We start from the raw sequence: 57,135 nt of genomic DNA on the forward strand, positions 1-57,135 counted from the left end.
ATCGACCGGCAAGATTCTGGCGTCGAAGGCCGGTATGACGTGTCGCTTCAGCCAGGTTCGTAATACCTTCCCCTGAGCGGGATCACGACGCTCCATTCGAAGAACCCCTGTCTCCAGTTCCTTCAAGGTAATGGCCGAAATAAACATACGTGGCGCGATAACACTTTTGGCCCAGGCGACGACGTTTGCATCAGCCTGGGGTTTGCGCAGTTCAGAAATCACGTTGGTGTCGAGTAGAAACATCAGGACAGGTCCACGGGTCGATGAATGATCACGGCACGCTCGGTTTCGAACTCGATGTCTGCCGCTTCTGGCATCACCAACAGGTCGACAATGCTGGCGTTGATGCCGGTCAGTTTTTGGTAGTCCTCAATGCTTAGCAGTACGTGAGCCGGCTTGCCACGGTCGGTGATGATAACCGGGCCCTGGCGCGTGGCTTTTTTGGCACTACTTGTGTCCTGATTGAATTCACGGCTGGAAATGGTGGTGATGGCCATCATGGATGCCCTCCTGAAAATACATTGTAGAAACGTTACTACTCGACAGGTTGACGCGCAATCTCGGCGGGCGCGCAGTGGGCTACCGTTGGTCGCTGCAGCGCAGGCCATCAGCGTCCGAAACCAAAACGGCCCCGCCAATTCACATTGGCGGGGCCGTTTTTTGTTGCTTCAAGCGTTGGCCTTACTGGGCGTCCGCCACTGGCGCTTTCTCACCGTGAGAAAGGCTGTAGACGTAAGCGGCCAGCAGGTGAACCTTGTCGTTGCCTTGCAGCTGTTCTTGCGCAGGCATCTGGCCCTGACGGCCGTAACGGATGGTCTGCTGCAGTTGAGCGAAGCTCGAACCGTAGATGAACGCTGCCGGGTGGGTCAGGTTAGGCGCGCCCATCGCTGGCGTGCCTTTGCCTTCCGGACCGTGGCACACCGCGCAGTTGGCGGCGAACAGCTTCTGGCCGGCTACCGGATCAGCCTTGGTGCCTTCCGGCAGTTTGCGGCCATCGAGGTTGGTCAGTACGAACGCGGCAACGTTCGCAACGCCTTGCTCGCCGATCACTTCTGCCCAGGCCGGCATCACAGCGTGACGACCGCCCATGATGGTGGTCTTGATGGTTTGCGCTTCGCCGCCCCAGCGCCAGTCGGCGTCGGTCAGGTTAGGGAAACCATAGGCGCCCTTGGCATCGGAACCGTGGCAGACCGAGCAGTTGGAGGCGAACAGGCGGCCACCCATCTTCAGGGCTTGCGGGTCCTTGGCGACTTCTTCGATTGGCATGGAAGCGAACTTGGCGAAGATCGGGCCGAACTTGGCGTCCGACTTGGCCATTTCCTTTTCCCACTCGTGAACGCCAGTCCAGCCGCTCTGGCCGTTGGCGAACGCGGTCTGCTTCTCGTTATCCAAGTAGTTGTAACCTGGCAGCAAACCTTTCCAGTTGCCCAGACCCGGGTACAGCACCAGGTAGCCCAAGGCGAAGATGATGGTGCCCACGAACAACATGAACCACCATTTTGGCAGTGGGTTGTCGTACTCCTCGATCCCGTCGAAGGAGTGGCCAACCGTTTCTTCGGTGGCTTCGCTGCGCTGGCCCTTGCGGGTGGACAGCAGCAGCCAGGTCAGGGCGAAGATCGTGCCGAGACTGAGGACTGTGACGTACAGACTCCAGAACGTAGTCATTCTTTGTTACTCCTAGAAGCTTGCTCGACGTGCTTGATGGCTTCGGGATCATCCGCGAAAGGCAGCAAGGTCGCGTCTTCAAACTCCGACTTGCGCTTGGGGCTGAACACCCACAACGCCAGACCGATGAAGGCCACCATCACAACAACGGTGCCCAGGCCACGAATCATCCCGATATCCATCTAAATCACCGTTTGCTTTTGATGATGGTGCCCAGGCCTTGCAGATAGGCCACCAGCGCGTCCATTTCGGTTTTGCCCTTCACAGCATCCTTGGCGCCGGCGATGTCTTCGTCGGTGTAAGGGACGCCGAGCGTGCGCAAGACTTCCATTTTCTTGGCGGTGTCTTTGCCGTCGAGCTTGTTTTCCACGAGGAACGGGTAGGCCGGCATTTTCGACTCAGGCACTACGTTGCGCGGGTTGTACAAATGCGCACGCTGCCAGTCATCGGAATAACGACCGCCAACACGGGCCAGGTCCGGACCGGTACGCTTGGAACCCCACAGGAACGGGTGGTCCCAGACGCTTTCACCGGCGACCGAGTAGTGGCCGTAACGTTCGGTTTCAGCACGGAACGGGCGGATCATCTGCGAGTGGCAGCCGACACAACCGTTGGCGATGTAGATGTCGCGGCCTTCCAGTTCAAGGGCGGTGCGAGGCTTCATGCCTTCGACCGGCTTGTTGGTGACGTCCTGGAAAAACAGCGGAACGATCTGGGTCAGGCCGCCGATGCTGACGGCGATAACCATGAAGAAGGCCAGCAGGCCAATGTTCTTCTCGACTGCTTCATGCTTCATCAGTGAGCTCCAACTACAGCAATCTGTTCAGCAGCTTTGGCTTCTGCCGGGTTCGAGGCACGTACGGTACGCCATACGTTGTAGGCCATGAACAGCATGCCGCTGGCGAAGAACGCACCGCCGAGGGCGCGAACGATGAAACCAGGGTGGCTGGCTTGCAACGCTTCAACGAACGAGTAGGTGAGGGTGCCGTCGTCGTTGATTGCGCGCCACATCAGACCCTGGGTGATGCCGTTGACCCACATCGAAGCGATGTACAGAACGGTACCGATGGTCGCGAGCCAGAAGTGCGTGTTGATCAGGCCGATGCTGTGCATCTGCACACGACCGAACAGTTTCGGGATCATGTGGTAGATGGCGCCGATCGAGATCATCGCTACCCAGCCCAAGGCACCGGCGTGTACGTGGCCGATGGTCCAGTCTGTGTAGTGAGACAGCGAGTTGACGGTCTTGATGGCCATCATCGGGCCTTCGAAGGTCGACATGCCGTAGAAGGCCAGGGACACAACGAGGAAGCGCAGGATCGGGTCGGTGCGCAGCTTATGCCAGGCGCCCGACAGGGTCATCATGCCATTGATCATGCCGCCCCAGCTTGGTGCCAGCAGGATGATCGACATCGCCATGCCCAGCGACTGAGCCCAGTCCGGCAAAGCGGTGTAGTGCAGGTGGTGCGGACCGGCCCAGATGTACAGGGTGATCAGCGCCCAGAAGTGCACGATCGACAGACGATAGGAGTAGATCGGACGCTCGGCCTGCTTCGGAACGAAGTAGTACATCATCCCCAGGAAGCCGGTGGTCAGGAAGAAACCGACCGCGTTGTGGCCATACCACCACTGGATCATCGCATCAGTCGCACCGGCGTAGGCCGAGTAGGACTTGAAGAAGCTGACCGGCAGGGACGCGTGGTTGACGATGTGCAGCATCGCCGTCACAACGATGAAGGCACCGTAGAACCAGTTACCCACATAGATGTGCTTGGTCTTGCGCTTGGTGATGGTGCCGAAGAACACCAGACCGTAAGTAACCCAGACGATGGCCAGCAAAATAGCCAGGGGCCATTCCAGTTCCGCGTATTCCTTGGTGGTGGTGTAACCCAGCGGCAAGGTAACGATCGCGCCGACGATCACCGCTTGCCAACCCCAGAAGGTGAAGGCGGCGAGGCTGTCGGAAATCAGTCGCGTTTGGCAGGTTCGCTGCACGACGTAATAAGAAGTGGCAAACAGAGCACAACCACCGAAGGCGAAAATCACCAGGTTGGTGTGCAACGGGCGTAAGCGTCCAAAAGTCGTCCACGGCAGACCGAAGTTCAATTCCGGCCATACAAGCTGTGAGGCGATGAAGACACCAAGCCCCATGCCAAGGATCCCCCAGACCACCGTCATGATGGCGAACTGGCGGACTACCTTATAGTTATAAGCAGTCGGACTGATTGCTGTGCTCATTCTAAGGTTCCACGGTTTGGGTGTTTTATTAGGAGTAAAAATCGGCCGCAAGTATGGAGAAAGCGGGGGGTCATTGCAACGCGCCATGACCTGGGTCAATGCTTTCAAAAGCTGATTCTGCGGCCTTTCCATGCGCCGCGTAGGGACAAAATTGCCCAAGGGCAAAATGTCGCAGCAGACGAAAATGGTGAGGGGGTCAGGTCGGATGTAACGGGGTGTGTTCAAACACAACGATCGGGTGACAGATGGCAATTGGCACGACAGCCGGTATCTACCAGCCTTTGCGGCCTGTCATCGAGCAGATTCGTCGAACACATCGGGTTGGGTCGACCTGGAACCGGCTCATGCCAGTCCGCATCGGGGGAAGCTTAGACCCGAATCCGGGGAACCGAAAGGAGGACCAACGGAGGGGTGCGACACTTGGTCGCAAAGGGGCAGGGAACTGCCGCATCCGGGAGAATGCGGCAGCAGAGCGGTCGAGATTTATTCGTGTTTGCCTTCAGCCTGCAAACGCTCGGTGCTCAGCCCATGAGACAGGCTGTAAACGTAAGCGGCCAGCAGTTGCACCTTGTCGTTGCCGAGCAGTTCGTTCTGCGCTGGCATATGGCCCTGGCGGCCATGACGAATAGTCTGTTGCAGTTGCGCCAGGCTTGTTCCGTAGATAAAACCGGCCGGTTGCGTCAGATTCGGCGCACCCATGGCTTCAGTGCCCTGGCCGTTTGCCCCATGACAGGCTACGCACATCGTGCTGAACGCTTGCTGTCCGGCGTGCAGGTCGGTACCGCTGTCGGCAGGCAACGGCAGGCCGGCCAGGTCATGGCGCACATAAGCCGCGACGTTTTTCACGCCAGCATCACCAAGGATCTCACCCCAGGCCGGCATCGCGGCCATGCGACCGCCCATGATCGTGGTTTTGATGGTGTCGGCGTTGCCGCCCCAGCGCCAGTTGGAGTCTGCCAGGTTGGGGAAGCCAAAGGCGCCCTTGGCATCCGAGCCGTGGCAGACCGCGCAATTGGAGGCAAACAGGCGACCGCCCATTTTCAACGCTAGCGGGTCCTGGGCCACTTCTTCCACGGGCATCGCCGCGAATTTGGCGAAGATCGGCCCGAACTTCGCGTCGGCCTTGTTCATCTCCTTTTCCCACTCGTGGACGCCGGTCCAACCGTCCTCGTAACCCGGCAGGATGCCTTTCCAGTTGCCCAGGCCGGGGTAAAGCACCAGATAGCCCACGGCAAATACCAGCGTGCCGGCGAACAGCATGAACCACCACTGCGGCAGCGGGTTGTCGTACTCCTCGATGCCGTCGAAGCTGTGGCCCATGGTCTGGTCGACGCTGCCCTTGGTTTCGCCCTTGCGGGTGCCGATCAGCAGCCAGGTCAGGCCGATCAGGCTGCCGATGGTCAGTACGCAGATCCACGTACTCCAGAAGGTGGTCATGGCCGGGTACTCCTTGTTTCAGGTTCTTGGGTGGCGTCATCGGGTAGCGGTTCATCGGCGAACGGCAGCAAACGCGCTTCGGCGAATTCCGGATTGCGCTTGCCGTTGAACACCCACAGCGTCAGGCCGACGAAGGCCACGAACACCACGACCGTGCCCAGGCCGCGGATCATTCCACTGCTCATTTCACTTAATATTTCAAAGGGCATGGCTCACCTCTTGCTCTTGATGGACGTGCCCAGCACTTGCAGGTAAGCGACCAGGGCGTCCATTTCGGTCTTGCCCTTGAGCGAGGCGACTGAGCCGGCGATGTCGTCGTCGGTGTACGGCACGCCGAGGGTGCGCATCGCCTTGATCTTGGTTTCGGTGTGGCTGCTGTCGAGTTGATTGGCCACCAGCCACGGATAGCCGGGCATTTTCGATTCCGGCACCACGTTGCGCGGGTTGTACAAGTGCGCGCGGTGCCAGTCTTCGGAGTAGCGACCGCCGACCCGGGCCAGGTCCGGGCCGGTACGTTTCGAGCCCCACAGGAACGGGTGATCCCAGACGCTTTCACCGGCCACCGAGTAGTGGCCGTAGCGTTCGGTCTCGGCGCGAAACGGCCGGATCATCTGCGAATGGCAACCGACACAGCCTTCGCGGATGTAGATGTCGCGACCTTCCAGTTGCAGCGCGGTGTAGGGCTTCATGCCTTCCACCGGTTTATTGGTCACGTCCTGGAAGAACAGCGGGACGATCTGGGTCAGACCGCCAATGCTCACGGCCAGCACCATCAACAGCATCAGCAGGCCGACGTTTTTCTCGATTGTTTCGTGTTTCATGGCGGCCTCCTCAGGCGATCTGCGCAGCAGCGGCGACTTCGGCAGGCTGCGAGGCCCGAACGGTGCGCCAGGTGTTGTAGGCCATCAGCAACATGCCGCTGAAGAAGATCGCACCGCCTACCAGGCGCACGACGAAGCCTGGGTGGCTGGCCACCAGGGTTTCGACGAAGGAGTAGGTCAGCGTGCCGTCTTCATTGACAGCGCGCCACATGAGGCCTTGGGCGATGCCGTTGACCCACATCGAGGCGATGTACAGCACGGTGCCGATGGTGGCGAGCCAGAAGTGCGCGTTGATCAGGCCGATGCTGTGCATCTGCGTGCGGCCGAAGATTTTCGGGATCATGTGGTACAGCGCGCCAATGGAGATCATCGCTACCCAACCGAGGGCGCCGGCATGCACGTGGCCGATGGTCCAGTCGGTGTAGTGGGAGAGGGCGTTGACCGTTTTGATCGCCATCATCGGCCCTTCGAAGGTCGACATGCCGTAGAACGCCAGCGAGACCACGAGGAAGCGCAGGATCGGGTCGCTGCGCAACTTATGCCAGGCGCCCGAAAGCGTCATCATCCCGTTGATCATCCCGCCCCAGCTCGGTGCCAGCAGGATCAGCGACATCACCATGCCCAGCGACTGTGCCCAGTCCGGCAGCGCGGTGTAGTGCAAGTGGTGCGGACCGGCCCAGATGTACAGGGTGATCAGCGCCCAGAAGTGCACGATCGACAGGCGATAGGAATACACCGGACGCTCGGCCTGTTTCGGCACGAAGTAGTACATCATCCCGAGGAAGCCGGCGGTGAGGAAAAAGCCGACGGCGTTGTGCCCGTACCACCACTGCACCATGGCATCGGTCGCACCGGCGTACACCGAGTAGGACTTGGTGAAACTCACCGGCAGCTCAAGGTTGTTGACGATGTGCAGAATCGCCACGGTGATGATGAACCCACCGAAGAACCAGTTGCCGACGTAGATGTGCTTGGTCTTGCGCTGCATGATCGTGCCGAAGAACACCACGGCGTAAGCGACCCAGACGATGGTGATCAGGATGTCGATCGGCCATTCCAGTTCGGCGTATTCCTTGGAGCTGGTGTAACCCAGCGGCAGGCTGATGGCGGCCAAGAGAATCACAAGCTGCCAGCCCCAGAAGCAGAACGCGGCGATTTTCGGCGCGAACAATCGGGTTTGGCAGGTGCGTTGCACCGAATAGAACGAACTGGCGAACAGGGCGCAACCGCCGAAGGCGAAGATCACTGCGTTGGTGTGCAACGGGCGCAGGCGCCCGAAACTGGTCCACGGCAGATTGAAGTTGAGTTCGGGCCAGACCAATTGAGCCGCGAGAAAAACCCCGAGCCCCATGCCGACGATGCCCCACACCACCGTCATAATGGCGAATTGGCGGACCACCTTGTAGTTGTAGGCGGTACTGATAGAAGTGTTCATGGTTCCCCATCCACGGTTCAGCCGAAGTGAAGGCCTGTCTTTGCGAGTAAGCCGCATGGCAGACGCTCCCTTCGCCTGGAGTTATAGGCAGACTAAAAGCGAGGCAAGCATGGACAAAGAGCACAAGGCCAGTATTGACGGGGATCAATGGGCGCGGTGTGTGCGGGATCACGGATGGTTGTGGAATGCCGCCTCAACGCCGGCATCGGCGACGTTGATTCTGGCTCATGGCGCCGGTGCGCCGATGGACAGCGGCTGGATGAACGACATGGCTGCACGCCTTGCTGCATCTGGGATCAACGTGCTGCGCTTCGAGTTTCCGTACATGGCGCAACGGCGCATCGATGGTGGCAAGCGTCCACCGAACCCGGCCCCGAAACTGCTCGAGTGCTGGCGTGAGGTGTATGCGGTGGTGCGACGCCATGTCACTGGGCGTCTGGCTATCGGCGGCAAGTCCATGGGTGGGCGGATGGCCAGTCTTTTGGCGGATGAACTGGAGGCCGATGCGTTGGTGTGCCTCGGGTATCCGTTTTATGCGGTAGGGAAGCCGGAGAAACCTCGGGTCGAGCATTTGGCTGAGCTCAAGACCCGGACTTTGATTGTTCAGGGCGAGCGGGATGCATTGGGCAATCGTGAAGCGGTCGAGGCTTACACGTTGGCACCGAGTATCGAGGTGTTCTGGCTGGTCGCGGGGGATCATGATTTGAAGCCGTTGAAGGCTTCGGGGTTTAGCCATGAGCAGCATTTGGCTGTGACGGCAAGTCGAGTGGCTGCGTTCCTTCAGGGCCAGCCCTCACCCTAACCCTCCCGAAACGTCGGACCGCCCGTAGGGAGAGGGGACTGACCGATGTGTTTATTCGAGCTACATCGACCTGAAATATCGAGTCGAACTCAGGCTCCGGAAACGACAAGGATCGGCTCCCTTTCTCCCTCTCCCCTGTGGGGAGAGGGTTGGGTTGGATTTTCAAGACGATACAAATCTCAAACCCTATCCACCCTCACACTCCGAGTATCAGCTTCTAGCAACAATCAGCGGTTAAACCGCTCCACCAACGAATACTGAGTATTCGCTGTCTTCGTCAGTTCTTCACTCAACAACGCCGAGTGTTGCGCCTGTTCCGACGTCTGATCCGCCAGGTGCGAGATGTTGCTGATGTTGCGGCTGATCTCTTCGGCGACAGCACTTTGCTCTTCAGTCGCCGCAGCGATCTGGGTGGTCATGTCGGTAATGTTGGCCACCGCTTCACTGATCCCCACCAGTGCCTGGTCCGCTTCCAGTACCCGCGCCACACCTTCTTCGGCCTGGCGATGCCCGGCTTCCATGGTTTGCACCGCTGTGCTGGCGGTTTGCTGGAGCTTGGCGATCAACGCGTGGATCTGCCCGGTGGATTCGCTGGTGCGTTGCGCCAGTTGACGGACTTCGTCAGCCACCACCGCAAAGCCACGCCCCATCTCGCCGGCACGAGCGGCTTCGATTGCCGCGTTCAACGCCAGCAAGTTGGTCTGGTCAGCGATGCCTTTGATCACATCGACCACGCCACCGATTTCGTCGCTGTCCTTGGCCAGTTGAGTCACGGTCAGGCCGGTTTCACCGACCACCACCGACAGGCGCTGGATGGCTTCGCGGGTTTCCCCAGCGATGTCGCGGCCGCGACCGGTCAGGCGATTGGCTTCCTGAGTTGCATCGGCCGTGCGCTGCACGTGGCTGGCGACTTCCTGAGTGGTGGCGGCCATCTGATTGACAGCGGTGGCCACTTGCTCGGTTTCGACACGTTGGCGTTCCAGACCAGTGGAGCTGCTATGCGCCAGGGTGTCGGACTGTTTCGCTTGGTCGCTCAGGTGCTCGGCGGTGTCCTGCAGGCGGGTCAGGCAGGTTTTCAGGCGGGCTTCCTGGCTGAGGATCGACATCTCCAGACGCGCCTGGGCGCCGCGGCTGTCGGTGTACATCTGCGCGATCAGCGGGTCGGAAGTGGTCTGCCCGGCCAGGTGCAGCAGACGCTTGAGACCACGCTGTTGCCAGCTCAGCCCCAACAGGCCCAATGGCACCGACAGGCCGGCGGCCAACGCAAAACCCCATTGGGAATTGAGCGACGCACCGATCATGAAGCTCAGCTGGCTGACGAGAATGAATGGCAGCCAGTCCTGCAGCACCGGCAGCCATTTGTCCGTCGAAGGAATCGCCGACTTGCCCTGGTTGATGCGTTGATAGAGCGCTTCGGCACGGCGGATCTGCTCGGCGGTGGGTTTGACCCGCACCGATTCGTAACCGACCACCTGATTGCCTTCGAAAACCGGCGTGACATAGGCGTTAACCCAGTAGTGATCACCGGTCTTGCAGCGATTCTTGACAATGCCCATCCATGGCAAGCCTTGTTTCAGTGTGCCCCACATGTGCGCGAACACCGCGGCAGGGACGTCAGGGTGACGGACCAGGTTGTGCGGTGCACGGATCAGTTCCTCTCGAGAGAACCCACTGATTTCAACGAAGGCGTCGTTGCAGTAGGTGATCACGCCCTTGGCATCGGTGGTGGAAATCAACCGTTGCTGAGCCGGGAAGGTCCGTTCGCGTTGTGTAATAGGCTGGTTGTTACGCATGGCTTTTTCAATCCGCAAGGCTTTGACGGGTTGTCGGCATCGTCAGCCATTTATTGAGATTATTTTTCAGTAATCAGTGGTGCGTCGCAAAACCACCCTTGCGTCAGCCGGCGAGCATCGGATAAGTGAACAGGCCGAAATGCAGCAGATTCAGGCCGAAATGGGTGGCGATGGCCGCACCCAAGCCACCAAAACGGTAGACCAGACCATAGCCGACACCCGCTAGGCTCGCCAGCAACACCCATTGCCAGCCGGCGCCCACATGCACCAGGCCAAACAGCAGCGAGGCGAGGAGCAGGGCGAGGTTTTCACCGTAGGTCAGGTTTTTGAAATGCCGGGTCAGACCGCCCTGAATGTAGCCGCGGAAGAGCGCTTCCTCGACCAGCGTCACCAGCAGCAGGTTGTTCAGCGTCCATATCCAGCCTTGATCGGGCCACTTCGGGGCCCAACTGATCACGCCCAGTAACAGCGCGCCACCCAAGGCCAGCACGGCACTCAACGTCAGCCCCAGCGCGGTGGCATAGAGGGAAAGGCGCAGCGAATGCCGGCCGACAATCCATGGGCAAGCCAGCAAAAGCCAGAACCCGATCAGGGGTTTGTCCTGATTCAGGTACATGAAAAACGGCACGGCATCGTCGGTGAATCTCTGAGGGGCGAAACCACGGCCGTTGTAGAAACCGGGAAGCCAGTGCATCGCCAGTGCCAAAACCAGGACTAAGAACACCCCATGACCGAGGTAGCGCGCGATGGGGAGCTTTTGTTGGCGGACGGCGAAACCTGTGGCCAGCAACAATGCGACGGAGATTAGGGCCAGCCAGCCGAGGTGACCGTAGATCAGTGCCAGACCATAGCCGAGGGAGAGTAGGGCCAGGTAGTTCCATGGCAGAGCAAGCATGTGAAGTCCTTGTGTTCGAAAATTTGCAGGGCGACTCGGTCAATGTGGGAGCGAGCTTGCTCGCGATGGGGCTGTCATATCCAACATCAATGTTGCCTGACACTCCGCTATCGCGAGCAAGCTCGCTCCCACAGTGGTTTTGTGTTGGGCAAATATTTGTAATCAATGCCAAAGCAGTACGGGATTATAGGGACGTACGCGGCCCAAACAAAAACACCGCCCGAAGGCGGTGTCTGTGTCAGCAGTCTGTTACGAGGCAATCAACTGTCGCAACACGTAATGCAAAATCCCCCCCGATTTGAAGTACTCCACCTCATTCAGGGTATCGATCCGGCACAACACCTCGACTTTCTCGCGGCTGCCGTCTTCACGGGTGATCACCAGCGTGAGGTTCATCCGCGGCGTCAGCTCGACGCCGGTCAAACCCAGAATATCCAGCGTCTCCTTGCCGGTCAGGTTCAGGCTCTTGCGGTTCTGATCCAGCTTGAACTGCAACGGCAACACGCCCATGCCCACCAGGTTGGAGCGGTGAATCCGTTCGAAACTTTCGGCGATAACGGCTTTGACCCCCAGCAGATTGGTGCCCTTGGCCGCCCAGTCGCGACTCGAGCCGGTGCCGTATTCTTGCCCGGCAATCACCACCAGAGGCGTGCCCGAGGCTTGATAACGCATCGCCGCATCGTAGATCGGCATCCTCTCCCCGGTGGGAATGTAAATCGTATTGCCGCCTTCTTCACCGCTGAGCATCTCGTTACGAATGCGGATGTTGGCAAAGGTGCCGCGCATCATCACTTCGTGGTTGCCGCGCCGCGAGCCGTAGGAGTTGAAGTCCCGTGGTTCCACACCTTTCTCGCGCAGGTAATGGCCTGCCGGACTGTCGGCCTTGATGTTGCCGGCCGGAGAGATGTGATCGGTGGTCACCGAATCACCCAGCAGTGCGAGGACTCTGGCACCGCTGACGTCCTTGACCACCGGCGGCGGCCCGCCGATGTCATCGAAGAACGGTGGATGCTGGATGTACGTCGAATCGTCCTGCCAGACATACGTCGCCGCTTGCGGCACTTCAATCGCCTGCCATTGTTCATCGCCGGCAAACACTTCGGCGTATTCCTTGTGGAACATCGCGGTGTTGACCTGGTTCACCGCGTCGGCAATCTCTTTGGTGCTTGGCCAGATGTCCCGCAGATACACCAGATTGCCATCCTTGTCGGTACCTAAAGGCTCGCTGCTGATGTCGATGCGCACCGTGCCGGCCAGCGCATAGGCGACGACCAGCGGTGGGGAGGCCAGCCAGTTGGTTTTCACCAGGGGATGCACGCGACCTTCGAAGTTGCGGTTGCCCGACAGCACCGAGGCGACGGTCAGGTCGGCGGCCTGAATGGCTTTTTCGATCGGCTCCGCCAATGGCCCGGAGTTGCCGATGCAGGTGGTGCAGCCGTAGCCGACCAGGGCAAAACCCAGTTCATCAAGGTACTGGGTCAGGCCGGCAGCCTTGTAGTAGTCGGTGACCACTTTCGAGCCTGGGGCCAGCGAACTCTTGACCCACGGTTTGCGCTTGAGGCCTTTTTCCACGGCTTTCTTCGCCACCAGGCCGGCGGCCATCATCACGCTCGGGTTGGAGGTGTTGGTGCAGGAGGTGATCGCGGCAATCACCACTGCGCCGTTTTTCAATCGATACACCTGACCGTCGTATTCGTAGTCGGCTTCACCGGCCAGATCGGCATTGCCCACCGCGACGCCACCGCCGCCTTCACTTTCAAGTCGACCGACTTCCTTGCTGGTGGGTTTGAATTGCAGGTCGACGAAGTCACTGAACGCTTGCGCGACATTCGGTAGTGATACCCGGTCCTGTGGGCGTTTCGGCCCGGCAAGGCTGGCTTCGACGCTACCCATGTCCAGCGCCAGGCTGTCGGTGAACACCGGTTCCTGACCCGGCAGGCGCCACAGGCCCTGGGCTTTGCAGTAGGCCTCGACCAGTTTCACGGTCTCGCGGGTGCGACCGGATAAACGCAGGTATTCCAGGGTGATGTCATCCACCGGGAAAAAGCCGCAGGTGGCACCGTACTCCGGGGCCATGTTGGCGATGGTCGCGCGGTCGGCCAGCGGCAGATCGGCGAGGCCGTCACCGTAGAACTCGACGAATTTGCCGACCACGCCTTTCTTGCGCAGCATTTGGGTGACGGTCAGCACCAGGTCGGTGGCGGTGATGCCTTCCTTGAGCTTGCCGGTGAGTTTGAAGCCGATCACTTCCGGGATCAGCATCGACACCGGTTGGCCCAGCATCGCCGCTTCCGCTTCGATCCCGCCGACGCCCCAGCCGAGTACGCCGAGGCCGTTGATCATGGTGGTGTGGGAGTCGGTGCCGACCAGGGTGTCGGGGAAGGCATAGGTGCGGCCGTCCTCGTCCTTGGTCCAGACCGTGCGCCCCAGGTATTCCAGATTCACCTGGTGGCAGATGCCGGTGCCCGGCGGCACCACGCTGAAGTTGTCGAAGGCGCTTTGGCCCCAGCGCAGGAATGCATAACGTTCACCGTTGCGCTGCATTTCGATGTCGACGTTCTGTTCGAAGGCGCTGGCGCTGGCGAATTTGTCGACCATCACCGAGTGGTCGATCACCAGATCCACGGGGGAGAGCGGGTTGATTCGCTGCGGGTCGCCGCCGGCCTTCGCCATCGCGGCACGCATGGCGGCCAGATCGACCACGGCAGGAACGCCGGTAAAGTCCTGCATTAGTACCCGCGCGGGACGGTATTGAATTTCACGGTCGGAGCGACGTTCCTTGAGCCACGCGGCAATCGCCCTGAGGTCGGCGCCGGTGACGGTTTTTTCATCTTCCCAGCGCAGCAGGTTTTCCAGCAGCACTTTCAACGACATTGGCAGCTTGTCCAGGTCGCCCAGGCTTTTGGCGGCATCCGGCAAGCTGAAATAGTGATAGGTCTTGTCGTCAACTTGTAAGGTTTTAAGGGTTTTCAGGCTATCGAGGGACGGCATTGAAATGACTCCTTTGAGTCCGCACGGCTACGGACTGAGGGAACGAACAGAGGTTTAAACCTAGTCCTGTTTGGTGCTTAAGGCTAATAACTGGACTCTATGGCTGAGTCCAAGGTTCCGAACTCAGCTATCATGCGCCCGTTTTCGTGACAGGCTTTGCTTCAACGCAAGTCTGGGCATCGCGCAGTGGTTGAATTTCTCGCCATCTGCCCAGGAGTAAGAATGAACACCCTCTTTATGCATTGCCGGCCGGGCTTCGAAAGCGAAGTCTGCTCCGAGATTTCCGAACACGCCGCGCGGCTGAACGTGGCCGGTTATGCCAAGGCCAAGAACGCCAGCGCCTGCGCCGAATTCATCTGCACCGAAGAAGACGGCGCCGAGCGCCTGATGCGTGGTCAGCGTTTCGCCGATCTGATCTTCCCGCGCCAGTGGGCTCGCGGGATCTTCATCGATCTGCCGGAAACCGACCGCATCAGTGTGATCCTCGCGCACATGGCGGACTTCCCGCTGTGCGGCAGCCTGTGGCTGGAAATGGTCGACACCAACGATGGCAAGGAATTGTCGAATTTCTGCAAGAAGTTCGAAGGGCACCTGCGCAAGGCGCTGATGGCCGCTGGCAAACTGGTTGAAGATGCCCACAAACCGCGTCTGCTGCTGACCTTCAAAAGTGGCCGCGAAGTGTTCATGGGGCTGGCCGAGTCGAACAACTCGGCGATGTGGCCGATGGGCATTCCGCGGCTGAAGTTTCCGCGTGAAGCGCCGAGCCGTTCGACGCTGAAACTGGAAGAGGCGTGGCACCACTTCATCCCTCGCGATCAGTGGGATGAGCGTCTGCACAGCGACATGACCGGCGTCGACCTCGGTGCCGCACCCGGCGGCTGGACCTGGCAACTGGTCAACCGCGGCATGCTGGTCACCGCGATCGACAACGGCCCGATGGCTGAAAGCCTGATGGACACCGGTCTGGTGCAACACTTGATGGCCGACGGTTTCACCTTCAAGCCCAAGCAACCGGTGGACTGGATGGTCTGCGACATCGTCGAGAAACCGGCGCGCAACGCCGCGATGCTGGAAGAGTGGATTGGCGAGGGGCATTGCCGCGAAGCGGTGGTCAACCTCAAACTGCCGATGAAACAGCGTTACGCCGAAGTGAAGCGCTTGCTGGAACGCATTGCCGACGGGTTCAAGGAGCGCGGCATTCGGGTCGAGATCGGCTGCAAGCAGCTGTATCACGACCGTGAAGAAGTGACCTGCCACCTACGCCGGATCGACGTAAAGAAACCCAAGTCCCGCTGAGCCCGACATTAACCGACACGCAAATGCGCGCTGGAACCCTGTAGGAGCGAGGCTTGCCCGCGAAGGCCGCGCTGCGGTTCTACAGATACACCGCGCTGCGCCTTTCGCGGGCAAGCCTCGCTCCTACAGGGCGATAGACGACAGATGACGTTAAACCCGGCAATGCGCGACAATGCCGGCAAGTTTCAGGAGTGAATCATGAGTGAAATGATTGATACGCCGGTTGACGGCACCCTCGACGCCACCGGCCTCAACTGCCCGGAACCGGTGATGATGCTGCACCAGCACATTCGTGACCTGGTGCCCGGCGGCCTGCTCAAGGTGATCGCCACCGACCCGTCGACCCGTCGCGACATTCCCAAATTCTGCGTGTTTCTCGACCACGAACTGGTCGCGCAGCACGAAGTGGCAGGCACCTACCTCTACTGGATCCGCAAGAAACTCGCTTAACCCGCCGACTGACTGATGCGGATCCGCTTGCGTGCACTGCGCGTCAGGCGGATCGACAGCATCAGCGCCGCACAACTCAAGCCCACGATCAAACCCTGCCACAGCCCGCTCGGGCCGCTCGGTGCACCGAACCAATCGGTCAGGCCCAGCGCGTAACCCACCGGCAACCCAATCCCCCAGTAAGCGAACAGCGTCAGGATCATCGTCACCCGAGTGTCCTGATAGCCGCGCAACGCGCCGGCAGCCGTCACCTGGATCGCATCGGAAAACTGGAACAGCGCCGAATACACAATCAGCATTGCCGCGACATGAATCACCGTCGGGTCGGCGGTATAGATCGTTGCGATGTGTTCACGCAGCAACAGCATCATGCTCGCGGAAATACACGCATAGGCCAGCGCCGTGCCCATGCCGACACCGGCAGCGAAACGGGCTTCTCGCGGTTCCTGACGGCCGAGCGCCTGGCCGACCCGCACGGTCACGGCCATGCCGAGGGAGTAGGGGATCATGAACACCAGCGAGCTGAAGTTCAGCGCGATCTGGTGCCCGGCTACTACCGTCGCGCCGAGGCTGCCGATCAGCAGCGCAATCACCGCGAAGATGCTCGACTCGGCGAACACCGCGATGCCGATCGGCAGGCCGATGCCCAGCAGGCGTTTGATCACCGACCACTGCGGCCAGTCGAAACGGCTGAACAACTCACTCGACTGATACGCCGGTGCCCAGCGCTCCCACCCGGCCATGCCCAGGGCCATCACCCACATCACGATCGCCGTGGCCCAGCCGCAACCTACACCGCCCATGGCCGGCACACCAAAGTGGCCATAGATGAAGACGTAGTTCAGCGGAATGTTCAATGCCAGTCCGCACAGACCCAGCACCATGGCCGGACGTGTGCGCCCCAGGCCGTCACTGAAACAGCGCAGCACATGGTAGAACGCGACGGCGGGCAACCCACTGGCGATGCCATGCAGGTACTGCATGCACGGGCCGATCAACTCGGGGTCGACCTTCATGATGTGCAGAATCGGTTCGGCGCTGAACAGCATGCCGGTCGCCATCAAGCCCACCACCAATGCCAGCCACAGTGCCTGGCGCACGATCGGGCCGATCTCGCTGTGGGTGCCGGCGCCGAAACGCTGGGCGACTTTCGGGGTAGTAGCCAGCAGCGTGCCGGTCATCAACAGAAACACCGGCACCCAAATCGAGTTGCCCAGCGCCACCGCCGCCAGATCCCGTGGCCCGACCCGGCCCGCCATCACCGCATCGACGAAGCCCATCGCGGTGGTCGCCAGTTGCGCGATCATGATCGGCAAGGCCAGGCCGAGCAGGTTTTTCAGCTCCAGGCGAACCCGGGCCGGACGGGTGAGGGAAATAGCGGCGGGGCGGTCAGTCACGGAATTCAAGGGCGAAACGTCCAAAGATGTTGATGCGCAAGGCGGCGCATTCTACGCCCTGACGCAGTGGTCAGGAAAAGTCCTGTGTTGCGGATTTGTAATCGACGTCCGGACGTTGCGACAACGCGGTCCCTGTAGCAGCTGGCGAAGCCTGCGTTCGGCTGCGTAGCAGTCGTGAAATCGGATTATGCGGTGATTCAGGAATGCCGCGCGTTCAGGTCTCGCGACTGCTACGCAGCCGAACGCAGGCTTCGCCAGCTGCTACAGGGGCTGTGCAATGCCCGCTGGCCCACTACGGTCATCTCCGCCTACACTGCCGATCCCTCAAAGGAGCCTGCCATGCTGATTGTTGCCGACGAAAATATCCCGCTGCTCGATGCCTTCTTCGAAGGTTTCGGTGAAATCCGCCGGGTGCCGGGACGTTCCATTGACCGCGCCACCGTCGAACAGGCCGATGTACTGCTGGTGCGCTCGGTGACCAACGTTAACCGTGCGTTGCTCGAAGGCAGCAAGGTACGCTTTGTCGGCACCTGCACCATCGGTACCGATCACCTGGATCTGGATTACTTTCAGCAGGCCGGCATCACCTGGTCCAGCGCGCCCGGCTGCAACGCCCGAGGCGTGGTCGACTACGTGCTCGGCAGTCTGCTGACCCTGGCCGAAATCGAAGGCGTCGACCTGACTCAACGCACCTACGGCGTCGTGGGTGCCGGTGAAGTGGGCGGCCGCTTGGTTAAGGTTCTGCAAGGTCTGGGCTGGAAGGTGCTGGTCTGCGATCCGCCAAGGCAAGCCGCAGAAGGTGGCGATTACGTCAGTCTCGAACAGATCATCGAACAGTGCGACGTCATCAGCCTGCACACGCCGTTGAAGAAACACGGCGCCCAGTCCACCTGGCATCTGTTCGATAAAAACCGTTTGAACCAGCTCAAGTCCGGCACCTGGCTGATCAACGCCAGTCGTGGACCGGTGGTCGACAACGCCGCGCTGCGCCAGGTGCTGCTGCAACGCGAAGACCTGCAAGCAGTGCTGGACGTCTGGGAAGGCGAGCCTGAGGTCGATGTGGCACTGGCCGAACTCTGCGTGCTGGCGACGCCGCACATTGCCGGTTACAGCCTCGACGGCAGACAGCGTGGCACCGCACAGATTTATCAGGCGTATTGCGATTTTCTCGGGCAATCGGCCCAGATCAGCTTGAACGATTTGCTGCCCGCACCCTGGTTGTCGCAAGTGACCTTGAACGCTAACAGCGATCCGGCCTGGTCGCTGGCCATGTTGTGCCGTGGCGTGTACGACCCGCGCCGCGACGATGCGGATTTCCGTCGCAGCCTTGTCGGCAATGTGAATGAGCAGCGTGCGGCATTTGATTCACTGCGCAAGCATTATCCGCTGCGGCGTGAGATTGATGGGTTAGCGGTACGGATCGATGGGGATTCGCCGGTATTGCAGCAGATCGTGTTGGCACTTGGCGCAACGGCTGTCTAGAAACCGATTCGGCCCTATCGCGATATCTGGATAATCATCCATAAAAAACCCGGCCATCAGAGGCCGGGTCAAGAAGACGGTGGCTATATCACTTTTGTTCGGCAGGCTTGACCAATCGCTTTTCCAGTTCGCGGCAAGCGTCCTGGATCATGCCTTCAGTGATCGGTACTTCGCGCCCATCCTTATCGATAATCGAGCAACCCAGAGACTGGTCTGGCTGTGTGCGGATCACTTCAATCTTGTCTTCGCTGCTGTTTTGCAAGGACATGGCCTGTCTCCTCATCAGGTTGTGTGCTTACTATAGAACCGCCAAGTGACCGGGCTGTGACAACTCCCTGCGATCTTTCCTGGGCGGCAACATCAGTCCACCAGAAATAACGCGGTGCTGCCACCCGGACTTTAGACCAATACCGTCTAGGGCCTAGGCTTTGCGGTCATATTTAACCTGACTCATTATGATTTACAGCGTTCAAGCCCATCGACCGGTGTAGGCTTGATCGCGTCAAACCCTACTGGTTGCGCCATCGAATGATCTCCATCCTCTCGTCCCGTCAACGGCGCGCCATGCGCCTGGCCCTGCGTTTCATCGCGCCTTATCGCTGGCCGGCCGTCGGTGCCTTGCTCGCATTGATCGTCACGGCTGGCATCACCTTGTCCATGGGGCAGGGGATTCGCCTGCTGGTGGATCAGGGTTTCATGACCCAGTCGCCGCATTTGCTCAACCAGTCCATCGGTCTGTTTATGTTGCTGGTGGTGGGGCTGGCGATTGGCACCTTCGCGCGTTTTTACCTGGTCTCATGGATCGGTGAACGCGTTGTCGCGGACATCCGTCGTCAGGTGTTCAATCATCTGATTTATCTGCACCCAGGGTTCTACGAAGACAACCGTAGCTCCGAGATCCAGTCGCGGTTAACCGCTGACACCACGCTGCTGCAATCGGTGATCGGCTCGTCTCTGTCGCTGTTTTTGCGCAATCTGTTGATGGTGATCGGCGGGATCGTCCTGCTGTTTATCACCAACCCCAAGCTCACCAGCATCGTGGTGGTCGCGTTGCCGTTGGTGATCGCGCCGATCCTGATTTTCGGCCGTCGGGTGCGTAGCCTGTCACGCCTGAGCCAGGACCGGATTGCCGATATCGGCAGCTATGTTTCCGAAACCCTGGGCCAGATCAAAACCGTGCAGGCCTACAACCATCAGGTCCAGGACGAGCAGCGCTTTGCCGCAACCGTGGAGGAGGCTTTCAACACCGCTCGCAAGCGGATTTTCCAGCGGGCCTGGCTGATTACCCTGGTGATCGTGCTGGTGCTTGGCGCGGTCGGGGTGATGCTCTGGGTCGGCGGAATGGATGTCATTGCCGGGCGGATTTCCGCGGGCGAGCTGGCGGCGTTTGTGTTTTACAGCCTGATCGTCGGCAGCGCATTCGGCACGTTGAGCGAAGTGATCGGCGAACTGCAACGTGCCGCCGGCGCCGCCGAGCGGATAGCCGAGTTGCTGCGCTCGGAGAACATTATCCAGCCACCGACCACTGGCCTGGTGACCTTGCCCGAACGGGTGAAGGGTGACCTGGTGCTGCAAGACGTGCGCTTTTCCTACCCGTCGCGTCCTGAAAGCTATGCAGTCGACGGTTTGAATCTGACGATCAATGCTGGTGAAACCCTCGCGTTGGTCGGGCCCTCCGGTGCCGGCAAGTCGACGGTGTATGACTTACTGCTGCGCTTTTACGACCCGGCCGAAGGACGCATCCTGCTCGATGGCGTGCCGCTGACTCAACTCGATCCATTGGACCTGCGCCGCTGCTTCGCCCTGGTCTCGCAATCCCCGGCGCTGTTCTTTGGCAGCATCGAAGAGAACATCCGCTACGGCAACCCGACGGCAACCCTGGCCCAGGTTCAGGAAGCGGCGAAAATCGCTTACGCCCACGACTTCATCGAACAAATGCCCAACGGCTACCAGACCCACCTTGGTGACGGTGGCCTCGGTTTGTCCGGCGGCCAACGTCAACGCCTGGCCATCGCCCGGGCGCTACTGGTGGACGCGCCGATACTGCTGCTGGACGAAGCCACCAGCGCCCTCGACGCCCAGAGCGAACACCTGATCCAGCAAGCCCTGCCGAGCCTGATGAAAAACCGCACCACCCTGGTCATCGCCCACCGACTGGCCACGGTGAAAAACGCTGACAGGATCGCGGTGATGGACCAAGGGAAACTGGTGGCGGTGGGGACTCATCAGGAGTTGATTGCGAGTAACGCGCTGTATGCGCGGTTGGCGGCGTTGCAGTTCAGTGATGGGCACAGCGCTCTCACCGACCCGGTAACCGACTAAGTAACCGACCCGGTAGAGCCCAAAAAAATGCCCGCATCAATCGATGCGGGTATTTTTGTCAGTGCTTCAAAGCAGGCTCATTGATCGTCAAAGTAACGCTCATGCCAATCCACCAGCGGTTGCGGTGAGTTGAGCTTCTGGCCATAGATCACCGAGTACGACAGCACGTTTTGTACGTACTGGCGGGTTTCGTCGAACGGAATGCTTTCCACCCAGACGTCAAAGCTCAGGTGGTCCGCGCCGCGCAGCCACTGACGTACGCGACCCGGGCCGGCGTTATAGGCGGCGGAGGCGAGGACGCGGTTGCCGTTGAACTGGCTGTGGACCTGGCTCAGGTAAGCGGCGCCGAGCTGGATGTTCTTGTCCGGGTCCAGCACTTGCTGCGGCGAGGCCAGCGGGATGCTGAACTTGCGCGCGGTTTCCTTGGCGGTGCCGGGCATCAGTTGCATCAGGCCGCTGGCGCCGACGCCGGAGCGGGCGTCGTCCATGAAAGCACTTTCCTGGCGGGTGATAGCGAACACCCAGCTCGAGTGCAGGCCGCGAACCTTGGCTTCACGCACCATTGTTTCGCGGTGGGCCATCGGGAAGCGGATGTCCAGGTCGTCCCAGTACTGCGCCTGACTGATGGTGCGGATTGCCGGGAAATACCATTTCAGGTCGTAGGCCAGTTTCGCCTGGGCAACCATTTCGTCCCGACTGAAGTGGCGGCTGACGTGGTACCACTCACGGCGACCGTCGACGATCTGTCCACGAGCGTGAAACTCAAGCGCCCGACGCACGCCCGGTGTATTGCGCACCTTGTTGATCAGTGCCTGGCTCAGCACCAGTGGTTTGTTGACCAGCGAATAGGGTAACTGCGAGCGATCAGCGGCAAGGAAACCGTAGAAATCACGCTCGCGGGCGAGGCCCTTATACAGCGTCTGCGCTTCCGGGTTCTGCGGTTGCGCCAGTTCCAGACTTCGGGCTTGCCAATAGCGCCAGCGGTTGGTGGTTGCCAGATCCTGCGGCAAGCGGCGAGTCAGTTGATAGGCGTCGTCCCAGCGGGCCAGGCGCAGCAGCAGACGCAGGCGCCATTCGGAAACCGTGTTGTCTCGCAATTCCGGGTCGTACTTGGTCATCACGTCCAGCGCGCGGCTGTCGAAACGTCGTGCGAGGGTCAAGCCGATTTCACGGGCGATGGCCACTTTCTCATCACGGGAGAAGTGCATGCTGCTGGCGTAACCGTCGAGCAGCTCCATGGCCTTGTCCGGGTCTTGCTTGGCCAAGCGGCGCAGGCCAAGGCTGACCACGTCAGACATCGGCTCATCGGCCGGGGTGAAGCGCGACGGCTGGTTGAGCAGTTCGGGTTTTTGCGCCACATCAATCAGCAAACGACCACGAGGGGCGAGGGTGGTCAGGCCGTTGACCAGGCTGTTGGCCAGCGGATAGTTACGCGCCTGGGCGGCAAGTTTGGTGCGCTCCCAGCGTTTTTGCTCGGTCAACTGGCCTTCGGCAGCCCATTGCCCGAACAGCGCATCGCACGCGGCGGGTTGGGATTTGCCGGTCAGCCAGAGTCTATTGGCGTTGGCGTAACCTTCGGCTTTCTGGTTATGCCCGATCTGATACTGCGCGTTCAGGCAGTCCAGTTCGGTGAAATTGAGCTTGGGGTCGTAGTACCTGACGAAGGTCGCCCAGTCGCCGCGTTCGGCCAACCAACGCAACCAGCGCAACTTCATCCAGTTGGCCTGGGGCAGGTCACCGTGCTCGGCGAGGAATTTCTCGATTTCGGCATTGCTCGCGGTTTTAAGGCGGGCGGTCAGTTCGTCATACGCCAGGTACGGCTCCAGCGGGTAATCGCTGAGGGCCTGGCTGTAGCGGAAATAAGGACCGGTATCCCCTTTGGCGAGGGCACGCTTGGCTTCATCGTAATACTGACGCTGGGTGGACAGGTCCACTGCCTGGGCGGTTTGAACGGCAGTGGCAGACAAAAGAAAACAGGATAAAAGACTGAAAAGGCGACTGCGCATGAGACGTCCGGGCAGAGAAATCATGACAAGTGCGGGCATGGCCTGCACTGAATTGTCTGTAGCTTAGCCTTTTGCCAGCAGCGGGCGAAAGCTTTGCCGGCCTGTCAGCATCAGTTCGCAACATTTGTCATGCAGAGTGTCGCGAAGGTGAAATTGCCGGCCTTCTGAAGCCTCAAGTCAGGTAGAATGCGCGCCCGGTTTTTGGAGAAGCTCATGACCCTGCTCAAATTCAGCGATGTGTCCCTTGCTTTCGGCGCTATGCCGTTGTTGGACAAGGTGTCCTGGCAGATCGCCCGTGGTGAGCGGGTGTGCATCATCGGCCGCAATGGCACTGGCAAGTCCAGCATGATGAAGCTCGTCAAGGGCGACCAGAAGCCTGACGAAGGCTCCGTTTGGCGCGCACCTGGCCTCAAGATTGGCGAATTGCCGCAAGAATTGCCGGTAGCCGACGAGCGGACCGTGTTCGACGTGGTGGCCGAAGGCCTGGACGGTGTCGGCGAGCTACTCGCGCAGTATCACCACCTCAGCCAGAACATCGTCACCGACGCCGACCTGGACAAACTGATGCACGTCCAGCACGACCTCGAAGCCCGCGATGGCTGGCGTTTGCAGCAACTGGTCGACAGCACCTTGAGCCGTCTGCAGTTGCCGGCCGACAAGACCCTCGCCGAATTGTCCGGCGGCTGGCGTCGTCGCGTCCTGCTGGCTCAGGCTCTGGTGTCCGAACCCGATCTGTTGCTGCTCGACGAGCCGACCAACCACCTGGACATCGGTGCAATTGCCTGGCTCGAAGAAGCGCTGAAGGATTTCCAGGGCGCCGTGCTGTTCATCACGCACGACCGCTCATTCCTGCAAAACCTCGCCACCCGCATCCTGGAACTGGATCGCGGCGGCCTGATTGACTGGAACGGCGACTACGCCAGCTTCCTCGTGCACAAAGAAGCCTCGCTGGCCGCTGAAGAAACCGCCAACGCACTGTTCGACAAAAAACTGGCCCAGGAAGAAGTCTGGATCCGTCAGGGCATCAAGGCGCGCCGCACCCGTAACGAAGGCCGCGTGCGCGCACTGAAAGCGTTGCGCGTCGAGCGCAGCGAACGTCGCGAGCGCACCGGCAAGGCCAACATTCAGCTGGACACCGCTGACAAGTCCGGCAAGCAGGTGATGGTCCTCGAGAACGTGAGCTTCGCTCACCCGGGCGGCCCGTTCCTGATCAAGGATTTCTCGATGGTCCTGACGCGCGGCGACCGTATTGGTCTGCTGGGCGCCAACGGTACCGGCAAAACCACACTGCTGAAGCTGATGCTCAGCGGTCTGCAGCCAACCAGCGGCACAGTGGAAGAGGGGACGCGTATCGACGTGGCTTACTTCGACCAGTTGCGCCATCAGCTGGACCTGGAAAAGACCGTAATTGACAACGTTGCGGAAGGTCGCGACTTCATCGATATCGATGGTCAGAGCCGTCACGTGCTGAGCTACCTCGGCGATTTCCTGTTCAGCCCGCAGCGTGCCCGCACGCCGGTCAAGGCGCTGTCAGGTGGTGAACGTGCGCGTCTGTTGTTGGCGAAACTGTTCAGCAAACCGGCGAACCTGCTGGTCCTCGACGAACCGACCAACGACCTCGACGTCGAAACCCTCGAGTTGCTGGAAGAGGTCCTGCTGACCTTCAACGGCACCGTGCTGATGGTCAGCCACGACCGGGCATTCCTCGACAACGTGGTCACCAGCACCCTGGTCTTCGAAGGTGAAGGCAAGGTTCGCGAATACGTCGGTGGTTATCAGGACTGGCTGCGTCAGGGCGGCTCGCCGCGCCTGTTGGGCGTGACCGAGAGCAAGTCCGGCAAAGCCGACCTGACCTCTGCGGTCGTGACGGCCGAAGCTGCGCCAGTTGCTGCTGTCGTCGAAGTGCCGGTGGCGAAGAAGAAGCTCAGCTACAAGTTGCAGCGTGAGCTGGAAATGTTGCCGGGCCAGATCGAAGCCATGGAACAGCAGATCGTTACCGTTGAGGCGCAAATGGCCGACGCCGGTTTCTATCAGCGTCCTGCTGCCGAGACCGCTGCAGTGATCGCTCAGTTGGAGCAGTTGCAGGCTGAACTCGACGTAATGGTCGAGCGCTGGGCCGAGCTGGATGCCTGATTGATCCTGCTATAAAAAAGCCCGGCGTTCAGTGATGAGCGCCGGGCTTTTTGCAGGAGCTGTGGTTTAACTTTTGATCAGGCGCACCGCGAGCACATCACAGGGCGCACCATGCAGCACGTCATTGGCAGTCGAGCCCAGCAGCAATGCCAGGCCGTGTCGGCCATGGCTGCCCACCACGATCAGGTCGCAGGTTTGTTCCTTGGCCAGGTGGTGGATCTCCTGGCGTGGCTGGCCGTAGGTCAGGTGGCTGTATTCTTTGGAGAGTTCCGGATACTTCACGATCAGCCGGTCCAGGCGTTCTTTGGCCTGATCGAACTGCTGTTGTTGCAGTTGTGACAGGTCCATGGGGACGTCACCACCAAAGGCCATGGCCATTGGCTCGACAATGTGCACCAGGGACAGCTTCGCCCCGTTGCTCACCGACAGTTCGCGAGCGCGGTGGATTACAGGATCGCACTCTTCGGTTAGATCTACAGCGACCAGAATGTGGTTGTAGGGCATGAGGTGCTCCTCCTGAGGGTTGCAATATTGGTAAGTATGGCTGGTTTCAAGCGCATTGTTTTCAAAGTGACTCAATGCGCTCATCAAGAATCGGGAGTACAGATATGACGGTCTGGATAGTGGTGTCAATCATGTTGGTGGTACTGAGTCCACTGGCATGGTTGCGGCCGTCGCGCCACCAAAGCGGCCGCATGGCCCTGCGCATGGAGGCGCGACGCATCGGATTGGCGATGCAACTGGCGCCTCAGGAGTGGCCACACTGGCTGAGCCAGGAGCCGCCGAGCCCTTGCGCCCAGTACCATCGGCCGCGGCGTGGCAATCGCCCGGCGTGCTGGAGTTACTGGCAAAAAGCGCCGGGTGTGTGGGTCAATCAGTGGCAGGAGGTCTGCGAGGAGCCTGCGCTACTGATTCATTTCGAAAAGTTGCCAGACAACGTTTACAAGGTCGAAGCAGACAAGCAGATGATCACGTTGTATTGGGGCGAGAAGGGCGAAGCGACGGTTTTGCAGGATATTGATGCGGTGCTGAAAGCGCTGGCATAAATCGCGGAAATTTCGCGCCGCAATGGCGCGAAACGTCCGGCAGACAGGCAATAAAAAGCCCGACATCATCATCGGGCTGGAGTTGGCCAGGCAGGCCGGAAATTCTGTGTGGCGCTGATATTACGCCGGGCATTCGCCGAAAGCGTTGATGTTTTTTCCTCAAGGTCCCGCCAGCGTAGCTTGTTAAACAACGGCTGCAGCGAATTAGGGCGACTTTTCTAACTATTGATCCTATGAATGGCCTCACATGCAGCCGTGTGTTGCAGGTCTTCGTGTTACGGAAATGACCGGAAAGTCGAGTTTCAACCCGTATTTTGGGCGATTGACAATTGTCGGAAATTCCGTGAAGGTGACGTACCCAAATCAAACGGGCGTATGAATTGAGCGTTTGTATTACAAACCGCTCCTACAGAATCCCGACTATCGCGTTGGCGGGTGTGCCGGGTGGATGGGCGTAGCATTGACGTTAAACGTCCCTGCCGAGCCCTTCGCCTGCGTCCGACGTGTACTGTTCAGCTTCCATATCGTGGAGATCAGTTGATGATTTACGAAGGTAAAGCCATCACGGTTAAGGCTCTTGAAAGTGGCATCGTCGAATTGAAATTCGACCTCAAGGGTGAGTCCGTCAACAAGTTCAACCGTCTAACCCTGAACGAACTGCGTCAGGCCGTAGACACCATCAAGGCAGATGCTTCGATCAAGGGTGTGATCGTCAGCAGTGGCAAGGACGTATTCATCGTCGGCGCCGACATCACCGAATTTGTCGAGAACTTCAAGCTGCCTGATGCAGAGCTTGTTGCTGGCAACCTGGAAGCCAACAAGATTTTCAGCGATTTCGAAGACCTCAACGTCCCGACTGTCGCCGCGATCAACGGCATCGCCCTGGGTGGCGGTCTGGAAATGTGCCTGGCGGCGGACTACCGCGTCATGTCCACCAAGGCCAAGATCGGTCTGCCGGAAGTCAAACTGGGCATCTACCCAGGCTTCGGCGGTACCGTGCGCCTGCCGCGCATCATCGGTGCCGACAACGCCATCGAATGGATTGCCGCCGGCAAGGAAAACCGTCCTGACGACGCGCTGAAAGTCGGCGCAGTCGACGCAGTGGTTGCCCCTGAGAAACTGCAGGAAGCGGCCCTGGAGCTGATCAAGCGCGCCATCTCCGGCGAGTTCGACTACAAGGCCAAGCGTCAGCCGAAGCTCGAAAAGCTCAAGCTCAACGCCATCGAACAAATGATGTCGTTCGAAACCGCCAAGGGTTTCGTGGCCGGTCAAGCGGGCCCGAACTACCCGGCACCGGTCGAAGCGATCAAAACTATCCAGAAAGCCGCGAACTTCGGTCGCGACAAGGCACTGGAAGTCGAAGCCAACGGTTTCGTCAAACTGGCCAAGACCTCTGCCGCGCAGAGCTTGATCGGTCTGTTCCTGAACGATCAGGAGCTGAAGAAAAAGGCCAAGGCCTACGACGAAATCGCCAAGGACGTGAAGCAGGCTGCCGTATTGGGCGCTGGCATCATGGGTGGCGGTATCGCTTATCAGTCGGCCTCCAAAGGTACGCCGATCCTGATGAAAGACATCAACGAGCACGGCATCGAGCAAGGTCTGGCCGAAGCTGCCAAATTGCTGGTGGGCCGCGTTGATAAAGGTCGCATGACCCCGGCGAAAATGGCCGAAGTGCTCAATGGCATTCGTCCGACCCTGTCCTACGGTGATTTCGGTCACGTCGACCTGGTCGTCGAAGCCGTTGTCGAGAACCCAAAGGTCAAGCAAGCCGTCCTGGCCGAAGTCGAAGACAAAGTCAAAGAGGACACCATCCTCGCGTCCAACACCTCGACCATTTCCATCACCTTGCTGGCCAAAGCCCTCAAGCGTCCGGAAAACTTCGTCGGCATGCACTTCTTCAACCCTGTGCACATGATGCCGCTGGTTGAAGTGATCCGTGGCGAGAAGTCCAGCGAAGTGGCCGTTGCCACCACCGTTGCCTACGCCAAGAAAATGGGCAAGAACCCGATCGTCGTCAACGACTGCCCGGGCTTCCTGGTCAACCGCGTGCTGTTCCCGTACTTCGGCGGTTTCGCCAAGCTGGTCAGCGCCGGCGTGGACTTCGTCCGCATCGACAAGGTCATGGAAAAATTCGGCTGGCCGATGGGCCCGGCATACCTGATGGACGTGGTCGGCATCGACACCGGTCACCATGGTCGTGACGTCATGGCTGAAGGCTTCCCGGACCGCATGAAAGACGATCGCCGTTCGGCCGTCGACGTGCTCTACGAAGCCAAGCGCCTGGGCCAGAAGAACGGCAAGGGCTTCTACGCCTACGAGACCGACAAGCGCGGCAAGCAGAAGAAAGTCGCCGATCCGTCGGTACTGGAAGTGCTCAAGCCGATCGTTTTCGAACAGCGCGAAGTCACTGACGAAGACATCATCAACTGGATGATGATCCCGCTGTGCCTGGAAACCGTGCGTTGCCTGGAAGACGGCATTGTCGAAACCGCTGCCGAAGCCGACATGGGTCTGGTCTACGGTATTGGTTTCCCTCCATTCCGTGGCGGTGCGCTGCGCTACATCGATTCGATCGGTGTTGCAGAGTTCGTTGCCCTGGCTGACCAGTACGCTGATTTGGGCGCGCTGTACCACCCGACCGCAAAACTGCGTGAAATGGCCAAAACCGGCCAGCGGTTCTTCGGTTAAGCGCCCCCAACTAGAGTGAGAGTGAATATATGAGCTTGAATCCTAGAGACGTCGTGATTGTCGACTTCGGTCGTACTCCGATGGGCCGCTCCAAGGGCGGCATGCACCGTAACACCCGTGCCGAAGACATGTCGGCGCACCTGATCAGTAAACTGCTGGAACGCAACGTCAAGGTTGATCCGAGCGAAGTCGAAGACGTGATCTGGGGCTGTGTGAACCAGACCCTGGAGCAGGGCTGGAACATCGCCCGCATGGCGTCCCTGATGACTCAGATCCCGCACACTGCTGCCGGCCAGACCGTCAGCCGTCTGTGTGGTTCGTCGATGAGCGCTCTGCACACTGCTGCGCAAGCGATCATGACCGGCAACGGTGACGTGTTCGTGGTTGGCGGCGTCGAGCATATGGGGCACGTCAGCATGATGCACGGCGTCGATCCGAACCCGCACATGTCTCTGTACGCGGCGAAAGCCTCGGGCATGATGGGTTTGACCGCTGAAATGCTGGGTAAAATGCACGGCATTACTCGCGAACAACAGGACGCTTTCGGCGTGCGCTCCCACCAGCTCGCTCACAAGGCGACACTGGAAGGCAAGTTCAAAGACGAAATCATCCCGATGCAGGGCTACGACGAGAACGGTTTCCTGAAACTGTTCGACTACGACGAAACCATTCGTCCGGAAACTACCCTGGAAAGCCTGGCGGCGCTGAAGCCAGCGTTCAACCCAAAGGGCGGCACCGTGACAGCCGGTACTTCGTCGCAAATCACCGATGGTGCTTCGTGCATGATCGTGATGTCGGCGCAGCGTGCACAGGACCTGGGTATTCAGCCTATGGCGGTGATTCGTTCGATGGCAGTGGCAGGTGTGGACCCGGCAATCATGGGCTATGGTCCAGTACCGGCCACACAAAAAGCACTGAAGCGCGCGGGTCTTGGCATTAACGATATCGACTTCTTCGAGCTCAACGAAGCTTTCGCCGCACAGGCCCTGCCAGTGCTGAAAGATTTGAAAGTACTCGACAAGATGAACGAGAAGGTTAACCTGCACGGCGGTGCGATCGCCCTGGGTCACCCGTTCGGTTGCTCCGGTGCACGTATCTCCGGCACTCTGTTGAACGTGATGAAGCAAAATGGCGGCACCTTCGGGGTAGCCACCATGTGCATTGGTCTCGGCCAAGGCATCTCCACCGTCTTCGAACGCGTTTAAGCGTTTCGTTGAAGGAAGCCGGGGCCAAGTGCCCCGGTTTTTGTTTTTCTGAATTTATTTTTGTTTTTATTTTGAAAAGATTTGAGCGAGGGCCAAACCATGCCGATACAACCTGGGCTCTACCAACATTACAAAGGTCCGCAGTACCGCGTATTCAGTGTTGCGCGGCATTCGGAAACCGAAGAAGAAGTGGTCTTCTACCAAGCCCTGTATGGCGATTACGGCTTTTGGGTGCGTCCCTTGAGCATGTTCCTGGAGTCGGTCGAGGTTGACGGCGAACAGGTGCCACGCTTTGCTTTGGTGCAAGCCGAACCAAGCCTTTTTTCCAAGCCATAAGCTGAGTGCGCGCAATACCCTGCGCTTGACCTCACCTTGTAGCCACTATATATAGCGGTGCCGCGTCAGGCGCCAACCGCCTTTCACTTCTAGAATTCAGGAATTTTCTGATCCATGGGCAAATCGCTGGTCATTGTGGAATCCCCGGCTAAGGCCAAGACCATCAACAAGTATCTGGGTAACCAATACGTGGTGAAGTCGAGTATCGGCCATATCCGAGACCTGCCCACCAGCGGTTCGGCTAGCGCCAGCAAAGAGCCAGCCGCCAAGCGCGGCAAGGCCGCCGCGGGTGAAGGTCCGGTGCTCACGCCGAAAGAGAAGGCGCGCAAGCAGCTGGTCTCGCGCATGGGTGTCGATCCCGATCATGGCTGGAAAGCCAAGTACGAGATCCTCCCTGGCAAGGAAAAGGTCATCGAAGAGCTGCGCCGGCTCGCCAAAGATGCTGACACCATCTATCTCGCAACCGACTTGGATCGCGAGGGGGAAGCTATTGCCTGGCACCTGCGCGAAGCCATCGGTGGTGATGACAGCCGCTACAAGCGCGTGGTGTTCAACGAAATCACCAAGAAAGCGATCCAGGAAGCCTTCTCCAAACCGGGCGAGCTGGACATCGATCGAGTAAACGCCCAACAGGCGCGTCGTTTCCTCGACCGCGTGGTGGGTTACATGGTTTCGCCACTGCTGTGGGCCAAAGTGGCTCGTGGTCTGTCCGCCGGTCGCGTGCAGTCGGTAGCCGTGAAGCTGGTGGTTGAGCGTGAGCGTGAAATCCGCGCGTTCAACCCGGAAGAGTACTGGGAAGTTCACGCCGACCTCGGCACCGCCAAGGGCGCCACCGTGCGCTTTGATGTCGCTCGCGAGAAAGGGGAAGCCTTCAAGCCGCTTAACGAAGCCCAGGCCATGGCCGCGCTGGAGAAGCTCAAGGCTTCCAGCTACAGCATCGTCAAGCGCGAAGACAAACCGACCAGCAGCAAGCCGTCGGCACCGTTCATCACGTCCACTCTGCAACAGGCCGCGAGTAACCGCCTGGGCTTCGGCGTGAAGAAAACCATGATGATGGCCCAGCGTCTGTACGAAGCCGGCTACATCACTTACATGCGTACCGACTCCACCAACCTCTCGGCCGATGCCGTGACGATGGCGCGTACTTATATTGAAGGCGAGTTCGGCAAGAAGTACCTGCCGGAAAACCCGAATGTCTACAGCAGCAAGGAAGGCGCACAGGAGGCTCACGAAGCGATTCGTCCGTCCGACGCCAACACCGAGCCAAGCAAGCTGTCGGGCATGGAGCGTGATGCCGAGCGGCTCTACGAGCTGATCTGGCGCCAGTTCCTCGCTTGCCAGATGCTGCCGGCCCAATACCTGTCGACCACTGTCACCGTCGGTGCCGGTGACTTCGAGTTGCGCGCCAAGGGCCGCATCCTGAAGTTCGACGGTTACACCCGCGTCATGCCGCAAATTGCCAAGCCAGGCGATGACGACGTGCTGCCGGACATGGCTCAGGGCGACGCGATGAAGCTGATCAAGCTTGATCCGACCCAGCACTTCACCAAGCCGCCAGCGCGTTACTCGGAAGCGAGCCTGGTTAAAGAAATGGAAAAACGCGGCATCGGTCGTCCTTCGACCTATGCGGCGATCATTTCGACCATCCAGGATCGTGGCTACGTAGCGCTGCACAACCGTCGTTTCTACTCGGAAAAGATGGGCGACATCGTTACCGAACGTCTGGCCGAGAGTTTCTCCAATCTGATGGACTACGGCTTCACCGCCGGCATGGAAGAGAACCTCGATGACGTGGCTCAGGGCGAGCGCGACTGGAAAAACGTGCTCGACGAGTTCTACGGCGACTTCAAGAAGAAACTCGAAGTAGCCGAAAGCGCCGAAGGCGGCATGCGCGCCAACCAACCGGTGATGACTGATATTCCGTGTGTGCTATGCGGTCGTCCGATGCAGATTCGTACCGCCTCGACCGGCGTGTTCCTCGGCTGCTCGGGCTACAGCCTGCCACCGAAAGAGCGCTGCAAGGCCACGGTCAACCTGGTGCCGGGCGACGAAATCGCGGCGGACGACGAGGGTGAGTCGGAGTCCCTGGTCCTGCGTGGCAAGCATCGCTGCCCGATCTGCAGCACGGCGATGGACGCTTACCTGCTGGATGAGAAGCGCAAGCTGCACATCTGCGGTAACAACCCGGATTGCGACGGTTACGAAATCGAAGAAGGCAGCTACCGCATCAAGGGCTACGAAGGTCCGAGCCTGGAATGCGACAAGTGCGGCAGCGAGATGCAGCTCAAAACCGGCCGTTTCGGCAAGTTCTTCGGTTGTACTAATGCGACGTGCAAGAACACCCGCAAACTGCTGAAAAGCGGTGATGCAGCGCCGCCGAAGATGGATCCGGTGAAGATGCCTGAGCTGAAATGCGAAAAGGTCAACGACACTTACATCCTGCGCGACGGTGCTTCCGGCCTGTTCCTGGCGGCCAGTCAATTCCCGAAAAACCGCGAGACGCGTGCTCCGCTGGTCATGGAAATTGTGCCGCACAAGGATGAGATCGATCCGAAGTACCACTTCCTCTGCGAAGCACCGAAGAAAGATCCGGACGGTCTGCCTGCTGTGATCCGTTACAGCCGTAAAACCAAAGAGCAGTACGTACAGACTGAAGTCGACGGTAAGCCGACTGGCTGGAAAGCGTACTACGATGGCGGCAAGTGGACGGTTGAAGACAAGCGCCCGGCGAAGACCGCCAAGGCTTAACAGGTGCTGTACTGAAAAGGCCGCATGACAACCCTCAGGTTTTCATGCGGCCTTTTTGTTTTGTGCTTGCGGTGAACTCGGATGATCCACGACACTGTCTGACCTGCGTGAAGCAATTATTTCGTTGTGGAGGCTGCCGTCATGGCCCACGAACTCTATACCCGTACCAACCAGAAGATTTACTTCGCCGGCCTGTCGCTGGAAGCGCTCGCCAGAGCCGAAGAGGGGCGGGCGATGAACTCCCTGGCGCTGATCCAGGCCGGACGCGAGTCAGCCTTGTTTCACCTGTACGGTGCGTTGCTGGGACTGTGCCATGAAATCGCCGGTTTCTATCGCTTACCTCAGGCCAATGCGCCTCGGGCCGAGTTATTACTAACTCGCGAAGTGCTTGAAACTATCGCGATTCCGGAAATGGCCGAGATGGTCGAGTTGGCCAATAATCCGGAAACCTGGCTGGCCAAACTGCTTGCAGCCCATGCTGCACTGTTTCAGCCGCCACGGGCGCCGCACAAGCCTAAGGGTGACGTGACGCAGCCGCTGATCCTGGCCGTTAACCTGGATGAAGAAGAGGCGTCACAAGAGCTGAGCCGGGAAGAACTGGAGAGCTGGCGCCAGAACCTCAAAGGGTTGGCGATTCGGTTTCGCGAAGGCCTGAACGAGTGCTGAGCACATAATCGCATCGGACACCGCGTTACATTGATCTCTTCAGGGATGAAGCATGTCTTCCATTTTGCACAACAAAAAACTGCGTCAGTTAATTGAACAGTCGGACGCCCGTGTCGAAGCGGCCACCAGTGCCGCCGATCTGCTCGAGGTGATAAAGCAGCTCAGCGCTTTTGGTGCGCCTCTGGAGTTCGATAACGCCACGCCCAGGTTATTTCGCAATATCGGTTTTGGATTTGTTGCCGCCACCGTTCTTTTCGTACCTTTTGTCGTACTGGGCATCGCTTTTCTATTGGGTGGCTGGCTTGTCATGGATCACAGGTCCGGTGTGATCGACGCACTTTCCAAAAAAATCATCCATAAATCTTCAATGCTCGCCTATGGGTTAAGGGCGTCGTACAGCCCGGATGTGCAAGTGCTGGAGAGCTTGGGTGGGGAGTTCAAGGACTTCCATCGAGGCTCCTACAGCCGACAGATTTTGAAATCGGTTCAAGGTACTTACCTTGGCGCGGTTCATGAGTTGCCTTTCACTTATCAGCACTTGCAGTACGTTGATCGCGAAAGTTACAAGACCACCGTGCCAGACGGGGCGGGCGGTACCAAGGTTGAAACCAAGACGGTTGACCGCGAGTTTGCCCGGTACAGCCTGGTACTGGATTTTCCGTGGGTCGAGAATGTGGCCGTGCGCGGCGACACGCATGTGGGGGTGGATCTTGAGGAGACTCTGGATACAGCATCCAGTGAATTCAATAGCGCGTTTCACCTGACAGGCATTACCCAGATGGCCTGTGCCGTTTTTGCCAAGCCCGCGACGGTGCTGCACCTACTGCAACTCGCTCAGCAATTGAGCGATGTCAATCTGGAGTTCTCGGAACATGGGCGGCTGTGCCTGAGTTTCAGCGATGCTGGATTGCTTGCGCCAAACGCAACCGAGGGGATTAGAAATCTGCCGGCCTTTGAGCAGCTCGTCGAAACGGGTATTCGCCTGCCTCGTCTGGACTTCTTGCTGTCGTGGGTCCACCGACTGGCTGAATTTCATGACGATAACTTCGCGCTTTCCCCGAAACCTTTAAAAAACATGGAGTATTAAACGATGGGGTTGTTATTGATTATCGCGGTGATAGTCGGGATTACCTTCTTGACCTGTTACAACCGAATCATTGGGCGACATAACCGCGCTCAGCGCGCCTGGGCCGATGTCCTGGTTTATGAGCGGCAGAAAACCAGGGTGCTCGATTTACTTGAGCAGCAGGTTGCGGGTTTCAAGGAGTACGAAAGTACGCTGCTGGAAAAGATCACGGGTCTGCGCTCGGCCATCGGCAAGCTGCCACAAGAGGCGAACGGGGACGCTCTACAGCCGGTGCAAAAGGGAACACGGGAATTGCTGGCGGGATTGACCGTGGCATTTGAAGCTTATCCAGAGCTCAAGGCCAATGAGTTGGTTAACAACTTCATGCGGGAAATCACAGAGCAGCAAGAAAACGTCGGTGCGGCCATTACCATTTTCAATGGCGCGGTAGAGGTGTTCAATAACTCGATCCAGATGTTTCCTAACTCCTTTGTTAATGGCTGTCTCAACAAAAAATCGGTAATCGTTCCATTTTCCGACTCCCAGGCTTCCGCAGCATTTGAGTACAGGCCGAATTTTTAAAGGTGCAGGACAGCAGGCTCGGTCGGTCTGGAATGTTCGCAAAAAGGTTTTTTGTAACGGCTGGTTGATTACCGCTCCTCAAGATCCCGAGCGAAGCTTGGCCGATGCCTATATAATCCCCGCCTTTCGTGGAGAACAGACCTTTATGCCAACGTCCTTTCTAGAAATCGTCGAGTTACCAGACGGCCGTATTGAGCTGCGCAGGGCTGAGGACGAGGGTTCTCTGGTTACTTTGGATTTCTCCGAGGATGCCAAAGCGTTCCTGCAGGGCCAGCACGTGGAAGTCGCCAAAGCGATGTTGAGCGTCGGTGTTCAGATGGCCGGACGCTTGGTTGAAGGCGATTTCAATACGGACGAGGGGGCTCGGGTTCTTCATTGATCCCGCCCGTCGGTTTTTTGCTGATATCGCTACAGGTTGGCTTCTCTATCCTTGGAGAAGCCCCGCGCTGTTCAATGCGCGCTTTGTTTGTCAGTTAACCCAATCGAATATTCAGGCTTTGTGCGTCCCCGATCCGGGCGGCGCTGATCAACTGTTGCCGTGAAGTTGTGCTCAATGGGTTGAGCCAACTGACTACCGTGTGGCTGCGACCCAGGCGCAAGGCCTCGCAGGTCAACTGCTGAGCGCTCTGAGTACCGCGTGGTTGCAGCAGCAGGATGCGTTCGCGGTTAAGGCCGGCGTCTCGCAACCAGGTCTGGGTCAGGCTGGCGGGCGGAGCGATCAGCGTCAGCCAGCGCGCGTCCTGGTCCTGGCTCAGTTCCCTGAGAATCGGCGCAAGAAGGTTCAGGCAATTCCCGGCTGCACCACGCAGCGACAGCTCACTGAAGACTTCGGGCTCAGCGCTCCAGGGTGACTCGACCACGTCTTTCAGGATCGGCGCCAAGGGCTGCACCATGAAAGCCTCGAACAACGGCAGTTGGGCTTGCTGTGATGTGTGTGGGAACTGCATAAAGCCTCCTTTAGCGGCGAATGACGCCGACACTCAAGCCTTCGATCACCAGTTCCTGATCTTTCAGGTTCACTTCGATAGGGGCGAATTCAGGGTTTTCGGCAATCAACCAGACCTTGCTGCCATCGCGCTTGAAGCGCTTGACGGTCACTTCATCGCCGATCCGTGCGACCACGATCTGGCCGTTGCGGGCTTCGCGGGTGGTGTGCACTGCCAGCAGGTCACCGTCGAAAATGCCCACATCCTTCATGCTCATGCCATGAACCCGAAGCAGATAGTCGGCGCGAGGATGGAAGAACGACGGGTTGATGTTGCAGGACTCTTCGATGTGCTGTTGGGCGAGGATCGGAGCACCGGCAGCCACTCGGCCAATGATCGGCAGGGTGGACTCGTCGGCCTTGGCTTCGAAGCCGGGGATGCGAATACCACGGGAAGCACCGGGCGTCATCTCGATCGCACCCTTGCGGGCCAGCGCCTTGAGGTGTTCTTCCGCCGCATTGGGCGACTTGAAGCCCAGTTCCTGAGCGATTTCCGCGCGGGTGGGCGGGTATCCGTTGTCTTCGAGGCAGCGTTTGATGAAGGCCAGAATCTCTGCTTGGCGTGGCGTCAGCTTTAGCATATTGATCGCTCTGTCTTTTTATACAGTGACTGGGATTATATACAGTGGAACGGTCTTGGCAATGCTCCTTTTTTTGCCGGCCGCCAGACGGTCGATGAGCCTGCTGATTCGCGCTTGAGAGTTGTATGGTTAAATAGGTGACCGACCATTCCCAAAACGAACCGTCAGGCTTGACAAGGCCTGGGCTGAAACGTATGTTTCAAACAAGTGTTTGTCAGGCGGAGTAGCCATGGCCCAGTCGGAAACCGTTGAACGCATTCTTGATGCTGCCGAGCAATTGTTCGCGGAAAAAGGTTTTGCTGAAACCTCATTGCGTCTGATCACCAGCAAGGCCGGTGTCAATCTGGCGGCGGTGAACTATCACTTCGGTTCGAAGAAGGCGCTGATCCAGGCAGTTTTCTCGCGTTTTCTCGGGCCGTTCTGTTTAAGCCTTGATAAAGAGCTGGAGCGGCGTCAGGCCAAGCCGGAGAACAAACCGACGCTTGAAGAGCTGCTGGAAATCCTCGTCGAGCAAGCCCTGGTGGTGCAACCACGCAGCGGCAACGATCTGTCGATTTTCATGCGCTTGCTGGGTCTGGCTTTCAGTCAGAGCCAAGGGCACTTGCGGCGTTATCTGGAAGACATGTACGGCAAGGTATTCCGCCGCTACATGATGCTGGTCAACGAAGCTGCGCCGCGTATTCCGCCGATTGAGCTGTTCTGGCGCGTGCACTTCATGCTCGGCGCCGCCGCGTTCAGCATGTCCGGTATCAAGGCCCTGCGCGCAATTGCCGAGACCGACTTCGGCGTTAACACCTCCATTGAGCAAGTCATGCGTCTGATGGTGCCGTTCCTGGCGGCGGGCATGCGCGCCGAAACCGGTGTGACCGACGCGGCCATGGCCACCGCGCAGTTGCGTCCGCGCAGCAAATCAACCCCGGTTGCCGCCAAGGTTTAACCGCGCACGGGTGGGCGCGGCAGCTTACATCCGCTAAGCTAGCCGCCCATGCCGACTCTCGTTCTGAACCCGCTCCCCATTTGTATCGCCGACCTGCCGGGCATTGCCCATGGCGGCGATTGCGTGCGAGCCGGGTATCTCGTTATCAAGGAATCTCTATGACTGCTGGCCTGCAAGGCTCGTTGATGGTGGACGTCGCCGGTACCTGGCTGACGGCTGAAGATCGCCAATTGTTGCGCCAACCCGAAGTGGGCGGCCTGATCATTTTCGCCCGCAATATCGAACACCCGCGCCAGGTGCGCGAGTTGAGCGCCGCAATCCGTGCCATTCGCCCCGATCTGCTGCTGGCAGTCGATCAGGAGGGCGGCCGGGTTCAGCGCTTGCGTCAGGGCTTCGTACGACTGCCGGCCATGCGCGCCATCGCTGACAACCCGAATGCCGAGTACCTCGCCGAGCAGTGCGGCTGGATCATGGCGACTGAAGTGCTGGCTGTCGGCCTCGATCTGAGTTTCGCTCCGGTGCTGGACCTCGACTTCCAGCGCAGCGCCGTGGTCGGCACCCGTTCATTTGAAGGTGATCCCGAGCGTGCAGCGTTGCTGGCGGGTGCCTTCATTCGCGGCATGAACAGCGCCGGCATGGCCGCCACCGGCAAGCACTTTCCCGGTCACGGCTGGGCCGAGGCCGATTCCCACGTTGCGATCCCTGTTGATGAGCGCAGTCTCGATGAAATCCGCGCCAATGACCTGGTGCCGTTTACCCGATTGAGCAAGCAACTGGCCGCTGTCATGCCGGCCCACGTTATCTATCCACAAGTCGATTCCCAGCCCGCCGGCTTCTCCCGCCGCTGGTTGCAGGACATCCTGCGTGGCGAGCTACAATTTGACGGCGTGATCTTCAGCGATGACCTGTCCATGGCCGGCGCTCATGTGGTCGGCGATGCGGCCAGCCGTATCGAAGCGGCGCTGACGGCCGGTTGCGACATGGGTCTGGTGTGCAACGATCGCGCGGCCGCTGAATTGGCCCTGAGCGCCGCCCAGCGTCTGAAGGTCAAGCCGTCCGAGCGCATCGCGCGGATGCGCGGCCAGTCGTACGCCAGCACTGAATACCGTCAAGACCCGCGCTGGCTGGCAGCTGTCGGCGCGCTCAAAGAAGCTCAACTGATTGATTGAGGACTTTTCGTTATGACGGTTTACGCGATTATCGGTGGAACCGGCCTGACTCAACTCGAAGGCCTGAGCATTCGTCAATCATTGGCGGTGGAGACGCCGTATGGCGCGCCTTCGGCTGAAGTGCAGATTGGCGAGTACGCCGGCAAGGAAGTGCTGTTCCTTGCGCGCCACGGTCATCCTCACCGTTACCCGCCGCATCAGGTGAACTACCGCGCCAACCTCTGGGCACTGAAACAGGCTGGCGCCGAAGCGATTCTCGCGGTCAACGCCGTGGGTGGGATTCATTCCGCGATGGGTACCGGACATTTCTGCGTGCCGCATCAGCTGATCGACTACACCAGTGGTCGCGAACACACCTATTTCGCCGATGATCTGCAGCAGGTCACACACATCGACTTCAGCTACCCGTACAGCGAGCCACTGCGTCAGCAGTTGATCGCGGCGCTGGCGGCCGAAGGTGTCGGCTACAGCAGCCAAGGCGTGTACGCCTGCACTCAAGGGCCGCGTCTGGAAACCGCCGCTGAAATCGCCAGGCTGGAGCGCGACGGATGCGACATCGTGGGTATGACCGGGATGCCGGAAGCGGCATTGGCTCGCGAGCTGGGACTGGATTACGCCTGTCTGGCGCTGGTAGTAAACCCGGCGGCGGGCAAGTCGACGGCAGTGATCACCATGGCCGAGATCGAGCAAGCGCTGCATGACGGGATGGGCAAGGTGAAATCGACGTTGGCTCGGGTGCTCAAGGGTTGAGCCTGTACCGAGTTGACACCATCGCGGGCAAGCCACGCTCCCACAGGTACAGTGATCACCTGTGGGAGCGGGCTTGCCCGCGATAGCAATTCATCTGGCGTCTTGGATTTCAGCGCTTTTCCAGCTTGTCCGGCAGCGGCGCAAACAACGCTTCAATATCATCACTCTGCAGTTTCCAGTCCCCGGTTTTGCGCCCATCCAGCACGCCAGCTGCCAAGTCGGATTTTTCCTTCTGCAGAAGCTGAATCTTCTCCTCCACCGTGCCCCTGGCAATCATCTTGTAGACGAACACCGGTTTCTCCTGACCAATGCGATACGCCCGGTCAGTGGCCTGATTTTCCGTCGCCGGATTCCACCACGGATCGTAGTGAATCACCGTATCGGCTTCGGTCAGGTTCAGGCCGACGCCACCCGCCTTCAGGCTGATCAGAAAGATCTGACGCTTGCCGCTCTGGAAGTCTTTGACCGGGGCGCGCCGGTCGCGGGTCTGCCCGGTCAGCAACGCATAATCGACTCCGCGTTTTTTCAGCTCATCTTCAATCAGCGACAACATTGAAGTGAACTGCGAGAACAACAGAATCCGCCGACCTTCATCGAACAATTCCTCAAGCATTTCCATCAGGCTGTCGAGCTTGCCCGACGTGCTGCCGCGAGTGGGCAGGGTGGCATCGTTGACCAGGCGCAAATCGCAGCACACCTGACGAAGTTTCAGCAGCGCCTCAAGAATGATGATCTGGCTGCGTGCCACGCCCTTGCGGGTGATCTCGTCGCGGACTTTCTTGTCCATCGCCAGGCGCATGGTTTCGTACACGTCGCGCTGGGCTTCGTTGAGCTCGACCCAATGGATGATTTCGGTTTTCGGCGGCAACTCGGTCGCCACTTGTTCCTTGGTTCGACGCAGCAGGAACGGTTTTATCCGGCCGTTGAGGTGCTGAAGTCGCACTTCGCTGGCGCGTTTTTCGATCGGCACGCGGTAATCGCGATTGAAGCTTTTCACGTCACCTAGCCAGCCGGGTAGCAGGAAGTGAAACAGCGACCACAGCTCGCCCAAGTGGTTTTCCAGCGGCGTGCCGCTCAGGCACAGACGCTGACGAGCATTCAACTCGCGGGCAGCGTGGGCGGCCTTGCTGTTGGGGTTCTTGATGTATTGCGCCTCGTCCAGAACCAACACGTGCAGAGGCTGCGCGGCGAGACGTTCGACGTCCTTGGGCAGCAGCGCATAGGTGGTCAGGATCAGGTCGTAATCGGCCAGCGTGTCGAAATGCTTTTTGCGACTGGCACCGTACAGCGCCAGCACTTTGAGTTGCGGTGTGAAGTGCGCCGCTTCATCCAGCCAGTTGGGGATCAGGCTGGTGGGCATCACCACCATGCACGGCCGATCGAGGCGTCCGGCGTTCTTCTCACTAAGAATGTGCGCCAGGGTCTGTAGGGTTTTGCCCAGACCCATGTCGTCCGCGAGAATCCCGCCGACTTCCAGTTGTCGCAGCGACTGCATCCAGCTCAAGCCTTCCAGCTGATAGGGGCGCAAGGTCGCGTTCAGACCTTCCGGTGCGGTCGCGGTGAAGTCCTTGATGTCCCGCAGCCGCTGGGCAAAGGTGCGAATTTGCTCGCCGCCCTCCCAGAGCAGCGGCAGGTCTTCCAGCGGATTCAGTCGCGTGGCATCGGCCTTGCTCAAACGCAGCGTCGTTTCGCCGGGCCCTTGCAGGTAGAACTCGCCGAGGGTCGCCAACACTGGTTTCAATCGGCCGAAGGGCAGGGCGACCTGCAGCGGGCCGTACTCGGAGTTCGGGCGATTGGGAATGTTCACCAGGATCAACTCGTCGTCGCGACGTCGTGCAAGGCGTTCCGGGTTGAGGATCTCGGTGTGAGAGCGCATCAGGTTCAACAGGATCGGCAGCAGGCTTAGCCGTTCGCCGTTGACGATGATTCCCAGCTCCAGATCGAACCAGTCGCGCTCCGGTGCCTGTTCGACGGTGGCGTACCAATCGTCCACGGCAGTCAGGTCGAAACCGAAGTCTTCGTCGATCTGCAACTCCCAACCCTGGGTGCGCAGCTTCGGCAGTTCATTGAGGGTGAAGGTCAGCCAGGCGCTGTCGTTGACCATCTCGAAGAGCTCACCAGCGCTTTCCGGCAAGGCCTTGCTTTGCCGGGTAGCAATTTTGAAGCCGAGGATTCGCAGCTGCTCCCGGTAGGTCTGTTCGACTTCCGGGTGGCGTTTTATCCGTAACGTTTGCGTCTCCTGACGAATCAGAATGTCGGCGTTCTTCTGCCCCGAAACGTATTCATCCAGATAGCTGAAAGACAATGCCGCGCGATGCTGGATATAACGCTGCATCTTGCCATTGCGCGGTTCGAAGGCGCTGAACTCGATGCTCGCCAGCCACAAGCGCGGCACCGGTTGCACGTTATCCACCAGTACTTGCGGCGGCGCCTTCGGGCTACGGTTTTCCAGTACGGCTTGAAGTTTCTCGAGTAGCTCAGCGTCTTGCGCAGCGGCGGGGTAAGCCAGGGTTTCCTGCACTTTCAGCAGTACCGCCGCGCAATGCTTGCAGTTGCTGTGGACCGGGCAGGTGCAGGTGGCATCGATCATCAACAACGTGGCTTTGGCTGACTCGCGCAGGCGAATGGTCTGACGGTAAACGTTACCGCCAGAGCCCTCGCAGGCGGCAATGATCGTGGCGTCGCCGGCCTCGACGATCCTGACGCGGTTCTCCAAAGCGTAGCGACGGCCACGCTCCAGGCTCTGTTCCTTGAATCGGCTGACCCAGGAAGGTGCCAGGGGTTTGCTCAGGGTCGCTGACATAAGGACTCAATCAGTCCGGAATTTCATCGGGGACTGGCCGAGGCGCAGGAGCAGTCAGCGAGGTGATCTTGATCAACATGCCCAAGTGGCCGTTGTCGAGGAAGTTCAGCTGGCCGTTCTTGGTGTGGCTTTCCTGCTTCATGCGTTCGCTGGCGGTGACCATGCCGTTGGCGTCGATCTGGTTGACCCAGAAGTCTGCATCCACATCGGTGAACCGCCCCAGTTTCATGCTCAGCGTGCCCTCGATCGGGAACTGGCCGAACTGTTCTTTGCCATCGCTGATCGCAACTTTGCTGGCTTCTTCGCCAAGGTTCTGTTGCCAGGCCTTGTGCAGCAACACCGTGTATTCATTGCTGGCGGTGAGTTTTTCCACTTCAGCATTGAGGCTCGGTGTGCGCAGGCTGTCGGGGTTGATGGGCTGAGCACCGGCCGCCCAGTCTTCCGGCGCGGCGCGGCTGACGATGGCGGGCACGGCGTTTTGGCGGACCAGAATCATTTCAATCTGATACAAGTCATCGGCAAATGCCGTAGGGGTGACCAGTGCTGTGATTAACATTGGCAACAAGGTCAGAAAGCGAAACAGGCGCATGCGGCGTCCTTCAAGCAGTTTTCGGAATGAGGTGCTCAAACAGCGCCTCCACAGTATTAAAGCGCTCTTCCGGGCGCTCCATCGGCACCTGGAATTTAAACATCGTGGCGCCTTCGAATTTGTAGCGTTTGGGCTGGCTCTGAATCAGTTTGATCAGCGTCAGCGGGTCGACCGGGGTTTGCGTCGCGAACTCGATTCGGCCGCCTTGCGGGCCACCGTCGACTTTCTTGATGCCCAGTAGCTCGGCCTGCAGTTTCAGCGCGGTAATGCGCATCAGGTTCTTGGTCGGTTCCGGCAGCAGGCCGAAACGATCGATCATCTCCACCTGCAAGTCCTTGAGGCCTTCCTCGTCGGTGGCCGAGGCAATGCGTTTGTAGAGAATCAGTCGGGCATGCACGTCCGGCAGATAGTCCTCGGGAATCAACGCCGGTACTCGCAGGTTGACTTCAGGGCCACCGCCGAGCGGTTGATCGAGGTTCGGTTGTTCGCCCTTGCGGATCGACTTCACCGCGCGCTCGAGCATTTCCATGTACAGCGTGAAACCGACGGCCTGGATCTGTCCGCTCTGCCCGTCGCCGAGCAATTCGCCAGCGCCACGGATTTCCAGGTCGTTGGTGGCGAGCACGAAGCCCGCGCCGAGGTCCTGGGTATTGGCGATCGCTTCCAGACGTTTTTCGGCGTCAGGCGTGATTTGCTGGCGCGGCGGCGTCAGCAAATAAGCGTAAGCCTGGTGGTGACTGCGACCGACCCGGCCGCGCAACTGGTGCAGCTGCGCCAGGCCGAACTTGTCGGCGCGCTCGATGATGATGGTGTTGGCGCTCGGCACGTCGATGCCGGTCTCGATGATGGTCGAGGCGATCAGCACGTTGAAGCGCTTGTGGTAGAAGTCGCTCATCACTTGTTCGAGATCGCGTTCGCGCATCTGCCCGTGGCCGATGCCGATCCGTGCTTCCGGCACCAGTTCGGCGAGGTCGGCGGCGCATTTCTCGATGGTCTTCACGTCGTTGTGCAGGTAATAGACCTGACCGCCACGCAACAGCTCACGGAGCAAGGCCTCTTTGACCGTGCTCTTGTTCTGCTCCATGACGAAAGTCCGTACCGACAGGCGACGCGCCGGCGGCGTGGCGATGATCGACAGGTCGCGCATGCCCGACACCGCCATGTTCAGCGTGCGCGGAATCGGCGTGGCGGTCAGGGTGAGGATGTCGACTTCACTGCGCAGGGCCTTGAGCTGTTCCTTCTGACGGACACCGAAACGGTGTTCTTCGTCGATGATCACCAGCCCCAGGTTTTTGATTTTTACATCGTCGGACAGCAACTTGTGCGTACCGATGACGATGTCGATCTTGCCTTCGGCCAGATCCGCGACCGCAGCGTTGACTTCTTTGGTCGACTTGAAGCGGCTCATCACTTCCACGCTCACCGGCCAGTCGGCGAAGCGGTCGCGGAAGCTGTTGTAATGCTGCTGGGCGAGCAGGGTGGTCGGCACCAGAATCGCTACTTGACGACCACCATGCACCGCGATGAACGCTGCGCGCATCGCCACTTCGGTCTTGCCGAAACCAACGTCGCCGCAGACCAGGCGGTCCATCGGTTTCGGCGCGAGCATGTCGGTGCGCACGGCGTCGATGGTGGTTTGCTGGTCCGGGGTTTCTTCGAACGGGAAGCCCGCGCTGAAGGTCGCGTAATCGGCTTTCGGGTCGGCGAATGCATAACCTTCGCGAGCGGCGCGACGGGCATAGATGTCGAGCAACTCGGCGGCCACGTCGCGTACTTGTTCGGCAGCTTTGCGTTTGGCTTTCTGCCAGGTCTCGGAGCCCAGGCGGTGCAGCGGGGCCAGGGCATCGTCGCTGCCGGTGTAACGGGCGATCAGATGCAGGTTGGCCACCGGCACGTAAAGCTTGGCGTTTTCGGCGTATTCGAGGGTCAGGAATTCGGCGGCCTGACTGTCGATTTCCAGAATCGTCAGCCCTAGATAGCGACCGACACCGTGATCGATGTGCACCACCGGTGCGCCTTCGCGCAGCTCGGTGAGGTTTTTGATCACGGCATCGTTGTTGGCGTCGGCGCGTTTCTCGCGGCGACGGCGCTGCATCACACGCTGACCGAACAACGGGCTTTCGGCGACCAGGGCCAGGGCCGGATCGTCGAGTACCAATCCTTCGTCGAGCGGCGCGATGGTGATCGCCAGGCGCTCCTTGCTCGCGATGAAGTCTGGCCAGCTGTCGACGGTTTTCGGACGCAGCTTCAAGCGTTCCAGCAATTCCAGCAGCACTTCACGACGGCCCGCGGACTCGGCAGTAAACAGCACGCGACCGGGGAACTCGTCGAGGAAACCCGCCAGCGCCGCCAACGGTTGGGTGGCTTTGGCTTCGATGGCCAGGTTCGGCAGCTCCCGAGCGGGGAAGCGCTCGCGGCCAACGCCGGTCTCTACGTCCTGTTGGCTGGCGACCACGCGCGGCCAGTTCTTCAGCCGTGCAAAGCAATCTTCCACCGGCAGGAACAGTTCAGCCGGCGGCAATAAAGGACGGGCCGGATCGACGCGGCGCTCTTCATAGCGATTGCGCACGTCGTTCCAGAAGTTTTCCGCCGCCTGTTCGATGCCGGGCAGGGAAAACACTTGCGTGTCCTGCGGCAGGTAATCGAACAGCGTGGAGGTTTCGTCGAAGAACAGCGGCAGGTAGTACTCGATACCGGCCGGTGTAATCCCGCTGCTCAAGTCCTGGAAGATCGGGCAGCGACGGAAGTCGACATCGAAACGCTCACGGAAGCGCGCCTTGAAGCGGGTGACCGCATCCTTTTGCAGCGGAAACTCTCTCGCTGGCAGGAGACGAACCGTTTCAACCTTGTCGATGGAGCGCTGGTTTTCCGGATCGAAGGTACGAAGGGTCTCGATTTCGTCGTCGAACAGGTCAATTCGGAAAGGCAGTTTGCTGCCCATCGGGAACAGATCGATCAACGAGCCGCGCACGGTAAATTCGCCGTGCTCATAGACGGTATCGACGTAGCGATAGCCGCTGGCCTCAAGCCGGGTGCGCATTTGCTCGACATCGAGCTTCTGGCCGATGTCCAGCACCAGGCTGCTGCCGAGCAGGAATTTGGTCGGCGCCAGGCGATGCAGGGCAGTGGTGATCGGCACGACCAGAACGCCATGACTCAGCTCCGGCAATCGATACAACGCGGAGATTCGCTGGGAAATAATGTCCTGGTGCGGCGAAAACAGATCGTAGGGCAGGGTTTCCCAGTCCGGGAAATGCAGCACCGGCAAATCCGGGGCGAAGAAACTCAGCTCCTGTTCCAGCCGTTCGGCACTTTGGCTGTCGGCAGTCAGTAGCAGGGTGAAGCGCTTGGCAGCGCTGGCAGCCTCGGCAATGGCCAGGCTCAGGGCGGCACCGGGTAGGTTGCCCCAGTGCTGTTTACCTGCCGCGGCAGGGAGAAGCGGTAGACGCAGAACGGGCACGGAAGGTTGAGCTCCAAGCGTTGCGACAAAGTCGGTAATTGTAGCGGTCCCGGGTGCCGCCTGTCAGTTGCAGACTGTGTCTATTACGCAGGTTGGGCGAAATGTAGTGGTAAAGACAAAATCGGCCTGTTTTTTAGTAAAAAAGGCTGAATATGTAGTGGCAAAACGGTCTAGTGTTACGGAGGGTTACAGACAAGACAGCGTTGTCTCCAAAAAAACGACTTCGCTGCAGGCCACGGTTTTATTGGGCTTGAGCCGTGCGTCATTTTTTTGAAGCGGAATTTGTTACTGACCGCGCGACAGGCGCGCATTGCTACGGGAGGCACTCGGCGGCATAATGTAGCCCCTTTTTTCTGCCCCTACATGTGGAAGGTTCCCGTGACTCAGAAGCCCGACCAGTGTCTTGGTGAATGGATCGACCGTGAAGCACTCGCAGAAGCGATGATTCCGCTTATCGGTCAGCTCTACCGCAATAACAACGTGGTGAGCTCGATCTATGGCCGCAGTCTGATCAACCAGTCTGTCATCGCGATTCTCAAAGCTCACCGCTTTGCTCGCCATCGCCAGTCCGATGACAGCGAATTGTCCGTCCACGAAACATTCCCGCTGCTCAAGGCAATGAGCGAACTCAAGCTCGGCGCTGCCTCGGTAGATCTGGGCAAGCTTGCAGTCAAGTTCAAGGCTGAAGGCAATGGCCGCACCGCCGAGCAGTTCGTCCGTGAAGAACTGGCTGACGTCGTTGGTCAGCAAAATGTTTCCGCCCGCAAAGGCACCGACGTTGTTCTGTACGGCTTCGGTCGTATCGGCCGTCTGCTGGCGCGCATCCTGATCGAGAAAACCGGTGGTGGCGACGGCCTGCGTCTGCGTGCCATCGTTGTCCGCAAGGGCGCCGAGAACGATCTGGTCAAGCGTGCCAGCCTGCTGCGTCGCGACTCGGTGCACGGTTCGTTCAATGGCACCATCACCATTGATGAAGCCAACAACACCATCACCGCCAACGGCAACCTGATCCAGGTTATCTACGCGAAGAACCCGACTGAAGTGGACTACACCCAGTACGGCATCAAAGACGCGCTGCTGGTGGACAACACCGGTGTATGGCGTGACGCCGACGGTCTGGGCCAGCACCTGGCTTGCCCGGGTATCGATCGCGTTGTTCTGACCGCGCCTGGCAAAGGCAAGCTGAAGAACATCGTTCACGGCATCAACCACGGTGAAATCACCGCTGATGACAAGATCGTTTCCGCCGCTTCCTGCACCACCAACGCCATCGTGCCGGTGCTCAAAGCCGTCAACGACAAGTTCGGCATCATCAATGGTCACGTTGAAACAGTTCACTCGTACACCAACGACCAGAACCTGATCGACAACTTCCATAAAGGCGATCGCCGTGGTCGTAGCGCCGCGTTGAACATGGTTATCACCGAGACCGGTGCTGCCACCGCTGCTGCCAAGGCTTTGCCTGAGCTGGCCGGCAAGCTGACCGGTAACGCGATCCGCGTTCCGACGCCTAACGTGTCGATGGCCATTCTCAACCTGAACCTTGAGAAAGCCGCTACCCGTGAAGAGATGAACGAGTACCTGCGCTACATGGCGCTGCACTCCGATCTGCATAAGCAAATCGACTACGTCAATTCGCAGGAAGTGGTTTCCACCGACTTCGTTGGCTCGCGCCACGCAGGCGTGGTAGACGCTGAAGCAACCATCAGCCAAGACAACCGCGTTGTTCTGTACGTTTGGTACGACAACGAATTCGGTTACAGCTGCCAGGTGGTTCGCGTGATGGAAGACATGGCCGGTGTAAACCCGCCTGCATTCCCGCGCTAAGCGTTAGCTGCACATGAGAACGCCCCGACTTTGGTCGGGGCGTTTTTGTTTGTGCAGTGATCGTTCTTGCGCAGAGCGTGGGAACGATCTTTTTTACCTGTGGGCGCATAATGGTTGGCTTTGGCGTTGTGTCAGGGAATGCCAGGGGAGGATGGGAATTGTTGAATAGGTGGCAATGCGTTTTATTTTTTCTGTTCGGCGTCCTTTCAGGCTGTGACAACGGCGATTCCATGGAAAGCTTCGGCGGCCCGACCATGGGCAGCACGTATTCGATCAAGTACCTGCGCCATACCGGGCTTCCCGCCCCGACCGAGGTCCGTGTCCAGGTCGAAAAAATCCTTGCTGAAGTCGATCAACAAATGTCGACTTACCGCAGCGACTCCGACATCGAACGCTTCAACGATCTGCCCGCCAACCGCTGTCAGAAAATGCCTGCGCCGATCCTCAAACTGGTGCGTGTCGGTGAGCGTCTGTCTGAGCAAAGCGAAGGCTCCTACGACCTGACGGTGGAACCGCTGCTCAACCTCTGGGGCTTCGGTCCGCAGGCTCGTAATGAGAAAGTCCCCGCCGCCCAGGCACTGGCCGAAGTCAGGCAGCGAGTCGGTTACCAGCACCTGCATATCGACGGCGATCAGCTGTGCAAGGACGCCGCGGTCGAGGTCGACTTCAACAGCATCGCCGCCGGTTACGCAGTCGACACGATTGCCGCAAAACTCGAAGCAATGGGCATCCGCAACTACCTCGCCGAAGCCACTGGCGAACTCAAGGCCGCCGGCAAAAAACTCGACGGTTCGCCGTGGCACGTCGCTCTGGAAGAACCCCGCGACGACCAGCAAGTGGCGGAACGCATCATCGCCGTCGACGGCTATGGCGTTTCCACTTCCGGCGACTACCGCAACTATTTCGAGCAAGACGGTCGGCGTTATTCCCACACCTTCGATGCCCGCACCGGGGCGCCGGTCCTACACACCCTGGCGTCAGTCACGGTGATTCATCCTTCAGCGTTGATGGCCGATGGCTTATCGACGCTGTTGCTGATTCTGGGGCCCGAAAGGGGTTGGGACTATGCCCAAGCGCATGACATCGGTGCATTCTTTGTGATTCGTGCCGATACAGGTTTCGTCACACGAACCACGCAGGCTTTTGAGCGCCTGAGCGGCGGAAAAACCGAGTGATCAGGGCGATTCAAGCCGCAAAGACTGGCGTTGTAGTGCAGGCAAAACTAGCCTACGACGCGACCAAGGGTTAATGTGCGCGGCGTTGACGCTTATATAGACTGTGTCCGGGTTCTGTACTGGCCCCAAATTGTTCCTTCACGCCGCAGATCGGCGTGATTTAGCCGCAGGTGCCGAGGGCGCCGCGGCCTGTTCTGAGGAGTATGCATGGCTGTCTACAACTACGACGTGGTGGTGCTGGGTTCCGGCCCTGCGGGAGAAGGCGCGGCAATGAACGCCGCCAAAGCAGGGCGCAAGGTTGCGATGGTCGATAGCCGTCGCCAGGTCGGCGGCAACTGCACCCACCTGGGTACCATCCCGTCCAAGGCACTGCGTCACTCGGTCCGGCAGATCATGCAGTTCAACACCAACCCGATGTTCCGGGCCATTGGTGAGCCACGTTGGTTCTCGTTCCCGGACGTGCTGAAAAGCGCTGAAAAAGTTATCTCCAAACAAGTCGCTTCGCGCACTGGCTACTACGCCCGTAACCGCGTCGACGTGTTCTTCGGCACCGGCAGCTTTGCCGACGAGCAAACCATCGAAGTGGTCTGCGCCAACGGCGTGGTCGAAAAACTGGTGGCCAAGCACATCATCATCGCCACCGGCTCGCGCCCTTATCGTCCGGCGGACATCGATTTCCATCACCCGCGTATCTACGATAGCGACACCATCCTCAGCCTCGGCCACACCCCGCGCAAACTCATCGTTTACGGCGCTGGCGTGATCGGTTGCGAGTACGCGTCGATCTTCAGCGGTCTGGGTGTACTGGTTGAACTGGTGGATAACCGCGGTCAGTTGCTGAGTTTCCTCGACTCGGAAATCTCCCAGGCCCTGAGCTATCACTTCAGCAACAACAACATCACGGTTCGCCACAACGAAGACTACGATCGCGTCGAAGGCGTGGACAACGGCGTGATCCTGCACCTCAAGTCCGGCAAGAAGATCAAGGCTGACGCCTTGCTCTGGTGCAACGGCCGTACTGGCAACACCGATCAGTTGGGTCTGGAAAACGTCGGCGTGAAGGTCAACAGTCGTGGCCAGATCGAAGTGGACGAGGCCTACCGTACCTGCAAGCCGAACATCTACGGCGCCGGTGACGTGATTGGTTGGCCGAGCCTGGCCAGTGCTGCTCACGACCAGGGTCGTTCGGCCGCTGGCAGCATCGTTGATAACAATAGCTGGCGCTTCGTCAACGACGTGCCGACCGGTATCTATACGATTCCGGAGATCAGCTCGATCGGCAAGAACGAGCAGGAGCTGACTCAGGCCAAGGTGCCATACGAAGTGGGCAAGGCGTTCTTCAAGGGTATGGCGCGTGCACAGATCGCCGGCGAGCCTCAGGGCATGCTGAAGATTCTGTTCCACCGCGAGACCCTGGAAGTGCTGGGCGTTCACTGCTTCGGTTATCAGGCGTCGGAGATCGTTCACATCGGTCAGGCGATCATGAACCAGCCGGGCGAACTGAACACGCTGAAGTACTTCGTCAACACGACGTTCAACTACCCGACCATGGCCGAAGCCTATCGAGTAGCGGCGTACGATGGCCTCAACCGGCTTTTTTGAGTGGCTCCGGCCGGTGGCCTGAGCCGGCCGGGGAGACCGATTTCAGCAATTCTCGAGCGTGGCGCTGGCCAAACCGGGAAAGTCTGTAATCAGGCTGTCAACGCCGAAGTCGGCGAGTCTGCGCATTAGCGCGGGCTCGTTGACTGTCCATACCGACACATGCAGCCCCTGACGCTGCGCCTTCTGCAGGCGTTCCGGCGTACACAGGGTCCAGTTCAGCGCCAGAATCTCACAGCCATAGCTTTGCGCGACCTTCAGCGGGTCGAGCCAGGCGTACTCGGCCACCAATCCGCGAGACACATCCGGCACGAAGTCCAGCGCAGCTTTCAATACTTCCCGCGAACTCGAGGTGATTGTCACCTTGTCGAGCAGGCCGAAACGCTGAGCCATTTCGCGAATCGCCAGCACGGTAGTCGCTGCGCGGGTGCGCGAAGCGCTTTTGACTTCCAGCTGCCAGTGCTCGAAATCGCATTTATCGAACAGTTCTTCCAGTGTTGGAATCGGGCACGGTTTGATCCAGCCTGGTCCGCCAGTGCGCGCATCGTAGGTCACCAGCTCGGCCGCCGTGTGCTCGACGACTTTGCCGCGACGGTCGGTGGTGCGCTTGAGCGTCGGGTCGTGGATGACCATCAGCTCGCCGTCCATGGACAGGTGCAGGTCCAGTTCGCAGCGGCGCACGCCGTGCTTGAGGCATTGCTGAAAACTGGTCAGCGTATTTTCCGGTGCTTCGCCCTTGGCGCCGCGATGGCCGTAGATGAGAGTCACGGTTCTTCCTTAAATTAAATGCCTGATTCGTTTTGTTCGCGGGCCAGACGTCGTTCCTGGGCCTGCTTCTGCAAAATGTAGCGGGCCAGCAATTGGCGCTGGGCATCGGTCGGGTATTCGAACTCGGTGCCGACGTCGTAGCCGTCGCCTTTGCGATCGCAGTGGGTGACGCGAGCCCGCAACAAGAGTCCGAGGGCTTGCGGCATCAGCACCAGTTTGACCGACAGATGTGTGTCCTCGGCAATCGGTGTCGGATGCTGAAACTCGATCCCGCCTTCGGAAATGATCACCGGCTGCGGCTCGCCGATCTGTCCGAGCACGGTGATTGCGATCACCTGGCTCAGTAAGTCGATGCGTTTGTTCTGGGATTTCAGGAACGCCGCGAGATTCCGGTCGCGCTCACTGATCTGGCGCAACAGGTGCTGTGACTCGAATTCGCTCAGGTGCAGCTCGCTGAGCAAGTTGAACAGTGGGGAAGCATCCTGCAACACATCCTGGCCTGCGGCTTCGGGAGCGGACAGGGGCCGAATTTCCAGTGCGATCGTGTCCTCGATACGGTAGTATTCGCGGCGATCTTCTTCATCTAATGTCGACATGGCGAACCCATGGTAGCGGCGGTGGTCTGAGTGTAAAGCTGGTTACCGACCCCCGCCACAAGGACGTTCCTTTTCCCTCCGAACAAGCCCCGACATGTTCAGACCTCTCTTCGTATTTATTGGCACGCGTTATACCCGTGCAAAGCGTCGCAATCATTTTGTGTCGTTCATTTCCCTGACCTCGATGATCGGACTCGCCCTTGGCGTGGTCGTGATGATCGTGGTGCTGTCGGTCATGAACGGCTTCGATCATGAGATGCGCACCCGCGTGCTGGGCATGGTGCCCCACGCGACCATCGAGTCCACTGAGCCGATCAGTGACTGGCAAAGCCTGGCCACCAAGGTCAAGCAGAACCCGCAGGTGACGGCCGTGGCGCCGTTTACCCAGATGCAGGGTTTGCTGACCAACAACGGCAAGGTCTCCAAAGTCCTGCTCAATGCCATTGATCCTGCGCTGGAACGGCAGGTCTCGATCATTGATAACTTCATGCAGCAGGGCAAACTCGATGACCTGGCACCGGGCAGTTTCGGCATCGTCATCGGTGACAAGGCCGCGGCCAAGTTGGGTGCGGCGATCGGCGACAAACTGACGTTTGTGGCGCCGGAAGTCACTGTGACCCCGGCCGGGATGTTCCCGCGCATGAAACGCTTTACCGTGGTCGGCATCTTCCACGTCGGTGCCGGTGAACTGGACGGCTACCTGGGCATCACCAATTTGCAGGATCTGGCCAAGCTGCATCGCTGGAAACCGGATCAGGTCCAGGGCGTCCGCCTGAAGTTCGACGACCTGTTCCAGGCACCACGCGTCGCGTGGAGCATCGCCCAGCAACTCGGCGAAGACCATTTCTATGCCCGCGACTGGACACGCACGCACGGCAATCTGTATCAGGCGATCCGTATGGAAAAAGCCATGATCGGTCTGCTGTTGCTGCTGATCGTCGCCGTCGCTGCGTTCAACATTATTTCCACACTGGTGATGGTGGTGAACGACAAGAAGGGCGACATTGCGATTCTGCGTACCTTGGGTGCCACTCCAGGTTCGATCATGGCGACGTTCATGGTCCAGGGCACCGTCATTGGAGTGATCGGTACGCTGATCGGCGCCGTGGTCGGGATCTTCGCCGCGCTGAACGTCAGCGCCGCGATTTCGGCCCTCGAAGGGCTGATCGGGCACAAATTCCTGAACGCCGACGTGTACTTCATCGATTACCTGCCGTCGCAAGTGCAGAGCCAGGATGTGTTGATGGTCTGCGCCGCCGCGTTGGTCCTGAGTTTCCTCGCCACCCTGTATCCAGCCTGGCGTGCCGCGCGCACCCAGCCTGCGGAGGCGCTACGTTATGAGTGAGTCGGGCATGAGTGATAAAGCAATCTTGAGCTGCCGCAACCTGGGCAAATCCTACGAGGAAGGCCCGGAATCGGTAGAGGTTCTGGCCGGTCTGCAGCTGGAGCTGCATCCGGGTGAGCGCGTGGCGATTGTCGGTACCTCGGGTTCGGGCAAAAGTACCTTGCTCAACCTGTTGGGCGGCCTCGATACACCGACCAAGGGCAGCGTCTGGCTGGCCGGTGAAGAGCTGTCGGCGCTGAACGAAAAGGCTCGCGGTTTGCTGCGCAATCGGTCGCTGGGTTTCGTTTACCAGTTCCACCACTTGCTGCCGGAATTCACCGCGCTGGAAAACGTCTGCATGCCGCTGCTGATCGGCAAGACGGCTATCCCGGAAGCGCGTCAGCGTGCGACGGCATTGCTGGAGCGGGTAGGGCTGGGCCATCGTCTGGAGCACAAACCGGCCGAATTGTCCGGTGGTGAACGTCAGCGCGTGGCCATCGCCCGCGCCCTGGTGAACAAGCCAGGCCTGGTGATGCTCGACGAGCCGACTGGCAACCTCGACTCCCACACCGCCCAGGGCATTCAGGATTTGATGCTGGAACTCAGCACCTCGATGCGCACGGCGTTCCTGGTGGTGACTCACGACATGAACCTGGCCCGCCAGATGGATCGCGTCCTGCATTTGCAGGAAGGTTACCTGACGCCCATCTGATTGGCCGAAACCCGGCGTACTGAACAGTACGTCGGGTCTTTTATTTTTATACGGTGCCCAGCGAATGTTCAGACCGTTATCGATCTTTATCGGCGCACGCTATACCCGTGCCAAGCGCCGCAATCGCTTTGTTTCCTTCATCTCGATGACCTCGATGATCGGTCTCGCCCTGGGCGTGCTGGCGATGATCGTGGTCCTGTCGGTGATGAACGGCTTCCAGCGCGAAATGAGCTCGCGCATCCTCGGCATGGTGCCTCACGCGACTATCGTCGGCGTCAATCCGATCGACGATTGGCAGCCCGTCGCCGCGGCGGCCATGAAGAATCCTGAAGTGACAGCCGCCGTGCCGTTCACCGAGATGGAAGGCATGCTGTCCTACAAGGGGACGATGCAGCCGATCCAGGTCAGCGGCGTTGATCCGGCGCTCGAAGGCAAGGTGTCGATCGTTGCCAAGCACATCGTTCAGGGGCGTCTCGATGCCCTGAAACCGGGTGAGTTTGGTGTGGTGATCGGCGAGATCACGGCTCGACGTTTCCGCTTGAACGTCGGCGACAAGATCACCCTGATCGTGCCGGAAGTCAGCACTGCACCGGGCGGCATCACCCCGCGCATGCAGCGGTTGAACGTGGTCGGCGTGTTCAAGGTCGGCGCCGAGCTGGACGGCTCCATGGCGCTGATCCACATGGCCGATGCCGCGCAGATGCAGCACTGGGCGCCGAATCAGGTACAAAGCGTTCGCCTGGCGGTGAAAGATTTGTACGCAGCACCGAAGGTTTCCAGCGATATTGCTGGCGGGCTGGGCACCGCTTACAAGGCAGATGACTGGACTCACACACAGGGCAGTCTGTTCAGTGCGATGAAGATGGAAAAAACCATGATCGGTTTGCTGTTGCTGATGATCGTCGCCGTGGCGGCGTTCAACATCATCGCAACCTTGATCATGGTGGTGAACGACAAAGGCGCGGACATCGCGATCCTGCGCACCATCGGCGCCACACCGCGGCAGATCATGGCGATCTTCATGGTGCAGGGCACCGTGATCGGGGTTGTCGGTACGTTGATTGGTGGTGTGCTCGGCGTGATTGCGGCGCTGAACGTCAGTGAACTGGTGGGCTGGATGGAGCGGGTCAGCGGGCAGCATATCTTCAGTTCCGACGTGTACTTCGTCAGCAACTTGCCGTCCGAACTGCAGGGGGCGGATGTGGCGTTGATCTGCTCCGCCGGGTTCATTCTGAGCTTCCTCGCCACCGTTTACCCGGCATGGCGTGCGGCGAAAGTCGAGCCGGCTACCGCGTTGCGGTATTCGTAAGTCATTACACCGCTATCGCGAGCAGGCTCGCTTGTATGTTTAGACTTGAAGGGGCCAGACCTGCTGGCCTCAATCTCCCTTGGGCAACTCAATCACAAACCGCGTCCACCCGTTATCCGATTCGCAATGAATCTGCCCGCCATGGGCGCGGATGATTGACTGAGTGATCGCCAACCCCAATCCCGCATGTTCACTACTGCCTTCCTGGCGCGCCGGATCAGCCCGGTAGAAGCGATCAAATAAACGCGGCAGCAACGCCCCGTCAATTGCGTCGCCGCTGTTCTCGACCGTCAGGCTCAACCCCTTGGGCTGATCAACAATTCGCACCCGAACCTCGCCTTCGACCGGCGTAAACCGCAACGCATTGTCCAGCAAATTGGACAGCGCCCGCCGCAACATGCTGCGATCGCCCTCCATGCGCGCACTGCCTTCACGACTCAACCTGACCTGAGCGTCCTCTGCCAGCGGCGCATAAAACTCCAGCAACAAATCCGCTTCTTCCGCCAGCTCCAGCGGTTCGCGCTTGGGCATCAACAACCCGTGGTCAGCCTTGGCGAGGTACAACATGTCGTTGACCAGTTGCGCCATCCATTGCAGTTCTTCGAGGTTGCTGTGCAGTGCTTCGCGGTAATCCTCGATGGGGCGTGGGCGGGTGAGGGTGACCTGGGTGTGAGTCAGCAGGTTCGACAACGGCGTGCGCAATTCATGGGCGATGTCGGCGGAGAAGGCCGAGAGCCGCTGAAAAGAGTCGTCGAGGCGTCCGAGCATGGCATTGAAGTTGTGGGCCATTTCCGCGAGTTCTGGCGGCATGTTTTCTTCGGGCAGGCGTGCACTGAGCGATTGCGCTGAAACCCCGCTGGCAACCGCACTCATGCGCCGCAACGGACGCAGCCCACTGCGCGCGGCCCAGGCACCGAGCAGGGCGGTGGCCAGTGCCGACAAGCCGACCGTCAGCCAGATCAGGTGCTGCATGCGTTGCAGAAAGTGTTGGTGATGGGTGATGTCCAGCAGCAAGGTCAGCTGCGGCGAGTCAGGTTTGTCGAGGTACAAC

49 protein-coding genes (2 of these 49 running past the window's edge) are annotated in these 57,135 nt (G+C 59.3%); 24 read left to right on the plus strand and 25 right to left on the minus strand.

Annotated features, from left to right (window positions below; translation table 11 throughout):
* The 10 genes from ABH912_RS30495 to ccoN (ABH912_RS30540) all read right to left on the minus strand — a co-directional run.
* Positions 1-243, minus strand: partial view of a type II toxin-antitoxin system VapC family toxin gene (locus tag ABH912_RS30495; protein WP_033055651.1) — the 5' portion only. 168 nt of this gene lie to the left of the window's left edge; 243 of the gene's 411 nt are visible here — the first part of the coding sequence; the start codon lies at positions 241-243; its stop codon lies off the left edge, out of view.
* A complete protein-coding gene (locus ABH912_RS30500) occupies positions 243-497 on the minus strand; it encodes a type II toxin-antitoxin system Phd/YefM family antitoxin (RefSeq protein WP_033055887.1) in 255 nt (84 codons plus the stop codon). Before ABH912_RS30500 ends, ABH912_RS30495 begins: the two co-directional genes overlap by 1 nt.
* Positions 498-681: 184 nt before the next feature.
* Positions 682-1,665, minus strand: a complete 984-nt coding sequence (ccoP, locus tag ABH912_RS30505; protein WP_033055650.1) for a cytochrome-c oxidase, cbb3-type subunit III — start codon at positions 1,663-1,665, stop codon at positions 682-684.
* Positions 1,662-1,847, minus strand: coding sequence for a CcoQ/FixQ family Cbb3-type cytochrome c oxidase assembly chaperone (locus tag ABH912_RS30510; RefSeq protein ID WP_003175465.1), 186 nt, complete (start codon positions 1,845-1,847; stop codon positions 1,662-1,664). The genes ccoP (ABH912_RS30505) and ABH912_RS30510 overlap by 4 nt, the downstream gene beginning before the upstream one ends.
* 5 nt (positions 1,848-1,852) lie before the next feature.
* Entirely contained in the window at positions 1,853-2,461 is a 609-nt protein-coding gene (gene ccoO / locus ABH912_RS30515; protein ID WP_018925301.1) for a cytochrome-c oxidase, cbb3-type subunit II, read from the minus strand.
* Positions 2,461-3,903 (minus strand): cytochrome-c oxidase, cbb3-type subunit I, encoded by a 1,443-nt coding sequence (ccoN, locus tag ABH912_RS30520; protein WP_008157290.1) that lies wholly within the window; start codon positions 3,901-3,903, stop codon positions 2,461-2,463. The genes ccoO (ABH912_RS30515) and ccoN (ABH912_RS30520) overlap by 1 nt, the downstream gene beginning before the upstream one ends.
* 483 nt (positions 3,904-4,386) lie before the next feature.
* Positions 4,387-5,340 carry a cytochrome-c oxidase, cbb3-type subunit III gene (ccoP, locus tag ABH912_RS30525; protein ID WP_429512563.1) on the minus strand — a complete coding sequence of 318 codons (954 nt, stop codon included), beginning with the start codon at positions 5,338-5,340 and terminating at the stop codon, positions 4,387-4,389.
* The gene (locus tag ABH912_RS30530) at positions 5,337-5,537 is read right to left on the minus strand and encodes a cbb3-type cytochrome oxidase subunit 3 (RefSeq protein WP_197281724.1); all 201 of its coding nucleotides are present in this window, start codon (positions 5,535-5,537) and stop codon (positions 5,337-5,339) included. The genes ccoP (ABH912_RS30525) and ABH912_RS30530 overlap by 4 nt, the downstream gene beginning before the upstream one ends.
* A gap of 15 nt (positions 5,538-5,552) precedes the next feature.
* Positions 5,553-6,161, minus strand: a complete 609-nt coding sequence (gene ccoO, locus ABH912_RS30535) for a cytochrome-c oxidase, cbb3-type subunit II (protein ID WP_008157297.1) — start codon at positions 6,159-6,161, stop codon at positions 5,553-5,555.
* A 10-nt stretch (positions 6,162-6,171) separates the two neighbouring features.
* A complete protein-coding gene (gene ccoN, locus ABH912_RS30540) occupies positions 6,172-7,596 on the minus strand; it encodes a cytochrome-c oxidase, cbb3-type subunit I (protein WP_008157299.1) in 1,425 nt (474 codons plus the stop codon).
* Positions 7,597-7,705: 109 nt separating this feature from the next.
* Here ccoN (ABH912_RS30540) and ABH912_RS30545 point away from each other — a divergent pair, with 109 nt between their 5' ends.
* Positions 7,706-8,398, plus strand: a complete 693-nt coding sequence (locus tag ABH912_RS30545; protein WP_429512566.1) for an alpha/beta family hydrolase — start codon at positions 7,706-7,708, stop codon at positions 8,396-8,398.
* Between the two features lie 227 nt (positions 8,399-8,625).
* On the opposite strand, the gene ABH912_RS30550 is transcribed toward ABH912_RS30545, so the two are convergent.
* From ABH912_RS30550 to acnA, 3 genes are all read right to left on the minus strand, one after another.
* Positions 8,626-10,191, minus strand: a complete 1,566-nt coding sequence (locus ABH912_RS30550) for a methyl-accepting chemotaxis protein (protein ID WP_008157303.1) — start codon at positions 10,189-10,191, stop codon at positions 8,626-8,628.
* Between the two features lie 103 nt (positions 10,192-10,294).
* Positions 10,295-11,086 carry a CPBP family glutamic-type intramembrane protease gene (locus ABH912_RS30555; protein ID WP_429512568.1) on the minus strand — a complete coding sequence of 264 codons (792 nt, stop codon included), beginning with the start codon at positions 11,084-11,086 and terminating at the stop codon, positions 10,295-10,297.
* A 249-nt stretch (positions 11,087-11,335) separates the two neighbouring features.
* Positions 11,336-14,077, minus strand: coding sequence for an aconitate hydratase AcnA (gene acnA, locus ABH912_RS30560; protein WP_033055645.1), 2,742 nt, complete (start codon positions 14,075-14,077; stop codon positions 11,336-11,338).
* Positions 14,078-14,299: 222 nt separating this feature from the next.
* Between acnA and rlmM the strand changes: the two genes are divergently transcribed.
* Both rlmM and tusA read left to right on the plus strand, forming a co-directional pair.
* The gene (gene rlmM, locus ABH912_RS30565; protein WP_429512570.1) at positions 14,300-15,373 is read left to right on the plus strand and encodes a 23S rRNA (cytidine(2498)-2'-O)-methyltransferase RlmM; all 1,074 of its coding nucleotides are present in this window, start codon (positions 14,300-14,302) and stop codon (positions 15,371-15,373) included.
* Between the two features lie 198 nt (positions 15,374-15,571).
* Positions 15,572-15,823, plus strand: a complete 252-nt coding sequence (gene tusA, locus ABH912_RS30570; protein WP_033055641.1) for a sulfurtransferase TusA — start codon at positions 15,572-15,574, stop codon at positions 15,821-15,823.
* Here tusA and ABH912_RS30575 read toward each other — a convergent pair.
* The gene (locus ABH912_RS30575; RefSeq protein ID WP_033055639.1) at positions 15,820-17,229 is read right to left on the minus strand and encodes an MATE family efflux transporter; all 1,410 of its coding nucleotides are present in this window, start codon (positions 17,227-17,229) and stop codon (positions 15,820-15,822) included. The genes tusA and ABH912_RS30575 overlap by 4 nt on opposite strands.
* A 330-nt stretch (positions 17,230-17,559) precedes the next feature.
* On the opposite strand from ABH912_RS30575, the gene pdxB reads away from it, so the two are divergent.
* Complete coding sequence (gene pdxB, locus ABH912_RS30580; RefSeq protein ID WP_429512572.1) at positions 17,560-18,702, plus strand: 4-phosphoerythronate dehydrogenase PdxB; 1,143 nt, start codon at positions 17,560-17,562, stop codon at positions 18,700-18,702.
* A gap of 88 nt (positions 18,703-18,790) precedes the next feature.
* Here pdxB and ABH912_RS30585 read toward each other — a convergent pair whose 3' ends face one another.
* On the minus strand, positions 18,791-18,970 hold the full coding sequence (locus ABH912_RS30585; RefSeq protein WP_033061931.1) for a PA1571 family protein: 180 nt from the start codon (positions 18,968-18,970) through the stop codon (positions 18,791-18,793).
* A gap of 260 nt (positions 18,971-19,230) precedes the next feature.
* Between ABH912_RS30585 and ABH912_RS30590 the strand changes: the two genes are divergently transcribed.
* The gene (locus ABH912_RS30590; protein WP_429512573.1) at positions 19,231-21,024 is read left to right on the plus strand and encodes an ABC transporter transmembrane domain-containing protein; all 1,794 of its coding nucleotides are present in this window, start codon (positions 19,231-19,233) and stop codon (positions 21,022-21,024) included.
* A gap of 77 nt (positions 21,025-21,101) precedes the next feature.
* Here the strand turns inward: ABH912_RS30590 and ABH912_RS30595 are convergent, their stop codons facing one another.
* Complete coding sequence (locus ABH912_RS30595) at positions 21,102-23,030, minus strand: transglycosylase SLT domain-containing protein (RefSeq protein WP_429512574.1); 1,929 nt, start codon at positions 23,028-23,030, stop codon at positions 21,102-21,104.
* 213 nt (positions 23,031-23,243) lie between these two features.
* Between ABH912_RS30595 and ABH912_RS30600 the strand changes: the two genes are divergently transcribed.
* The gene (locus tag ABH912_RS30600; protein WP_429512576.1) at positions 23,244-25,163 is read left to right on the plus strand and encodes an ATP-binding cassette domain-containing protein; all 1,920 of its coding nucleotides are present in this window, start codon (positions 23,244-23,246) and stop codon (positions 25,161-25,163) included.
* A 66-nt stretch (positions 25,164-25,229) separates the two neighbouring features.
* On the opposite strand, the gene ABH912_RS30605 is transcribed toward ABH912_RS30600, so the two are convergent.
* On the minus strand, positions 25,230-25,667 hold the full coding sequence (locus tag ABH912_RS30605; protein WP_008151425.1) for a universal stress protein: 438 nt from the start codon (positions 25,665-25,667) through the stop codon (positions 25,230-25,232).
* Between the two features lie 104 nt (positions 25,668-25,771).
* Between ABH912_RS30605 and ABH912_RS30610 the strand changes: the two genes are divergently transcribed.
* From ABH912_RS30610 to ABH912_RS30650, 9 genes are all read left to right on the plus strand, one after another.
* On the plus strand, positions 25,772-26,209 hold the full coding sequence (locus ABH912_RS30610) for a hypothetical protein (RefSeq protein WP_033061927.1): 438 nt from the start codon (positions 25,772-25,774) through the stop codon (positions 26,207-26,209).
* 540 nt (positions 26,210-26,749) lie between these two features.
* Positions 26,750-28,897 carry a fatty acid oxidation complex subunit alpha FadB gene (gene fadB, locus ABH912_RS30615; protein WP_033061926.1) on the plus strand — a complete coding sequence of 716 codons (2,148 nt, stop codon included), beginning with the start codon at positions 26,750-26,752 and terminating at the stop codon, positions 28,895-28,897.
* A 29-nt stretch (positions 28,898-28,926) separates the two neighbouring features.
* Entirely contained in the window at positions 28,927-30,102 is a 1,176-nt protein-coding gene (fadA, locus tag ABH912_RS30620; protein WP_008007076.1) for an acetyl-CoA C-acyltransferase FadA, read from the plus strand.
* A gap of 99 nt (positions 30,103-30,201) precedes the next feature.
* Positions 30,202-30,438: a DUF1653 domain-containing protein gene (locus ABH912_RS30625; protein ID WP_007953059.1), complete on the plus strand. Its 237-nt coding sequence runs from the start codon at positions 30,202-30,204 to the stop codon at positions 30,436-30,438.
* Between the two features lie 114 nt (positions 30,439-30,552).
* Positions 30,553-33,186 carry a type I DNA topoisomerase gene (topA, locus tag ABH912_RS30630; protein WP_033061924.1) on the plus strand — a complete coding sequence of 878 codons (2,634 nt, stop codon included), beginning with the start codon at positions 30,553-30,555 and terminating at the stop codon, positions 33,184-33,186.
* A gap of 141 nt (positions 33,187-33,327) precedes the next feature.
* Positions 33,328-33,852: a DUF6586 family protein gene (locus tag ABH912_RS30635; RefSeq protein ID WP_033061922.1), complete on the plus strand. Its 525-nt coding sequence runs from the start codon at positions 33,328-33,330 to the stop codon at positions 33,850-33,852.
* A gap of 52 nt (positions 33,853-33,904) precedes the next feature.
* The gene (locus tag ABH912_RS30640) at positions 33,905-34,939 is read left to right on the plus strand and encodes a hypothetical protein (RefSeq protein ID WP_429512579.1); all 1,035 of its coding nucleotides are present in this window, start codon (positions 33,905-33,907) and stop codon (positions 34,937-34,939) included.
* A gap of 3 nt (positions 34,940-34,942) precedes the next feature.
* Positions 34,943-35,500 carry a LemA family protein gene (locus ABH912_RS30645; protein ID WP_429512581.1) on the plus strand — a complete coding sequence of 186 codons (558 nt, stop codon included), beginning with the start codon at positions 34,943-34,945 and terminating at the stop codon, positions 35,498-35,500.
* Positions 35,501-35,645: 145 nt separating this feature from the next.
* Positions 35,646-35,879: a hypothetical protein gene (locus ABH912_RS30650; RefSeq protein ID WP_033061920.1), complete on the plus strand. Its 234-nt coding sequence runs from the start codon at positions 35,646-35,648 to the stop codon at positions 35,877-35,879.
* A gap of 94 nt (positions 35,880-35,973) precedes the next feature.
* On the opposite strand, the gene sulA is transcribed toward ABH912_RS30650, so the two are convergent.
* Together sulA and lexA are read right to left on the minus strand one after the other, a co-directional pair.
* Complete coding sequence (gene sulA / locus ABH912_RS30655; RefSeq protein WP_046055276.1) at positions 35,974-36,447, minus strand: SOS-induced cell division inhibitor SulA; 474 nt, start codon at positions 36,445-36,447, stop codon at positions 35,974-35,976.
* Positions 36,448-36,457: 10 nt separating this feature from the next.
* On the minus strand, positions 36,458-37,066 hold the full coding sequence (gene lexA / locus ABH912_RS30660; protein WP_007933171.1) for a transcriptional repressor LexA: 609 nt from the start codon (positions 37,064-37,066) through the stop codon (positions 36,458-36,460).
* A 229-nt stretch (positions 37,067-37,295) separates the two neighbouring features.
* Between lexA and ABH912_RS30665 the strand changes: the two genes are divergently transcribed.
* From ABH912_RS30665 to ABH912_RS30675, 3 genes are all read left to right on the plus strand, one after another.
* Positions 37,296-38,003 (plus strand): TetR/AcrR family transcriptional regulator, encoded by a 708-nt coding sequence (locus ABH912_RS30665; protein WP_033061916.1) that lies wholly within the window; start codon positions 37,296-37,298, stop codon positions 38,001-38,003.
* Between the two features lie 170 nt (positions 38,004-38,173).
* Positions 38,174-39,172: a beta-N-acetylhexosaminidase gene (gene nagZ, locus ABH912_RS30670; RefSeq protein ID WP_185753191.1), complete on the plus strand. Its 999-nt coding sequence runs from the start codon at positions 38,174-38,176 to the stop codon at positions 39,170-39,172.
* A gap of 12 nt (positions 39,173-39,184) precedes the next feature.
* On the plus strand, positions 39,185-39,922 hold the full coding sequence (locus ABH912_RS30675; protein WP_429512583.1) for an S-methyl-5'-thioinosine phosphorylase: 738 nt from the start codon (positions 39,185-39,187) through the stop codon (positions 39,920-39,922).
* A gap of 109 nt (positions 39,923-40,031) precedes the next feature.
* Here ABH912_RS30675 and ABH912_RS30680 read toward each other — a convergent pair whose 3' ends face one another.
* Genes ABH912_RS30680 through mfd form a run of 3 tightly spaced genes read right to left on the minus strand, consistent with a single transcriptional unit; the run spans position 40,032 to position 46,774 of the window.
* Positions 40,032-42,725 carry a DEAD/DEAH box helicase gene (locus tag ABH912_RS30680; protein WP_429512585.1) on the minus strand — a complete coding sequence of 898 codons (2,694 nt, stop codon included), beginning with the start codon at positions 42,723-42,725 and terminating at the stop codon, positions 40,032-40,034.
* Positions 42,726-42,735: 10 nt separating this feature from the next.
* Complete coding sequence (locus ABH912_RS30685) at positions 42,736-43,314, minus strand: CsiV family protein (RefSeq protein WP_033061912.1); 579 nt, start codon at positions 43,312-43,314, stop codon at positions 42,736-42,738.
* 10 nt (positions 43,315-43,324) lie between these two features.
* A complete protein-coding gene (gene mfd / locus ABH912_RS30690; RefSeq protein ID WP_033061911.1) occupies positions 43,325-46,774 on the minus strand; it encodes a transcription-repair coupling factor in 3,450 nt (1,149 codons plus the stop codon).
* Positions 46,775-47,137: 363 nt separating this feature from the next.
* Here mfd and ABH912_RS30695 point away from each other — a divergent pair, with 363 nt between their 5' ends.
* From ABH912_RS30695 to sthA, 3 genes are all read left to right on the plus strand, one after another.
* The gene (locus ABH912_RS30695) at positions 47,138-48,601 is read left to right on the plus strand and encodes a glyceraldehyde-3-phosphate dehydrogenase (protein ID WP_033061910.1); all 1,464 of its coding nucleotides are present in this window, start codon (positions 47,138-47,140) and stop codon (positions 48,599-48,601) included.
* Between the two features lie 230 nt (positions 48,602-48,831).
* Positions 48,832-49,776, plus strand: a complete 945-nt coding sequence (locus ABH912_RS30700) for an FAD:protein FMN transferase (protein WP_429512587.1) — start codon at positions 48,832-48,834, stop codon at positions 49,774-49,776.
* A 207-nt stretch (positions 49,777-49,983) separates the two neighbouring features.
* Complete coding sequence (gene sthA, locus ABH912_RS30705; protein WP_046055269.1) at positions 49,984-51,378, plus strand: Si-specific NAD(P)(+) transhydrogenase; 1,395 nt, start codon at positions 49,984-49,986, stop codon at positions 51,376-51,378.
* 42 nt (positions 51,379-51,420) lie between these two features.
* On the opposite strand, the gene ABH912_RS30710 is transcribed toward sthA, so the two are convergent.
* Together ABH912_RS30710 and ABH912_RS30715 are read right to left on the minus strand one after the other, a co-directional pair.
* Complete coding sequence (locus ABH912_RS30710; protein ID WP_429512589.1) at positions 51,421-52,143, minus strand: glycerophosphodiester phosphodiesterase; 723 nt, start codon at positions 52,141-52,143, stop codon at positions 51,421-51,423.
* Positions 52,144-52,157: 14 nt separating this feature from the next.
* Positions 52,158-52,739, minus strand: a complete 582-nt coding sequence (locus tag ABH912_RS30715; protein ID WP_033061905.1) for a PilZ domain-containing protein — start codon at positions 52,737-52,739, stop codon at positions 52,158-52,160.
* Positions 52,740-52,833: 94 nt separating this feature from the next.
* Here ABH912_RS30715 and ABH912_RS30720 point away from each other — a divergent pair, with 94 nt between their 5' ends.
* From ABH912_RS30720 to ABH912_RS30730, 3 genes are all read left to right on the plus strand, one after another.
* Complete coding sequence (locus ABH912_RS30720; RefSeq protein WP_429512591.1) at positions 52,834-54,084, plus strand: lipoprotein-releasing ABC transporter permease subunit; 1,251 nt, start codon at positions 52,834-52,836, stop codon at positions 54,082-54,084.
* 7 nt (positions 54,085-54,091) lie between these two features.
* Complete coding sequence (gene lolD / locus ABH912_RS30725) at positions 54,092-54,775, plus strand: lipoprotein-releasing ABC transporter ATP-binding protein LolD (protein WP_185753189.1); 684 nt, start codon at positions 54,092-54,094, stop codon at positions 54,773-54,775.
* A gap of 64 nt (positions 54,776-54,839) precedes the next feature.
* Positions 54,840-56,084 (plus strand): lipoprotein-releasing ABC transporter permease subunit, encoded by a 1,245-nt coding sequence (locus ABH912_RS30730; RefSeq protein ID WP_033061902.1) that lies wholly within the window; start codon positions 54,840-54,842, stop codon positions 56,082-56,084.
* A 69-nt stretch (positions 56,085-56,153) separates the two neighbouring features.
* Here ABH912_RS30730 and ABH912_RS30735 read toward each other — a convergent pair whose 3' ends face one another.
* Positions 56,154-57,135 carry the 3' portion of a heavy metal sensor histidine kinase gene (locus ABH912_RS30735; RefSeq protein ID WP_429512594.1) on the minus strand. The gene runs 368 nt beyond the window's last position, so the window shows 982 of its 1,350 coding nt (coding positions 369-1,350); its start codon lies off the right edge, out of view; it ends in the stop codon at positions 56,154-56,156.

This window comes from Pseudomonas sp. BT76 TE3572, assembly GCF_050435365.1.
Taxonomy (GTDB): Bacteria; Pseudomonadota; Gammaproteobacteria; order Pseudomonadales; family Pseudomonadaceae; genus Aquipseudomonas; species Aquipseudomonas fluorescens_W.

Bases quoted from the DNA above. Each gene is read 5' to 3' on its own strand.
- ccoN (WP_008157299.1), bottom strand. From the start codon at position 7,596: ATGAACACTTCTATCAGTACCGCCTACAACTACAAGGTGGTCCGCCAA.
- sulA (WP_046055276.1), bottom strand. From the start codon at position 36,447: ATGCAGTTCCCACACACATCACAGCAAGCCCAACTGCCGTTGTTCGAG.
- ABH912_RS30640 (WP_429512579.1), top strand. From the start codon at position 33,905: ATGTCTTCCATTTTGCACAACAAAAAACTGCGTCAGTTAATTGAACAG.
- ABH912_RS30715 (WP_033061905.1), bottom strand. From the start codon at position 52,739: ATGTCGACATTAGATGAAGAAGATCGCCGCGAATACTACCGTATCGAG.
- ccoO (WP_018925301.1), bottom strand. From the start codon at position 2,461: ATGAAGCATGAAGCAGTCGAGAAGAACATTGGCCTGCTGGCCTTCTTC.
- ABH912_RS30685 (WP_033061912.1), bottom strand. From the start codon at position 43,314: ATGCGCCTGTTTCGCTTTCTGACCTTGTTGCCAATGTTAATCACAGCA.
- lexA (WP_007933171.1), bottom strand. From the start codon at position 37,066: ATGCTAAAGCTGACGCCACGCCAAGCAGAGATTCTGGCCTTCATCAAA.
- ABH912_RS30720 (WP_429512591.1), top strand. From the start codon at position 52,834: ATGTTCAGACCTCTCTTCGTATTTATTGGCACGCGTTATACCCGTGCA.
- ABH912_RS30635 (WP_033061922.1), top strand. From the start codon at position 33,328: ATGGCCCACGAACTCTATACCCGTACCAACCAGAAGATTTACTTCGCC.
- ABH912_RS30500 (WP_033055887.1), bottom strand. From the start codon at position 497: ATGGCCATCACCACCATTTCCAGCCGTGAATTCAATCAGGACACAAGT.
- ABH912_RS30590 (WP_429512573.1), top strand. From the start codon at position 19,231: ATGATCTCCATCCTCTCGTCCCGTCAACGGCGCGCCATGCGCCTGGCC.
- ABH912_RS30645 (WP_429512581.1), top strand. From the start codon at position 34,943: ATGGGGTTGTTATTGATTATCGCGGTGATAGTCGGGATTACCTTCTTG.
- ABH912_RS30510 (WP_003175465.1), bottom strand. From the start codon at position 1,847: ATGGATATCGGGATGATTCGTGGCCTGGGCACCGTTGTTGTGATGGTG.
- lolD (WP_185753189.1), top strand. From the start codon at position 54,092: ATGAGTGATAAAGCAATCTTGAGCTGCCGCAACCTGGGCAAATCCTAC.
- acnA (WP_033055645.1), bottom strand. From the start codon at position 14,077: ATGCCGTCCCTCGATAGCCTGAAAACCCTTAAAACCTTACAAGTTGAC.
- ABH912_RS30665 (WP_033061916.1), top strand. From the start codon at position 37,296: ATGGCCCAGTCGGAAACCGTTGAACGCATTCTTGATGCTGCCGAGCAA.
- topA (WP_033061924.1), top strand. From the start codon at position 30,553: ATGGGCAAATCGCTGGTCATTGTGGAATCCCCGGCTAAGGCCAAGACC.
- ccoP (WP_429512563.1), bottom strand. From the start codon at position 5,340: ATGACCACCTTCTGGAGTACGTGGATCTGCGTACTGACCATCGGCAGC.
- ccoO (WP_008157297.1), bottom strand. From the start codon at position 6,161: ATGAAACACGAAACAATCGAGAAAAACGTCGGCCTGCTGATGCTGTTG.
- ccoN (WP_008157290.1), bottom strand. From the start codon at position 3,903: ATGAGCACAGCAATCAGTCCGACTGCTTATAACTATAAGGTAGTCCGC.
- sthA (WP_046055269.1), top strand. From the start codon at position 49,984: ATGGCTGTCTACAACTACGACGTGGTGGTGCTGGGTTCCGGCCCTGCG.
- ABH912_RS30675 (WP_429512583.1), top strand. From the start codon at position 39,185: ATGACGGTTTACGCGATTATCGGTGGAACCGGCCTGACTCAACTCGAA.
- fadA (WP_008007076.1), top strand. From the start codon at position 28,927: ATGAGCTTGAATCCTAGAGACGTCGTGATTGTCGACTTCGGTCGTACT.
- ABH912_RS30695 (WP_033061910.1), top strand. From the start codon at position 47,138: ATGTGGAAGGTTCCCGTGACTCAGAAGCCCGACCAGTGTCTTGGTGAA.
- ABH912_RS30545 (WP_429512566.1), top strand. From the start codon at position 7,706: ATGGACAAAGAGCACAAGGCCAGTATTGACGGGGATCAATGGGCGCGG.
- ABH912_RS30680 (WP_429512585.1), bottom strand. From the start codon at position 42,725: ATGTCAGCGACCCTGAGCAAACCCCTGGCACCTTCCTGGGTCAGCCGA.
- ABH912_RS30730 (WP_033061902.1), top strand. From the start codon at position 54,840: ATGTTCAGACCGTTATCGATCTTTATCGGCGCACGCTATACCCGTGCC.
- ABH912_RS30550 (WP_008157303.1), bottom strand. From the start codon at position 10,191: ATGCGTAACAACCAGCCTATTACACAACGCGAACGGACCTTCCCGGCT.
- ABH912_RS30625 (WP_007953059.1), top strand. From the start codon at position 30,202: ATGCCGATACAACCTGGGCTCTACCAACATTACAAAGGTCCGCAGTAC.
- ABH912_RS30700 (WP_429512587.1), top strand. From the start codon at position 48,832: ATGGAAAGCTTCGGCGGCCCGACCATGGGCAGCACGTATTCGATCAAG.
- tusA (WP_033055641.1), top strand. From the start codon at position 15,572: ATGAGTGAAATGATTGATACGCCGGTTGACGGCACCCTCGACGCCACC.
- ABH912_RS30650 (WP_033061920.1), top strand. From the start codon at position 35,646: ATGCCAACGTCCTTTCTAGAAATCGTCGAGTTACCAGACGGCCGTATT.
- ABH912_RS30555 (WP_429512568.1), bottom strand. From the start codon at position 11,086: ATGCTTGCTCTGCCATGGAACTACCTGGCCCTACTCTCCCTCGGCTAT.
- ABH912_RS30610 (WP_033061927.1), top strand. From the start codon at position 25,772: ATGACGGTCTGGATAGTGGTGTCAATCATGTTGGTGGTACTGAGTCCA.
- ABH912_RS30605 (WP_008151425.1), bottom strand. From the start codon at position 25,667: ATGCCCTACAACCACATTCTGGTCGCTGTAGATCTAACCGAAGAGTGC.
- ABH912_RS30585 (WP_033061931.1), bottom strand. From the start codon at position 18,970: ATGTCCTTGCAAAACAGCAGCGAAGACAAGATTGAAGTGATCCGCACA.
- rlmM (WP_429512570.1), top strand. From the start codon at position 14,300: ATGAACACCCTCTTTATGCATTGCCGGCCGGGCTTCGAAAGCGAAGTC.
- ABH912_RS30595 (WP_429512574.1), bottom strand. From the start codon at position 23,030: ATGCGCAGTCGCCTTTTCAGTCTTTTATCCTGTTTTCTTTTGTCTGCC.
- ABH912_RS30600 (WP_429512576.1), top strand. From the start codon at position 23,244: ATGACCCTGCTCAAATTCAGCGATGTGTCCCTTGCTTTCGGCGCTATG.
- fadB (WP_033061926.1), top strand. From the start codon at position 26,750: ATGATTTACGAAGGTAAAGCCATCACGGTTAAGGCTCTTGAAAGTGGC.
- pdxB (WP_429512572.1), top strand. From the start codon at position 17,560: ATGCTGATTGTTGCCGACGAAAATATCCCGCTGCTCGATGCCTTCTTC.
- ccoP (WP_033055650.1), bottom strand. From the start codon at position 1,665: ATGACTACGTTCTGGAGTCTGTACGTCACAGTCCTCAGTCTCGGCACG.